This is a genomic window from Thauera sp. WH-1, assembly GCF_047806685.1.
Taxonomy (GTDB): Bacteria; Pseudomonadota; Gammaproteobacteria; order Burkholderiales; family Rhodocyclaceae; genus Thauera.
The window spans coordinates 111,673-165,691 of the sequence record NZ_JBLQGP010000008.1 but is presented as its reverse complement, the minus strand read 5'-3'; the positions used below and the strand labels follow the sequence as shown (position 1 = coordinate 165,691).

Genomic DNA, 54,019 nt, shown 5'->3' with positions numbered 1-54,019 from the left:
CGAACAGGACCGTGAAACGCACATGCGCCGATGATAGTGAGGTCCGCCCTCGTGAAAGTAGGTCATCGTCAGACTAACCACACAAAAAACGCCCTGCACTCCAACGAGTCCAGGGCGTTTTTACGTCAACAAAAAGGATCACTCCCGCTGAAAACGCGCGAGAAGGTAAGCGGCCGGCGAACCCACCTTCCCTCAGCCGCTTAGCCCATTGAAGATCGTGTCCATCAATCTTGATGGTCGACACTATGGACGTCATCATCCCGCGTCGAGTCCGGCGTACGCACAGCGAAGCCTTCAAACAGTCGGTGGTCGCGGCCTGTCGTGAGCCGGGTGTCTCGGTGGCCGGGGGCGCGTTGGCCAACCGCGTGAATGCCAATCAGGTCCATTGCTGGATGCGCGAGCGCGGCATCGAGCCACCGAGCCGGCGTATGTCTGGCGGCGCAGCGCTCACGGCGCTGGCTGACGCGAGCTTTGTACCCGAATTCAACGCGCACCACTGGGTAGTCTTAGACGCGCGCCGACATGCGAAGTGAAAAAGCCGAAAGTTCGTGCCGCAACGGCAGGTGTGGCGTCGCCTGTTGAAGCCCTAGGCGACGCCAGTGCGGACTTAGCTGCGGGCGGGTACGAGGAGTTCCGCTTCGCCATCCAGAACGACGGTGTCGCCGACCGTGCAGATTGTCGAGAACACGGCGCGACGCTTCTCCGTTTTGAGTTCCTTGACGGTAACCCGGGCGACGACCGTGTCGCCGATCTTCACCGGGGCCTTGAACTTGAGGTTCTGTGAGAGGTAGATGCAGCCTGGCCCGGGAAGGCGGGTACCGAAGACGGCCGAGATCAGTCCGGCCGACAGCATGCCGTGGGCGATACGGCCACCGAACATCGTGCTCGTGGCGAACTCCTGGTCCAGGTGAACCGGGTTGGTGTCACCGGATACGCCTGCGAACATCAGGATGTCGGCTTCGCTGACGGTACGCGAGACGGAGGCGCTCATGCCGACCGTGAGGTCTTCGAAGCGGTAACCGTAGAGCTCTGCGAAGTTGCGGCTCGAACTGCTCATGTGTTTCTCCTTGTGTGTAAGGGCTTGGGGCGCCATTGTACGGGGCGCCCCGCACCGCATGCTAGAATCGAATGCCCATGCTGCACTGCGGGATTAGTCGTACGTCATTGATGTCTTGGGTGAATCTGTTGTCTATCGAGATTCTTGAGTTTGTTCGATCAAGGCTCGGTGTGAAGGATTTAACGGGCATCCGTTCTCGTTTGAGCTAAGTTGATTGCATTGTGCACAAGGCATGGGCATCAACGGTTGTCCATTGTCGAGCAAACAGGACTCAGGGGCGCTTCATGCTCAAGATCGTCAGCCATTACCTTCCGACGCACACACTGCAGCAGGTCTTGTTCGACGCGGCGATGCTTTTTGCCATCGTACTCGGTGCGGTTGCCTTCCAGGCTGCCCCCGATGTTCCGGATTGGGCCGTCTGTGTGCCGTCGGCACTGGCGTTCGCGGCGTGCATGGTTGCGCTCAATACGGCGATGGGCCTGTATCGGCCCGTCTACCAGCGTTGTCATCGTCAGGTCTTTGCGCGCGTCGGCCTGTCGCTGGTGGTGAGCGTGCCGGTCGCCTATGTGATCTTCGGCTTGCTTCCGTGGGCCGAGATCGCACCTCACTCGCTGCAGGTGAGCGTGCTGGTGTTGCTGTGCCTGCTGCTCTTGCTGCGCGGTCTGGTGAATCAGCGCCAGGCGGCCGGGTTTTTCGTGCCGCGGGTACTGATTGTTGGCACCGGGCGCGATGCGATGACCGTTCAACGGGACCTGATGCGGCCGCTGCAACGCAGCGTGGATGTCGTCGGCTTTCTTCCCGCGGGCGCGAACGAGCGTGTGGAGGTGGAGCCGCGGCAGGTCCTGCCGCCGGGCAGCCTGCTCGATGTCGCGCGCAAGCTGCGTGTCGATGAGGTGATCGTTGCCGTGCGTGAACGCCGCGGTGGGGTGCTTTCTCTGCGAGAGTTGCTCGACTGCAAGCTGGCGGGCATCCGCATCCTCGACTTGTCGTCCTTCTTTGAACGTGTGCAGGGGCAGATCCGACTGGATTCGCTGCGTGCCAGCTGGCTGATCTACGGAGACGGGTTCCGGCAAGGTTGGGCGAGGACTTTCGTCAAGCGTTGCTTTGATCTGGTGGTGGGCTCTTTGCTTCTGGTGTTGAGCCTGCCGGTGATGATCGTGACCGCGATCCTGATCCTGCTCGAGGATGGCGCGCCGATCTTCTATGCTCAGGAGCGGGTCGGACTCGGTGGCAAGCCCTTCCGCGTGGTCAAGTTCCGCAGCATGAGGCGGGACGCCGAGCGCGACGGCAAGCCGCGCTGGGCGACGTCCAATGACGACCGTGTGACGCGTGTGGGTCGGGTGATCCGGAAGCTGCGCATCGATGAACTGCCACAGCTCTTCAACGTGCTCGTGGGCGACATGAGCCTGGTGGGGCCACGCCCCGAGCGGCCGTTCTTTGTCGATCAGCTCACGCAGCAAATCCCGTTCTACGCGGTGCGCCACTGCGTCAAGCCGGGCGTGACGGGCTGGGCGCAGGTGCGCTACCAGTACGGAGCCTCGGTGGACGACGCGGCCGAGAAACTGCAGTACGACCTGTACTATGTCAAGAATCACACCTTGATCCTCGACACCTTGGTGTTGTTCGAGACCGTGCGCGTGGTGCTCACCGGCGAGGGCGCGCACTGAGTGTGTCGGTGGAGTGCGGCCGGTGGCCCGCAAGGCGGTGCATGCTGCGCCTCGCGCTCGAGCCTGAGCACGAGGCGCGTTTCGTGTTGAGGAGGGCCAGCGGTGGCTGAGGTGGCGACCTGGAGCTACGGGCTTGCCGCCGTCTCCTACTTGTTGTTCGGGCTCTACATCTTCGTCGCTTGGCGCGGTGCGCTGCCCGGGGGGGTGCTGCTCACTGCGGTGCTGTTGTCCTGCCTGTGGGCGCTCGCCTCCGCGGTCAATGCGTGGCAGCCGGGTGAAACCAGTCTGGTCCTGTCCGCCGTGCTGGACGTGTTGCGCGGTGCGGCGTGGTTTGCCTTCATGATCGTGCTGTCGCTGCCCCTGTGGGGCAGAAGGCTGCGCTGGCCGGCCTTGCTTGCGGTCGGCGTGTTGGTGTTCCAGTTGGTCGCGATTGTGCTCGAGGGCGTCTTCGATGGCGGCACCCTCGGCCTGCAGCCGGTACTTGTTGCCTGGCTTGCCCATTCGATCGTTGGCCTGATGCTTGTCGAGCAGTTGTACCGCGGGATTCCGGTGAGCTCGCGCTGGGGCATCAAGCCGCTCTGCCTTGCGCTCGCCGCAGGCTACATCTTCGAGCTCTATCTTTTCGCCGACGCCTTCCTGTTCTCGCGTATCGACCCCGACGTATGGGCGGTGCGCGGGCTCGCCCATGCCCTCCTGATCCCGCTGATCGCGCTCTCGGGCACCCGGAGTCCCTCGTGGACGCTGCGCATGTCGATGTCGCGCGAGATGGTCTTCCATTCGACCGCGCTGGCCGGTGCGGGCGCGTATCTGCTGGTGATTGCGGGCGCGGCCTACTATGTGCGCTTCTTTGGCGGCGACTGGGGACGCGCGCTGCAGATGACGCTGCTGTTCGCGGGCCTGGTGCTGCTCGGGGCGCTGCTGTTTTCCGGCGCCTTGCGGGCCCGGCTGCGGGTGCTGATCAGCAAGCACCTGTTCTCGTACCGTTACGATTACCGCAACGAGTGGTTGCGCTTCACCCAGGCCTTGTCCGCCGCGGACAAGGGGCTGGATCTCGGTCAGTCGGTGATCAAGGCGCTGTCCGATCTGGTGGAAAGTCCGGGCGGCGTGCTCTGGCTGCGCGACCAGTACGGGAGCTGCACCATGCACTCCCGGCTCAATCATCCGCCGATGACGGCCGTCGAGCCGCTCGAGTCGCCGTTCTGCCGCTTTCTCGATGAGCGCGGATGGGTGATCAACCTCGAGGAGTACCGGCTGCGGCCGGGGCATTACGAGGGGCTCAAGCTGCCGCCATGGCTGTCCGCGTTCGGTGATGCCTGGCTGGTGATTCCGCTCAAGGCCTCGGACAGCCTCATCGGCTTCGTCGTGCTCAGCTCGCCGCGCGCACCGTTCGAGATCGACTGGGAGGTGCTCGATCTGCTCAAGACTGCGCAGCGCCAGGCCGCCGGCTATCTCGACCGCATGCTCGCCGCCGAAGCCCTGCTCGAGGCGCGCAAGTTCGATTCCTTCAACCGCATGTCGGCCTTCGTGGTGCACGACCTCAAGAACCTGGTCGCGCAGCTATCGCTGATGCTTCGGAACGCCGAGCGCCACCGCGACAATCCCGAGTTCCAGCAGGACATGCTCGAGACCGTGGCCCATGTCGAGTCGCGCATGCGCGGCCTGATGACGCAACTGCAGGAGAAGCGCTCGATCGACCCGGCGCGCCCAGTGGATCTGGTGCCGCTGCTGAAATCGGTGTGCGAAGGCAAGCGCGGACAGTTGCCCGCGATCGAGGTTCGCGTCGAAGTCGACGCGGAGACCGAAGTCAATGCCCACCCGCAGCGCCTGGAAAGAATCATCGGTCATGTCGTGCAAAATGCACTGGATGCCACCGACGAGGATGGTAAGGTGGCCGTAACGCTCGGGGAGGCTGAAGGCAAGGCTCTGAGCATCGTGGTGCAGGACACGGGCTGCGGGATGAGCGCCGATTTTCTGCGCGAACGCCTGTCCAGGCCGTTCCAGACCACCAAGGCGAGCGGTATGGGGATCGGCGTGTTCGAGACCCGTCAGTACCTCAACGAGATCGGCGGCCAGCTGCACTTCGACAGCGAGGTGGGCAAGGGTACGTGCGTCACCATCACACTGCAGCGTGTGCGTCGCGCTCAGTGAGCTCAAAGAGCAGGAGAAAGTGAGTTCCATGTCCGACAAGCAGCGAACGCTTCTGATCGTCGAGGACGATCCGGCGCTGCAGAAGCAGATGCGGTGGGCGTTTGACGCCTGCGACACGGTCGTCGCCGATGACCGCGAGAGCGCGATCAACCAGTTGCGCAAGCACGAGCCGGCGGTGGTGACCATGGATCTCGGACTGCCGCCTGCGCCCGACGACGTCAGCGAGGGGTTCCGGCTGTTGCGCGAGATCCTCAGCCTCGCGCCCGACACCAAGGTCATCGTGCTCACCGGCCAGCACGACCGCGAGAACGCGGTCAAGGCGATCGGGATGGGGGCCTACGATTTTTTCGCCAAGCCTTTCGAGCCGGAGCTGCTGAGCCTGACCATCGACCGCGCTTTCCGCATGCACGACCTGCAGATGGAGAACGCGCGCCTGGCCGCGCTGCAGGGCAGCCCCTTGTCGGGCCTCATCACGCGCGACCCGGCCATGCTCAAGATCTGTCGCACGATCGAGAAGCTGGCTTCCGCTTCGGTCACCGTCGCCCTGCTCGGCGAGAGCGGCACCGGCAAGGAGATCCTCGCGCGCGGCCTGCACGCGCTGTCGCCGCGGGCCGGTGAGCGCTTCGTTGCGATCAACTGCGCGGCCATCCCCGACACCCTGCTCGAGAGCGAGCTGTTCGGCTATGAGAAGGGGGCCTTCACCGGCGCCGTCAAGCAAACCCTCGGCAAGATCGAGACCGCGCATCGCGGCACGCTCTTCCTCGACGAGATCGGCGACCTGCCGCTGCCGCTGCAGTCCAAGTTGCTGCGCTTCCTGCAGGAGCGCTGCATCGAGCGCGTCGGCGGCCGCGAAGAGATCCCGGTCGATGTGCGCATCGTCTGCGCCACCCATCGTGACCTGAAGGCGCAGATCAGGGAGGGCGTGTTCCGCGAAGACCTGTACTACCGGCTGGCCGAGATCGTCATCGAGATCCCGCCGCTGCGCGCGCGCGAGGGCGACGCGGCGCTGCTCGCGCATGCCTTCGCACAACGCTTTGCACGCGATAACGGGCGCCGCTCGCTGGTACTCGCCGACGATGCCCTGTCCGCAATCGACGCCCATGCCTGGCCGGGTAACGTGCGCGAACTCGAGAACTGCATCAAGCGTGCGGTGATCATGGCCGAGGGCGATGCCATCACCGCCGCCGATCTCGGCCTGCAGGCGCCCGAGGACGATCTCGCGTTTCTCAATCTGCGCCGGGTGCGCGAAGAGGCCGAGCGCAACGCGGTGCTCAAGGTCATCGCCCGCACCAACGGCAACATTGCCCGCGCGGCCGAAATCCTCGGCGTCAGCCGCCCCTCCCTTTATGATCTACTCGGCCGCTTCGGCCTCAAGAAGGAGAATGGTTCGTGAGCCAGAAACACAATGCACGCCGTCCGCAGCGCTGGCCCGGCCGGGCCCACGGCCTTGCCGCCACGGCGCTGTCGGCCTTCCTGCTCGTGGGCTGTGGCCAGAGCCCGGAGCAGATGCTCGATTCGGCCAAGGGCTACATCGCCAAGCAGGATCTCAACGCCGCCAGCATCCAGCTCAAGAATGCCCTGCAGGAAAATGGCAGCCTGACCGAAGCGCGCTTCCTGCTCGGGCGCATCCAGCTCGAGCAGGGCGAGCTCGCCAGCGCCGTCAAGGAACTGACGCGGGCGAGCGAACTCGGCTACCCGCGCGACGAGGTCGCGCCGCTGCTGGCGCGTGCGTTGGCGCGGGCCGGTGAATTCGACCAGTTGCTGAAGGACTTTGGCGACGTCAGGCTTGGCGACGCCCAGTCGCAGTCGGTGATCCTGGCCTCGCTGGCCGATGCGCATCTGTCCAAGGGCGACGTCGATCGGGCGCAGGCGAAATACGTCGAGGCCCTCGCAGCCGACCCCGCCGAAGCCCATGCCCGGGTCGGGCTGGCGCGCACTCATCTGTTCAAGGGCGATGCCAAGGCGGCCGAGGCCGAGGCCCGGGAAGCCATCCAGCGCACGCCCACCTTCGCCGACGCCCATGCCGTGCTCGCCGACGCGCTGCTCCTGCAGGGCCGGGCCGACGAGTCGGTCGCTGCCCTGCGCGAAGCGATTCGACAGGCGCCGGCGGCGGTCAACTATCACTTCGCGCTGGTGTCGCAACTGTTGCGCCAGAACAAGGTCGAGGACGCCGAGGCTGCGCTGAAAGCCATGCAGGCGGCGGCTGGCGGCCATCCCTCGACGCGCTACCTGAAGGCCCTGATGGACTTCAGGAACAACCGCCTCGTCGAGGCGCGCGATGAGCTGCTGCAGGTGCTCAGGCAGGCACCGCAGTACCTGCCTGCCGAACTCCTTGCCGGTACCGTGCTGGTGCGCCTCAACGAGCATGCGCTCGGCCGCACACATCTGTCGCGGGTGCTCGAGCGTGCGCCCGGCGCGGTCATGGCCAGGCAGGCGCTGGTCGTGTCGCATCTGGCAACGGGCGAAGCGCCGCGTGCCCTCGAACTGCTGCAGCCGCTGCTGCAGATGCCCGAGCCCGATGCGCGCCTGCTCGGCCTCGCCGGGCAGGTGTTCCTGGCCAACGGTGATTTCGAACGCTCCGAGGAATATTTCGCCCGCGCCAGCACGGCTTCGCCCGATGATGCCCAGGCCCGACTGCGCCTGGGCGTGGCGCGCCTGGCCGGTGGCGATGCGCCGGCCGCCTTTGCCGATCTCGAGGCCGCGGCGGCGATGGACGACACCGCGATCCAGGCCGAACTCGCGCTGGTCGTGGCTCACCTGCGTCGTGGCGAGCTGGACCAGGCCCTGACTGCGCATGAGCAGCTCTCCCGCAAGCAGCCCGACAATCCGCTCGTGCACAACTTGCTCGGCGGTCTGATGCTGGCCAAGCGCGATGTGCCTGCGGCGCGCGCGGCCTTCGAGAAGGCCTTGGCGACCCAGCCCGACTACCTTGCTGCCGCGGTCAACCTGGCCAGGATCGACCTCTCCGAGCGGCGCTCGGACGATGCACTGGCGCGCATCCAGGCGATCGTCGACCGCAACCCCCGAAACGTCGAGGCCCTGCTCACGCTGGCGGAGCTGCAGCGGACAACCGGTGCCGAAGCGGCTACCGTGCTGGCTTCGCTCGAGCGCGCCGAGGCGGCCTCGCCGGGGGCGGTGGCGCCGAACCTCGCCCTGGTTCAGCACCATCTGCGCCAGCGCGACTTTCCGCGTGCCCTGCAGGTCGCGCAGAAGGTGGCGGCCGCGCACCCCGACGAACCCCGCGTGGTCGAGACCCTCGCCCGCGCCCAGATCGCCTCCGGCGACAGCCAGCAGACAGTCTCGACCCTCAATCGCCTGGCAAGCCTGCAGCCGCGTTCGCCGGTCCCGTTCATCCAGCTCGCCGACGTCCATCGTTCGCTGAAGGACAACAGTGCCGCCGAGCAGGCCTTGCGCCGTGCGCTGACCATCAGCCCCGATGCCGTCGAGGCGCAACAGCGCCTGATCGCCTTGCTCATCGAGCACGGCGATCGCGCGGGCGCCCTGCGGGTGGCGCGTGACGCCCAGGCCCGCCATGCCGACCGTCCGCTCGGTTATTTCCTCGAGGGCGAAATCCATGCCAACGGCGGTAATTGGACCGAGGCGGCGACCGCGCTGCAGCGCGCGGTGGAACGCAATGGCGGTGGCCAGGTCGCCGCGCGCCTGCACGCGGTGCTGCTGCGGGCCGAGCGCAAGGCCGATGCTGACCGCATGGGGGCCGACTGGCTGCAGAAGAACCCTACCGACCTGGTGATGCGCGGCTACCTTGCCGAGCGCGCGCTCGCCGAGAATCGGCACGCCGACGCCTTCGCGCTGTTCAGCCGCATGCATGAGATGGCTCCGCAGAACGCCCTGATCCTCAACAACCTGGCGTGGACCGCGAACCAGGTGAAGGATCCGAAGGCCCTCGAATTTGCCGAGCAGGCGCTGCGGCTGGCACCGGAGAACCCGGCCATCATCGATACCGTCGGCATGATCCAGGTCGAACGGGGCGACGTCGATGCCGGTCTCGCCAACCTGCAGCGTGCCGTCAAGCTCGGGCCCGAGCTGCTGCCGCTGCACCTGAACCTGGCCAAGGCCTTTGCGAAGGTCGGTCGTGCCGCGGACGCGCGCAGCCAGCTCGACGGGCTGCTGCCGCGCCTCCAGGAAGGCAGCCCGCTGCACAATGAGGCCGTGGCCTTGCAGAAAACGCTGTGAACACCTTTCAGAATCAACGCACCAAGGACATTCCCATGACCACCATCGCCGTCATCGGCCTCGGCTACGTCGGCCTGCCGCTCGCCGTGGAGTTCGGCAAGAAGTACCGCACCCTCGGCTTCGACCTCTCCGCACAGAAGGTCGCCGCTTATCGCGACTGCATCGACCCCACCGGCGAGGTGTCGTCGGCCGACCTGCGTGCCGCCACCCAGCTGAGCTGCCACACCGACCCCGCGGTCCTGCGCGAGGCCGACTTCGTCGTCATCGCCGTGCCCACCCCGGTCGATGACGCTCACCAGCCCGACTTCACGCCGCTGGTGAAGTCCTCCGAGACCGCCGGGCGCCATCTCAAGCGCGGTGCCATCGTGGTGTACGAATCCACCGTCTACCCGGGCGCCACCGAGGAGGTCTGCATTCCCATCCTCGAGCGCGAGTCGGGCCTGAAGTGGAAGCAGGACTTCTTCGTCGGCTACTCGCCCGAGCGCATCAACCCGGGCGACAAGGAGCGCACGGTCACCAAGATCCTTAAGGTCGTCTCCGGCGACACGCCCGAGACCCTGGCCAAGGTGGAGGAGATGTACGCCTCGGTGATCACCGCCGGTGTCTATCCTGCCAGCTCGATCAAGGTCGCCGAGGCCGCCAAGGTCATCGAGAACACCCAGCGTGACCTCAATATTGCGCTGATGAACGAGCTCTCCGTGATCTTCCACAAGATGGGCATCGATACGCTCGAGGTGCTCAAGGCCGCCGGCACCAAATGGAACTTCCTGCCTTTCCGCCCCGGCCTGGTCGGCGGTCACTGCATCGGCGTCGATCCCTACTACCTCACGCACAAGGCCGAGATGCTCGGCTACCACCCGCAGGTCATCCTCGCCGGCCGCCGCATCAACGACAGCATGGGCAAGTACGTGGCCGAGCAGACGGTCAAGCAGATGATCGCCGCCGGCTCGCATGTCAAGGGCGCCGACGTCATCGTGCTCGGCCTCACCTTCAAGGAGAACTGCCCGGACCTGCGCAACAGCAAGGTGATCGACGTCATCCACGAGCTCCAGAGCTACGGCTGCAAGGTCCACGTGCATGACCCGGTGGCAGAATCCGCCGAAGCCGAGCACGAGTACGGCGTCAGCCTGGCGCCATGGGATGCCCTGCCGGTGGCCGATGCCATCGTCGCGGCCGTGGCGCACGAGGCGTTTGTCGACATGCCGCTGTCGACCCTGCTCGCCAAGCTCGCGCCGCAAGGGGTGTTCGCCGACGTCAAGTCGAGCTACGACCCCGCAGCGCTCGCTGCCGCAGGGGTGAAGGTGTGGCGGCTGTAAGCATCTTCTGCCATAAATAGTCATGGCCAGTCGCGACCACGCCCCTCCGCCTTCAACGCTTCGGCCCGGCCGCGTGCCGGGCGTGGCTGGACGCATCCGGCACATCGCGTTTGGGGTGTGCCTCGCCTGCGCCGGGGCCACCTCCGCGGGCACGGCCTCGGCCAGCGACGACCTGATCGCAAAGGCGTTCGCCCTGCAGGCGCGCTATCTGGCCGAGGAGGCGCTCAGCTACGAGCACGGCGAGGGCGTGCCGCGTGATCAGCCCTACGCGGCTCGGCTGTACTGCGAGTCGGCCCGCCTGGGCGACCCCGAAGGCATGTACGCGCTGGCCTGGATGTACGCCAATGGCCGCGGCGTGGAGCGCAACGATGCCTACGCCGGCACCTTGTTCGCCATGGCGGCCAAGCTCGGCAACGCCCACGCCGAACGCATGCTGCGCTTCACCGGCGAGTACACCGGTGCCGTGCCCGATTGCCTGCACACGCCGTCCGAGCTGCTGGCGCAACGCTGGCCGGTCGAGGCGCTGGTCGCCCGCCTGCCGCCGGCGCGCCAGCAGGTCGCGCGCCTGCTCATCGAGCTTGCGCCGAGCTACGGCGTCCAGCCGCAACTCGCGCTCGCCATTGCGCTCACCGAGTCGGCGCTCAATCCGCAGGCCTTGTCGCCCAAGAACGCGATGGGGGTGATGCAGCTCATTCCGGAGACGGCGCAGCGCTTCAATGTCAGCCAGCCCTACGATCCCGAGCAGAACATCCGCGGCGGGCTGGCCTACCTGCGCTGGTTGCTGGCCTATTTCGAAGGCGACGTCGCGCTTGCGGCGGCCGCCTACAACGCCGGCGAAGGGGCGGTGAATCGCTTCCGCGGCGTGCCCCCCTACAGCGAGACGCGGGCCTACGTCGAGCGCATCCTGCGCCATGTCGGCGACGGCCGGCACCCCTACGACAGCAACGTGGTGGCGCCCAGCCCCATGTTGCGCACCTTGCGCCTGGCTCGCCAGGAGGACCACGACACATGACTCCCGCCTCGTTCCCGCAGCCGGTGCCGGACCGCGGACGGCGCCGCCTGCTGGCGCAGGCGCTCGCGCTGCCTGTTGCAGTCGGCTTGCCGGCCCTCGTGCAGGCCGACCTGGTGACGACGGTGCCGCGCATCAAGCCCTCGGTGGTGGCGGTGGGCACGTACCAGCGCACGCGCAGCCCGGCCTTCCAGTTTCGCGGCACCGGCTTCGTGGTCGGCGACGGCCAGCTCGTCGCGACCAATGCGCACGTACTGCCCGAGCGCATCGACAGCGACAAGATGGAGGCCCTGGTCATCGTCGTGCCCGGCGAAGGCCAGACCGGTAGCGTGCGTCAGGTGGCTGTCGGCGCCGCCGACCGCAGCCGCGACCTCGCCGTGCTCAAGCTCGCCGGTGGCCCGCCGCTGCCGGCACTGCGCCTGGCGCGCGCCGGCGGCGTGCAGGAGGGGCAGACCGTCGCCTTTACCGGTTTTCCGATCGGCAATGTGCTCGGCATGACCCCGGTCACCCATCGCGGCATCGTTGCAGCGATCACCCCGATCGGCATTCCCCAGGCCAACGCGCGCGATTTGAATCCCGCCCTTATTCGCCGCCTGGCCAACGACGTCTTTCGCGTCTATCAGCTCGACGCCACGGCCTACCCGGGCAACAGCGGCAGTCCGCTGTACGACCCGGCGAGCGGCGAGGTGATCGGCGTGCTGAACATGGTGTTCGTGAAGTCCACCAAGGAAAACGTGCTGTCCGACCCCTCCGGCATCAGCTACGCCATCCCGGTGGAGTACCTGCACCGCCTGCTGGGCGAGCTCAGGTAGCGGAAGGCGCCAGGATCGCGTCGGCCAGCGCGGCCGGGGTGGCCACCGCGCGCCAGTGCGGCGCGAGTTCGTGTGCACCGAGGCTGCCGTAGCCCCAGGTGGCGGCGAGGAAGGGCAGGCCGTTCGCGTCGGCCGACTCGCCGTCCTCGCTGCGGTCGCCCACATACACCGCCTGCTCGCGCGCAATGCCGCGATCCTGCATCAGGCGGGCGATCATCGCCGCCTTGTGCGGCAGACGCGGCTCGAACAGATCAAGCGCGTACACCGCATCGAAGTGATCCGCCCAGCCCAGGTGCGCGAGGATCAGCCGCGTCGGGTGCAGGCGCTTGTTGGTCGCGATCGACAGCGTGCAGCCCGCCTCGACCAGTCGCGCGAGCATCTCGCCCACGCCATCGTAGGCCGCCGTCTCGCGGTAGCCGCGGGTGTCGTAACTGGCCTTGAAGTGCGCAGCGAGGGCCTCGATCACGCCGGCGTCCGTCGTGCCGGCCAGCATCTGCAGGGTCTCGAGCAGGGGCGGGCCGACGATGCCGGCATCGATCGGCACCACGGCCTCGCGCCCGGCGGCGGCGAAGGCCGCGCGGTAGCTGGCAAGGATCGCCGGGGCCGAGTCGATCAGGGTGCCGTCGAGGTCGAACAGCACATGCGGGTAACGAGGCATGCAGGAGGGCCGGATGCGTTGCGGGCGGCCGGACGGGCGCGGGGCCCGGGGCGGGCCGGTCATCGCCGGGACGGAGCTGGTGGTCCCGTCACCAGGAATCGAACCTGGATCTGGCGCTTAGGAGGCGCCCGTTCTATCCATTGAACTATGACGAGACTCAGGGCGCGCATTCTAGCCGTTTGGCGGCGTCGGACCAAGTGTCGGCTCGTTGTTGCGCGGCGGGAACAGGAACGCGCGCGGCGCGCGCAGCAGGCGCTTCGCCAGCAGGCTGCCTAGGCTGCGGCCCTGTTCGAAGCTGATGCGGCGGGCGCGCATGGCCACGCTCAGCGTCAGCGTGAAGCTCACCAGCAGGTTCACGATGCCGATCAGCAGCACCCCGGACAAGGCCACCAGCACCGTCGTCAGCGGGATGGCGAAGTCCAGCGCGACCGAGGCATAGCCCAGGTAGGCCGACGAGAAGGCGATGTGGCGGATATCCACCGGCAGCCCGAACAGCACACCGATCGCGGTGGCGCCGCCGAGCAGGAAGCCGAAGAAGATGTTGCCCACGATCGCACCCAGGTTGTTCTCGATGTAGATCACCAGTCGGTCTGCACGCGCCTCGCCGAGCACGCGCTTGGGCCAGCGCAGCTGACGCAGGCGTTGCGGCACGCGGTTGTAGGCCGACAGGTTGTCGTAGAAGGCGGCGATCAGGCCGGACATGAACAGGCACACGCCGGCAATCGCGGCGAAGAAGGGCGCACCGCTGAGCGGGTCGATCTCGTCGAGCAGCTTGTGCGCATTGTCCGGCGTGACGAAATGGCTGCCGGTGGCAAGCTGAATGATCAGCCCCACCAGCAGCGCAACCGGAATCGCGACGCCGATGTTGCCCATGATGGCGGCCGCCTGGCTGCGTATGGTGCGCACGATCAGGTCGGCAAGATCCTCGAGGTCGCGCCCGCCCTTGGCCTTGGCCTCGCCGATCGAGGCGGCGATGGCGTTGGCCGTCATCGCCGGCTGTTTGGTCGCCACCGTGCCGCCGAGCATGTGGATCAGCGCAAAGCCGAGGCCGTAGTTGAGGCAGAAGGACAGCAGCTCGTTGAGCGGGGCCATGCCCTGCTCGCCGAGCACGATCTTGTTGGCCGCCATGAAGGCGATGATCAGGCCGCCGAGCGCGGCCGAGGACAGCATGCCGAAGTATTCGCGGCGGCTGCTGGTGATGTACTTTTCGCCGGTCTTGCTCGCGCTCTCGGTCATGCGCAGCGACAGCAGCTCGACGTTCTTGCCCCAGTAGTCTGCCAGGATGTTCTTGCGGCACTCGGCCCGCACCAGGGTCTTGAATAGGCGCACGATGCGCGGCGCGGCGTCCTCGACCACGCGCCGCGTGCGCAGCTCGGAGAGCAGCGCGGTCAGCTCGTTGATGCGCTCGAGGTGCTGGCGCAGGCGCTCGAGCTTGAAGGTGAGCGTCAGGCTGGTGCCGATGCGGGTCGCCCGCTTGCGTACGCGCTGCAGGATCTCGTCGCACTGATGGAGCATTACGGTGAGGTGCTTGTCGTCGGCGATCAGCGCGCCGGGCGTGGTCCACCAGTTGCTGTAGTGCTGGATATAGGTCAGCAGCTCGGCGTTCTGCGCCAGGAAGGGCGACTCGTGCTCTTCGAGGTTGGGGTCGATGCGCACCAGTTCGCGGTCGAGGCCGATCGCCGAGACGTGGAAGGACAGCACCCGCAGCGCCTCGAGGATCTCGCGCACCGCATGGGGCAGGGGGCTCGCGTCCTCCTCGAACATCGGCGTCTGGTGGCCGACGAGCAGGTGCAGGAAGGCCCGCCAGTCCGCATCGGGGATGGCGTTCACCCACACCTCGTCGTCCACCCGGTGGAACACGGCCGACAGCAGGTCGCGCAGGTGGGCGGTGTCGATCACCTCGGGCAGCAGGCGATTGCCGATTCGGCGCGAGGTCTCGGAGAAGAAGCCGGTCGAGGGCAGCAGGCCGGAGGCCACGTACATCGTCACCTGCTTGCGCTCGGCGAACAGGCGCAGGGTGGCCGCGCGCAGGTTGGCGAGCAGATCCGAACGGCGCGCGAGCAGGGTGCTGAGCGCCTTCAGGTTCGCGCTCGCCTTGTCGGTCTGGGTCGCGCGCGGCGGGCGCAGCTTGTCGACCAGGGCCACCCACAGGGCGACCTGATCCTGTTCCGGCTGGCCGAAACGTTCGAGGAGTCTTTCCATGTTCATGCTTCCATAAGCGGCGGTGATGCGCTCGCGCACGAGTCGCGGGGCCGCGGGCCCGGCACCGGCAAGGACCCGGTCGGGCAAGAAATTGTGCACTGCATTATGCGGTAATCCGCCCCGGATGCCAGCACGGGGCTAAAATCGGCACCCCTGTTTCCGATCGGCGGCCGCGGCTGCCTCACCTGCCATGCCCCTGCTTTCCGTCGATAACGCCTGCCTGGCCTTTGGTCACGTCGACCTGCTCGATCATGTGACTTTTCAGCTCGACGCGGGCGAACGCGTTGCGCTGATCGGGCGCAATGGCTCGGGCAAGTCGAGCCTGCTGCGCGCGCTCGCCGGTCAGGCGGCGCTCGATGATGGCACAGTCTGGCGGCAGGCCGAAATGGTCACCGCCTATGTGCCGCAGGAGCCCGACTTTGCGCTCGAGCGCGACGTCTTCGCCACCATCGCCGACGGCCTGGGCGCCGCCGCGCAGCTGCTGGTGGATTACCACGCCGCCATGGTCGCGGTCGCCGACCACGCCACGCCGGCGGCGCTGGCCCGGCTTGATGCGCTGCAGCATGCCGTCGAGCAGGCCGAGGCCTGGCGGCTGAACCAGCGCGTCGAGCAGGTCGTGGCCCGTCTCGGACTCGACCCCGCGGCAAAGGTTTCCAGCCTCTCGGGCGGCGGCGTCAAGCGCGTCGCGCTGGCGCGGGCGCTGGTGGCCGAGCCCGACCTGCTGCTGCTCGACGAGCCCACCAACCACCTCGACCTCGACGGCATCCTGTGGCTGGAAGAGCTCATCCGCGACTTCCGCGGCGCGGTCATGGTCATCACCCACGACCGCGTGTTTCTCGACAACGTCGCCACCCGCATCATCGAGCTCGACCGCGGCAAGCTGGCGAGCTATCCGGGGCGTTTTGCCGACTACCAGCGGCGCAAGGCCGAGGAGCTGGAGGCCGAAGAGAAGGCCGCCGCGCGCTTCGACAAGTTCCTCGCCCAGGAGGAGGTGTGGATCCGCAAGGGCGTCGAGGCCCGCCGCACCCGCAACGAGGGCCGCGTGCGCCGGCTCGAGGCCCTGCGCGTCGCGCGTGCCGCGCGCCGCGACCGTCTCGGCAACGTCAGCCTGGCGGTGGACACCGGCGACAAGAGCGGCCAGATGGTGGCCGAGCTGACCCACGTCACCAAGCGCTACGGCGGCAAGACCGTCGTCCGTGACTTCTCGACCCGCATCCTGCGTGGCGACCGCATCGGCTTCATCGGCCCCAACGGCGCCGGCAAGACCACGCTGTTGAAGCTGATCCTCGGCGAGATCGAGCCCGACGAGGGCAGCGTGCGCCGCGGTACGCGCCAGACCGTGGCCTACTTCGACCAGTTGCGCGAACAGCTCGACCCCGAGCTGCCGCTCACCGAGGTCATCAGCCCGGGCTCGGACTACGTCGAGATCGGCGGCGACAGGAAGCACGTCATCGGCTATCTCGGCGACTTCCTGTTCGCGCCGCAGCGCGCGCGCTCGCCGGTCAAGTCGCTCTCCGGCGGCGAGCGCAACCGCCTGCTGCTGGCGCGCCTGTTTGCCCGCCCGGCCAACCTGCTGGTGCTCGACGAGCCGACCAACGACCTCGACATCGAGACCCTCGATCTGCTCGAGGAACTCTTGGCCGGCTACGACGGCACCCTGTTCCTGGTCAGCCACGACCGTGCCTTCCTCGACAACGTCGTCACCCAGGTGATCGCCGCCGAGGGCGACGGGCGCTGGGGCGAGTACGCCGGCGGCTATGGCGACTGGCAGCGCGTGCAGGCCCAGCGTGCCGAGGAGCGGGCAGCGCGCGACAGCGTCAAGCGCGCGCCGGCGCCGGCCGACAAGGGCCGCGGCGCAGAGCGCAAGCCCGCAAACCGGCCGGGCAAGCTGTCCTTCAACGACAAGCGCGAGCTCGAGTCCCTGCCGGACCGCATCGCCGCCCTCGAGGACGAGCAGGCCGCGCTGCATGCGCGCATGGCCGACCCCGCGCTATACCAGAACGCACCGCAGGAGGTCGCCCAGATCAAGGCCCGCCTGGAAGCGCTGGACGGCGAGATCGAGGCCGCGATGCTGCGCTGGGAAGAACTCGAGTCGCGCGCCTGAGCGGTGGCAGGGGCGCCGGACCAAGGCCGGCGGCGCGCGCCGGACCCGGCTGGTGGCCCGCCTCAGAACACGCCGATCTGCTCGAACCAGGCGGTCGCTGCCGCTGCGCCGAGGAAGACGGCGGCGTGGAAAGCCGCCAGGCGGCGATAGTTGCGCGCGATGATCGCCGGGTCGAGGTCAGAGATCAGGTACAGGCGGCGGTCCTGCGGCTGGCGCATCACATGCAGCTCGGGCGCGGACAGCCGCGCCGCCTGGCGTTGGCGCACCTCGCGCCGGGCCTGCGCGCGCGCCAGCTCCCACTCCTTGAGGTCGAGCTCGCCGTTGCCGTCGAGGTCGAAGCGCGCAAGCAGGGCAGGGTGGTCGGTCTTCCACTCGGCGAGCAGGTCGCGCACCTGGGCGGCGAGGTCGAAATCGGCATCGATGCTGCCCAGCGTGGCGAAGTCGCCGAGCACGTACAGGCGGTCGTGGCGGATCAGCGACCACTGCGTGTAGCGCAGCTCGTCGCGCAGCGTGAGGTCGCGCCGGCGCACCAGCATCTCGGCGCCGTCGGGGTCGATCACGCAACTGCCGCTGCCATCCTCGAGCAGGAAGGACGCCTCGCTCTCGTCCCGGCTCACCGGCCGCCACTTGCCGTCGCGCTGCTTGCGCTCGATCAGCAGGCGGTACCACAGCACCGGCAGGCCATCGACCGGCGACAGCAGCGGCGTGCCGCCCAGCGGCTGGGCGCGGCCGCGCAGCTCGGCGTAGCCCTGGGCGGCGGAGGCAATGCGCGAGGTCGGCGTGTCGTCGATCAGGCGGGCATGGCGCAGCGCGCTCACCCAGCCCAGCAGGCCGGTGGCGAGCAGCAGTGCAAGCGCGATCAGGCTGGCCGCGCCCTGGTCGAAGTGCAGCACGGCCAGCACCAGGCCGAACTGCAGCGCCGGCAGCGCGAGCTGGCGCCGGCTGTGGCGAAGGCGGACGAGCATGGCGCGCGGGCCGGGCTAAGGCGCGTGGGTCGGCAAACGGAGGGGTGTGGGTGCGCGCAGCGCTCAGGCGCTGAACAAGGCCTTCAGGTCCACATCGGCCTTCTCGGCGACGCTGAACTGCAGCAGCGGCTGGGCGATGAAGTTGAACAGGCGGGCGACGATCAGGTCGGGAAACTGCTCGATGCGGATGTTGTGCACATTGACCGACTCGTTGTACCACTCGCGACGGTCGGCGATGCTGTTCTCGAGCGCGGTGATGCGGGTCTGCAACTGCATGAAATGCTCGTTGGCCTTCAGCTCGGGGTAGGCCTCGGCCACCGCGAAGATCTGCCCCAGCCCGGCGCGCAACAGGTTCTCGGCCGCGCCCAGCGCCGGCACGTCGTGCGCCTCGCGCGCCCTGGCCACACGTGCGCGCGCCTCGGTGACACGCGCCAGCGTCTCCTGCTCGAACTGCTTGTACTGGCGGCACACCTCGACCAGCTTGGGCAACTCGTCGTGGCGCTGCTTGAGCAGCACGTCGATGTTGGCCCAGGCCTTGGCGATGTTGTGCTTCAACTGCACGAGGCCGTTATAGACCACCACGCCATAGACCAGCGCGAGGACGACGAGGCCAAGGACAACCGCGGTACCGATGCTCATTGGGGGCGACTCCAGTTTGGACGCCGCCATCGTATACTGCCGTCCTCGCCGCGGATGTTGCGCATGCCACGGCGGCGAGCAAACAAAACCAGAAAGCGGAATCCCCACTCTTGTCGTTCGAACTGCCGTCCCTTCTGCGTCGCCCGGGCGTCGTGCTCGTGTGCGGCGCGCTCATCCTCACCCTGGCCATGGGCGTGCGCCACACCGGCGGCCTGTTCCTGCCGCCGATGACCGCCGACCAGGGCTGGTCGCGCGAGCTGTTCTCCTTCTCGATCGCCTTGCAGAACCTGTTGTGGGGCCTGTTCCAGCCCTTCGCCGGGGCCTTCGCCGACCGTCACGGCGCCGGCCGCACGCTGGTCGGCGGCGCGCTGCTCTACATCGTCGGCCTGGTGGTGATGGCGCATGCCGACACCGCCCTCGGCCTCAATCTGGGCGCCGGCCTGCTGATCGGCATGGGGCTGTCGGGCACCACCTTCAGTGTCGTGCTGGGCGTGATCGGGCGCATGGCCGCACCGGCAAAGCGCAGCATGGCGCTCGGCCTGGCCTCGGCCGGCGGCAGCTTCGGCCAGTTCGCGGTGCTGCCGGTGGGGCAGGCGCTGATCAGCACGGTGGGCTGGCAGGATGCGCTGCTGTGGCTGGCGGTCGGCATCGCCTTCATCATCCCGCTCGCGGCCGCTGTCACCGGCACCAGCGAGCGCAGCACCGGCTTCCAGCAGTCGCTCGGCGAGGCCCTGCACGAGGCGATGCGCACGCCCAGCTTCCACTACCTGTTCTGGAGCTTCTTCGTGTGCGGCTTCCAGACCGCCTTCATCATGCTGCACCTGCCGGCCTTCGTCGTCGATGGCGGCCTGTCGGCCAACATCGGCATGACGGCGGTGGCGCTGATCGGCCTGTTCAACATCTTCGGCTCCTTCCTGTCGGGCTGGCTCGGCGGCTGCTACAGCAAGAAGGGGCTGCTGGCCGGCATCTACGCGCTGCGCATTGTCGCCATCCTGGCGCTGCTGATGTTCCCGCTGTCCACGCTGAGCCTGTACGTGTTCGCCGCGGTGATGGGCCTGCTGTGGCTGGGCACGGTGCCGCTCACCAGCGGGCTGGTGGGGCAGATCTTCGGCCTGCGCTACGTCGGCATGCTGTACGGAATCGTCTTCCTCGGTCACCAGATCGGCGGCTTTCTCGGTGCCTGGCTGGGCGGGCGCATCTTCGACCTCAGCGGCTCGTACCTGATCGCCTGGTGGTTGTCGATCGCGCTGTCGGTGCTCGCCGCGCTGCTGTCGCTGCCGGTGCGCGAGGCGCCGCTGCTGCGCACCGCGGCGCGATGAGGGCCGAGCCATGAAGAAACCGCTGCCATGAACAAACCGCCGGCATGAAGACTCCGCTATTGCGCCTGCTGCTCGGCATCCTGGCTGCGGCCGTGCTTGCGCTGATCTTTGCCGCCTACCAGCACCCAGCGCTGCTGATCGACTTCGGCAACCTGATCTTCTGCGGCTGAGGGCTGGCGGGCGAGGCCGCGGCAGGCCTTCAGTCGTTGGCCGGTGCCGGCGGCAGGAAGCGCGGGCGGATCGCTTCCGGCATCCCCAGGCGCTGCAGCAGGGCCTCGCGGCCGAGGTGCAGCAGGGCCTCGATGGCGGCGATGTCGTCGGGCAGGGCGGGGTCGTCCCAGCCGTGCGCGAGGTGGCGGGCGAAGTCGGCGGCGAGCTGGATCGTGCGCACGCGCGGGTTGTCCTGCTGGCTGGCGTCGAGCAGGGGTGCCAGCAGCTCGGGCAGGCGCCAGGCGCGCACCAGGCCGAGCTGGATCTCCGCGGCACTCACGCCGAACACGGCGCGCTCGGCCTCGGCGGTGCGCAGGCCGGGCTGTGCGGCCTGGCGCGCCTGCACCTGCAGCGCCAGCTCGGGCGCAAAGATCCAGCACACGATCTCGGTGGCCTCGTGCAGCAGCGCGGCGACGGTGATCTCCTGCACGTCGAGGTCGCGGCGGACGATGGCGAACTCGCGCGCGAGCTCTGCGACCTGGCGCGCGCGCGCGATCACGCGCAGCACGCCGACCAGGGCTTTGGGCCGGGGGGCAAGCGCCGCTTCCACCGTGGGCAGCGCGCCGAAGGCGGTGAAGAAAGGCTCCACCCCCAGCATCATCACGGCGCGCTCGATGGTGGTGATGTCGTGGTTCTGCGACTGGCGGCGGTTGCGCTCGATGTGGGTCAAGAGCCGCATCGTCATCAGCGGGTCGGACAGCACGATCGCCGCGAGCGGGCGCGCGCCGATCGATTCCTCGCTGTGGCGCAGCGCCTCGAGCGCGCGCACGGTATGGCGCAACACCGGCAGCGGCTGGGCGGAGAAGTGATCGACGTAGGCCTGCACCGAGGGCAGGGGGTGTTGCAGCTGGGGCATGCGCGGCTCTGGCAGGGGGGCGGCAGATATCGTCATTATCGGCGGCACGCGGGGGAACTGAAGGCGTGCGCGCCAAGCACAGGCCAAGCCTGGCTTGGGGCTATAATTATGGCGCTCGCAGCGTCGGCGCGCGGCCGAGTTCCCTGCCGAACTTGCCGTCATCGGCGTTGCCGAATTCCAGGACCGCGCACAGGAGATGCCCGCATGACCCCCTTCAAGGCCTTCGTGATCGACCAGGACGACAAGCGCAAGGTCGTCAGCCGCATGGGCACGCTCGCGCCCGAGCAGCTCGACGCCGGCGAGGTGGCGATCCGCGTTCACTACTCCAGCATCAATTACAAGGATGCGCTGGCGGCCACGGGTGCGGGCAAGATCATCCGCCGCTTCCCCTGCGTGGGCGGCATCGACCTGTGCGGCGAGGTCGTCGATAGCGCCGATGCGCGCTTCAAGGCCGGCGACAAGGTCATCGCCACCAGCTTCGACATCGGTGTCGCGCATCACGGCGGCTATGCCGAATACGCGCGCGTGCCCGCCGCCTGGGTGGTGCCGCTGCCCGCCGGGCTGGACCTGTTCGAGGCCATGGCGCTGGGCACGGCCGGCTTCACCGCCGCGCTCGGCGTGGTGCGCATGGAAGACAACGGCCTGGCGCCTGCCAACGGCCCGGTCATCGTCACCGGCGCCACCGGCGGCGTGGGCGGGCTGGCCATCGACATGCTGGCCCGCCTCGGCTATCACGTTGTGGCGCTCACCGGTAAGGCAGCCGAGGCCGACTACCTGAAGATGCTCGGCGCCGCCGAGATCAAACTGCGCACCGAGATCGACCTCGACAAGGTGCGCCCGCTCGAGGCCGCGCAGTGGGCCGGCGCGGTGGACAACGTCGGCGGGCCGATCCTGCACTGGGTGCTGGCGACCATGAAGCAGGCGGGCACGGTGGCGAGCATCGGCAACGCCGCCAGCTTCAAGCTCGACACCACGGTGTTTCCCTTCATCCTGCGCGGTGTCAGCCTGCTCGGCATCGACTCGGGCTACATGGGCTTTCCCACCCGCCAGCGCGTGTGGGACCGCCTCGCCACCGACCTCAAGCCGCGCCACCTGGCGGCCGTCACGCGCACGATCGATTTCGATGCCTTGCCTGCCGCCTTCGACGATTTCATCCAGGGCCGGGTCAAGGGCCGCACGGTGGTCCGCATCGGCGCCTGATCGACAGCACAGAACGCAGCGGAGCGAGGAGGCTTGAGCAAGGTGGGGGAGCGGCGGTGGTGACGAGCGAAGACGACAAGCTGCCGCGCATCCTCGTGGTCGATGACTCGCGCATGGTGCGGGCGTCGATCGTCAAGCTCATCCGCGGCCGCTTCGAGGTGCGCGAGGAACCCGACGGCGAAGCCGGCTGGGAGGCGCTGCTGGTCGACCCCGCGATCGACCTCGTGCTCACCGACATCGGCATGCCGCGCCTGGATGGCTACGGCCTGCTCGAGCGCATCCGCGCCTCCAGGGTGTCGCGCGTGCGCGACCTGCCGGTGGTGATCATCTCCGGCGACGAGGACGAGTCGGCGCGCGAGCGTGCGCTCGCCCTCGGCGCCAACGGCTTCGTCGCCAAGGGCGCCGGCAGCGTCGAGCTGCTCGCCACCCTGAGTTCGCTGGTGCGCCTGTCGAAGGCCCAGCACGAGCTCGAGCGCAGCCGTGCCGCGCTGGCGAGCCAGAGCCCGGTCGACCCCGAGACGGGCCTCGCCAGCGCGGGCTACCTGCAGCACCGCGCCACCCAGGGGGTGTCCGAAGCGCGCCGCCGCCACACCGACATCGCGGCCCTGGTGATCGAGGTCGACCAGTTCGACGAGCTGGTCGATCGCCACGGCGCGCACGTCGTGCAGTTGATCCTGCGCAAGCTGTCGAAGATGCTCACCAGCCGCATCCGCACCGAAGACACCTTGTCGCAGCACTCGGCCTCGCAGTTCGCGCTGCTGTCGCCGGGCATCGACCGTGTCTCGAGCTGCGCCTTCGCGCTGCGCCTGCGCAGCAGCGTCGAGAAGCTGGTGATGGGCTATCGCGAGGAGCGCATCCGCGTCACGCTCAGCATCGGCGTGGCCAATGCGGCGGTCGATGGACGCAACACCGTCAGCGAGCTGCTGGGGCTCGCGCTCGAACGGGCGGCGGCGGCGCGCGCCGCCGGCGGCAATCGGGTGGTCGCGGATGCGGGCGAGGTGGATGCGGCGCTGATCGAGCGCGAGCTCGGCCGCCTCGTCAGCATCGACAACGCCTTGCGCCAGGTGCGCGCCGGCGCCCGCGCCGAGGTCGAGGCGCAGCTGCCCGAAATCATCGCAGCGCTGATGCCGCTGCTCGAATTGCTAGAATCGAAAACTCACTGCGGACTGCCGCTCAGGCAACTCGAAGCGCTCAAGCACAGAAGCGCGACCGACGGTGACGATGCGGAGGCCACCCGGACCTCCATTTGAAGTGGGAGTGGTCGCAGGTTTCGCTGCGCTGTCCCGGCGCTGCGGTGCAGGCAACACGTCATTTGCAGTACAGGGAAAATCGAAGGGAGAGAGGAAGCAATGACCGATTACCAGCAGTTTCACCGCCGTTCCATCGAAGACCGCGACGGGTTCTGGGCCGAACAGGCCCAGCTCGTGCATTGGAACAAGCCCGCAGAACAGATCTGCGATTTTTCCAATCCGCCTTTCGTCAAGTGGTTCAAGGGCGGCGAAACCAACCTCTGCTACAACGCGGTGGACCGCCACGCCGCTGCGCGCCCGAATGACCGCGCGCTGGTGTACATCTCGACCGAGACCAACGAGGAGAAGGTCTACTCCTTCGCCGAGCTGCAGCGCGAAGTCGAGCGCATGGCGGCGATCTACCAGGAGCTGGGCGTCAAGCGCGGCGACCGGGTGCTGATCTACATGCCGATGATCGCCGAGGCGGCGTTCGCCATGCTCGCCTGCGCACGCATCGGCGCGATCCACTCGGTGGTGTTCGGCGGCTTCGCCGCCGGCTCGCTCGCCACCCGCATCGACGACGCCAAGCCGGTGCTGATGGTCAGCTCGGACGCCGGCATGCGCAATGGCAAGCCGGTGCCCTACAAGCACCTGGTCGACGAAGCCTGCAGGCTGGCCGAATTCCCGCCCGCCAAGGTGCTGATCGTCGACCGTGGCCTGGACAAGGGTTTCGCCAAGGTCGAAGGCCGTGACGTCGACTACGCCGCGCTGCGCGCGAAGCATATGGACGCCCAGGTGCCGGCCGTGTGGCTGGAGTCCTCCGAGCCGAGCTACATCCTGTACACCTCCGGCACCACCGGCAAGCCCAAGGGCGTGCAGCGCGACACCGGCGGCTACACCGTGGCGCTGGCCGCGTCGATGAAGCACATCTTCACCGGTGCGGCCGGCGAGGCCATGTTCTCGACCTCGGACATCGGCTGGGTGGTCGGTCACAGCTACATCATCTACGGCCCGCTGATCGCCGGCATGGCCACCATCATGTACGAGGGCACGCCGCTGCGCCCCGACGCTGGCATCTGGTGGCAGATCGTCGAGAAGTACAAGGTCAGCGTGATGTTCTCGGCGCCCACCGCGGTGCGTGTGTTGAAGAAGCAGGACCCGGCCTTCCTCAAGAAGTACGACCTGTCCTCGCTCAAGCACCTGTTCCTGGCCGGCGAGCCGCTGGACGAGACCAGCCACGAGTGGATCATGAGTGAGCTCGGCATCCCGGTCATCGACAACTACTGGCAGACCGAGACCGGCTGGCCGATGCTCGCCATCTGCCGCGGCGTCGAGGACAGCCCGATCAAGCTCGGCTCGCCCGCCTTCCCGGTCTACGGCTACGACTTGCGCATCTTCCGCGAGGACGGCACCGAGTGCGGCGCCAACGAGAAGGGCATCGTCGGCATCGTGCCGCCGCTGCCGCCGGGCTGCCTGTCGACCGTGTGGGGCCAGGACGAGCGCTTCGTCAGCACCTACTTCAGCCTGTTCAAGGACCCGGTGGTGTATTCCTCGTCCGACTGGGGCATCAAGGACGACAAGGGCTACCACACCATCCTCGGCCGCATGGACGACGTCATCAACGTCGCCGGCCACCGTCTCGGCACGCGCGAGATCGAGGAAGCGGTGCAGACCCACCCGGCGATTGCCGAAGTGGCGGTGGTGGGCGTGGCCGATCAGCTCAAGGGACAGATGCCGATGGCCTTTGCGGTGGTGAAGGACGCGACCACGGTCGACACCGCCGACAAGCGCGCCGCGCTCGAGAAGGAGGTGATGAAGAAGGTGGACGAGAGCCTGGGCGCCATCGCCCGTCCGGCGCGGGTGCACTTCATCGGCGGCCTGCCCAAGACACGTTCGGGCAAGATGCTGCGGCGCTCGATCCAGGCCCTGGCCGAAGGGCGTGATGCGGGGGATCTGACGACGATCGACGATCCGAGCACGCTGGAGCAGATCAGGGAGGCGCTGAAGGGCTGATCGAAGCCAAAAGGCGAGGCCGGTTCGACGCTCTGGGCGTCACCGGCCTCATTTCCCTTGCACACTTGAATCGTCCATTTTCATCTGGCCCTTGCCCCATGCGCGGTAGACTCCTGTCCGTAATCCGGCTGGCATCAAGAAACCTCGCGCGACAACGACGCCGCACGGGCCTAGCGCTTGCGACCGTGATCGGCGGCGTAATTGCGTACTTGATCGCAGGCGGCTTCATCCAATGGATCTTTCACGACATGCGCGAGACGACCATACACTCGCAGCTTGGTCACGTGCAGATCACCCGCCCGGACTATTTCGGCAAGGGGCTCGGCGACCCCTACAACTATCTGTTGCCGCCCTCAGAGGCGCAGGCCCTCGCTGCGGCGGCGCCGGATGCGCTGACCGTTGCCCCCCGGCTTGCCTTCAGTGGCCTCATCAGCAAGGAAGACTCGACGATTTCGTTCATCGGTGAAGGGATCGAGCCCCAGCTCGAGGCGCCCATCACGAAGGCGATCACGATCGTGGCGGGGGCGGACCTGGCCCCCGAGGCGCAGAACGAGGTTCTGCTCGGCGAAGGCCTGGCTGCCAACCTCGGCGCAGTTCCGGGCGACCAGGTCGTACTGCTGGCGACGACGGCCTCGGGGGGCGTCAATGCCGTCGAGCTGCGGGTCACCGGGCTTTTTGCGACCACCACCAAGGCCTACGACGACACCGTGCTTCGCGTGCCGATTGCGGTGGCGCGAACCCTGATGCGCGTTGAAGGCGCGACTACCTGGGTCGTGCTGCTCCGCGATACGGACGCCACCTCCCGCGTCGTCCGCGGCCTGGCCGAAAAGTTGCCGGCGACCGAGTTCGAGGTCATCCCGTGGCACGCGCTTGCTGATTTCTACAACAAGACGGTGGAGCTGTACTCCCGGCAGATCGGCATCGTGCGGCTGCTGATTGCCCTCATCGTGATCCTGAGTGTGTCGAATACCATGTCGATGACCGTCATCGAGCGCACCGGTGAAATCGGAACCTCGATGGCCCTGGGGGTGCGGCGTGCCGGCATCCTGTCGCTTTTTCTGTGCGAAGGTGCGCTGCTGGGTCTTGCCGGCGGCATCTTCGGGGTAGGATTCGCCTATCTGCTCGGCGAATTCATCTCGTGGGTGGGTATTCCGATGCCGCCTCCCCCCGGCATGGCGCGGGGCTACACGGCCGGGATCAGAATTCCTCCGGAGCTGATGCTGGACGCGTTCGTGCTGGCCTTCTTCACCACACTCCTCGCAAGCCTGCTACCAGCCTGGAAGGCCTCTCGCATGAACATCGTCGATGCCCTTCGTCACCAGCGTTGACCCGAATGCTCACAAAGCTCGCGCTTCGCAACATCTTCAGGCAGAAGGCCCGCACGGCGATGACTTTGGCCGCGGTCGTGCTCGGCGTCGCCGGCCTGATTCTGGCCGGAGGCTTCGTCAAGGACATCTTCTTCCAGCTCGGCGAGGCCATCGTGCATTCGCAGACGGGACACGTTCAGGTCTTTCGCGATGGTTTTCTCGATCGTGGGAGCCGGCAGCCGGAGCGCTTCCTGATGGAGGACGTTACAGGCGTCGCCAGCAGGCTCGAAAAACATGGCGGCGTCGCTGAAGTAACGGCACGCTTGAACTTTTCCGGTCTGCTCAACAACGGCCGGCGCGACCTCGCGATCATTGGTGAGGGCATCGATCCCGACAAGGAAGCGCGCCTCGGCAGCTATATCAATCTTTTATCGGGCCGCCAACTCCGTGGCGATGACGCCTTTGGCATCCTGTTGGGCCAGGGCGTGGCCGCGTCCATGGATGTGGGGCCTGGCGATAGCGTCACGCTGGTGACCAACACCGCGGAGGGCGGGCTCAATACCGTCGATTTCGAAGTCGTGGGCATCTTCCAGACCTTCTCCAAGGACTTCGACGCGCGCGCGGTCAGAATCCCGCTGCCGGCGGCCCAGGAACTGATGTTCAGCACAGGCGCCAACCTGCTCGTCGTCGCCCTGGAGCGGACCGAAGACACCGACCGCAGTCTGGCGCTGATCAAGGCCAGCCTGCCGCCGGATCTCGAGGCCCGGGGCTGGCGCGAGCTGTCGGATTTCTACGACAAGGCGGTGGAGCTCTACGACCGCCAGTTTGGCGTGTTGCAGTTCATCATCCTGTTGATGGTCCTGCTGTCGGTCGCAAACGCAGTCAATATGGGCGTGTTCGAACGCTATGGCGAATTCGGCACCCTGCAGGCGCTGGGCAACACGCGCGCCCACGTATTTCGCCTGGTCGTGCTCGAGAACATGCTGCTCGGCATGATCGGCGCCGGGCTTGGCGTTATCCTCGGGCTTGCGCTGGCCGGCGCAATCTCGGCAGTTGGAATCCCGATGCCACCTCCTCCCAACTCGAATCAGGGGTACACCGCGCACATCCGGCCGGATCTGCTGACGGTCGTGCTGGCCTGGATCGTCGGCTTTGTCGCAACCGTGCTGGCCGCCTTGCTGCCGGCACGGCGGGTGTCTCGCACGCCTGTCGTCGATGCCCTGCGTCAGTCGATTTAACTTTCTCGGAACAGCCAGCCATGTCTTTCCTCGACAACTTCAACTTGGGTCATGGGTTCAGGAAGTACTTTCGGATTGGCGCTGCGCTCGATGATGATCTGCGCAATGCGGTCTATCGCATCCGCCACGAGGTCTACTGCGAGGATCTGCAGTTCGAGCCCGTGCGTCCCGACCGTCGCGAGACGGACGAATATGATGCCCGCAGCCTGCACTGCCTGCTGCGAAAGGTCGGCACGCCCGCTTACCCGGTTGGATGCACCCGGCTCGTATTGACCGATCCCGACTCGCCTCTTACTCCCTTGCCCTTCGAAAACACCTGTGCCGCGACGATCGATCGTTCGATCGTCGATCCGGCCAAGCTGCCGCGTGAGCGAATCGCCGAGGTATCACGTCTCGCCGTCCGGCGCGCATTCCGCCGCAGAAAAGGCGAGGAGCGCGTCAGTACGTCGATTCAGGAAGAGGATTTCGGTGTCGGCGACCAGCCCCGATTCCCCTACATCCCGATCGGCCTTTACATGGGGGCGATCGCGCTGGCGGCGCGCAATGGAATCGATGTGCTCTTCATGTTGACCGAGCCCAGGTTGGCGACCCACTTTGCCCGCCTGGGGGTCGACATTCGGCAGATCGGGGGCCCCGTGTCGCATCGCGGCACGCGTGTGCCGTCGATGCTCGACGTGCACGAGACCATTGGCAACATGCGCCTGATCATGAAGCCGCTGTGGCGAGAGATCCATGCCCAGATGGAGCTCAGCCACAACGAGCCTGCCTTCCTGCAAGGCCCCCAGGAAGCGGACTGATGTCGGATTTTTTTACAAGTTTGCGAGGCATAACAGGGGCTTGATCGGGGTTTGTTTAGAAGTGACGGTTTTTTAAGAGTTTTTTTATTCTTTCTTTTCTGGCCTGGCTCTTGCTTAGTGGTCTATACCGACAAGAATTTGTCACCTGAGACGAAAAACTCACGTCTCGCCATCCACGAGGAGAGTCACCATGAAATCACGTCCAGCTCTGAAGAAGCTTTCCGTCCTACTGGTAGGCTTGGCGAGTGCCGCGACCGTCCAGGCGGCGACGGTGGTTACCGAATGGACTTACAGCCTGACTGGGGTCTGGCAAAGCTTCGCACCGACTGCAGGTATCACCCTGTCAGGCGATGAGAAGACCCTTTCCTGGGGAGCGCCTGCCACCACGGGAGGTAACCAGTCCTCGCTGATGATCACGGATCCGGCGGCGCCGGGCAATGTGGTCACCCAGATCACCGGCGACAGCCCGCAGCTGGGCACCACTGCTACCGGCATCACGCTGACCCACAACAACAACCCGATCTTTGCCCCGAGCCTGACCAGTGCGGTGCTGCGCGCAACGCTCAACCTCACTGCGGCCCAGCCCGCGGAGGCAGTCGTCGGCGGTGGGCCGGGGCCGTTGCCTCCCCTCCTCTACGACATCTTGTTCACCGAGACGCCAAACACAGCAGGTACTTGCGTCATAGGTTCCAGCCCCACACCCTGCAACGACATCTTCGTCCAGCAGACCGGCTTCCTCAATCAACCGCTCACGTACAACGGCAACGATTATTTCATCAACATCTTCCCGACCTCGGGAGGGGTGCTGAGCACGCTTTCGGATGCAGCGTGTGCCGCCGCCGGGGCGGCTGATGGTTGCCTCGGGTTCTCCACGCCGGAGGGGCAGAGCACCGCCCTGCAGTTCGGTTTCACGATCTCCACCGAGCGTTTCAGCCAGGTTCCCGAGCCTGGTATTCTGGCGCTCCTGGGCATCGGTCTCGCGGCGGGTGCACTGACGGGCCGTCGCCGTCGCGCGTAAGCCGCGGCCAGGTCTGCTGCGATCAGGCCTGGCGGAACGAGGGTGCGAGGGGTGGGTCAGGCAACTGGCCCGCCCTTTTTGTTTGAGGCGTGCGCTTGCCGTCCGATGCCGCTGGCACGCGCGGTGCGCCGGGCTGCAGCCAGACCGCCGGGTTCTGGGGGGGCTTTCGTCGCTTCACCGTAGCGCTAGGCGGTGACGGAGGGGCACGCGCACTTTTTTTGCAGATTGTGGAGCAACAGAATGGATCTTGAGGCGGCAACGCGGGCCTGGCGAGCAATGGGGCCAGGGCTCGAGGTGCTCGATGCTGCGGCTGCAGCCGCCAAGTATGGGGTGGATACCACGGCGCTGCAGCGTCGCTTCCTTGGGGCATTGAGGCTGGAGCACGGCGAACTCGTGACCGACGTGATGCGCATTGCCTCGCGTTTCGGCGTACCGGTGTACCCCGTCAGTACTGGACGCAACTGGGGCTATGGCACGGCACTGCCGGTGCGCGACGACTGCATGGTGCTCGACCTGTCCGGGCTCACGCGCATCGTCGAGTTCGACGCGGAGTTGGGCATCGTGACGCTCGAGCCGGGCGTCACGCAGCAGATGCTGGCAGACTTCCTGGATCGTGGCAGACATCCCTTCCTGCTGCCGGTTACGGGTGCCGGGCCCCAATGCAGCCTGGTCGGCAATGCGCTCGAGCGCGGTTATGGCATCACGCCCGAAGGCGATCATTTCGCCGCGGTGACGAACATCGAGGCGGTGCTGGCCGATGGCTCGGTCTATCGCGGGATGCTGCGCGAACTGGCTGGCGATGACCTCGGCAGGCTGTTCAAATGGGGTGTCGGGCCCTATTGCGATGGGCTCTTCACGCAGAGCGGTTACGGCGTCGTCACCCGGATGTCGATCGCGCTGGCACGTCGCCCGCAGTGCATCAAGGCCGTGTTCTTCGGCGTGCGCGATGACAGCCTGCTCGAGGAGGCCGTCAAGCGCGTGCGCGACATTCTGGCTGCGCTTCCCGGGGTCGTGGGTGGCATCAATCTCATGAACCGCAGGCGTGTGCTCGCGATGGCCGCGCCGTATCCGGCTGATCAGGTCGGTGCGGACGGTCTCATCACGCCGGCGGCGGTGGAGGCCATGGGGCGGGCCTACCAGGTCATGCCGTGGACGGGCTTCGGCACGCTCTACGGGACATCCCGCGTCGTTCGCGCCGCGCAGCGCGAAATACGCCGCGCCTTGGCCGGTGTCGCCAGCCGCGTCGTCTTCCTCTCCATGGGGCAGGCCCAATTCCTTGCCCGCCTGACGCAGAAGCTGCCGGGCAGCCTGGGCGCGCGCGTGGGCAAGACCGCGGCGACCATCGCACAATCGCTGGAACTCGTCGAGGGGCGCCCCAATGAGACGGCCCTCCCGCTCTGTTACTGGCGCGGGGGATCCATGCCGCCGCAGGGGACGCCGCTGGACCCCGCACGCGACGGTTGCGGGCTGATGTGGTATGCGCCGCTCGTTCCCATGCGCCCCGGCACGGTGCGCAAGTATGTGGAAATGGTCGAGGAGCAGTGCCAACGGCACGGAATCGAGCCGCTCATCACGCTCACCTCGCTCAATGCAAGGCTATTCGACAGCACCGTGCCGATTCTCTTCAGGCGCGACGACGCCACCGAAGCCGCCGCTGCGCGGGCCTGTCTTGCCGCCCTCAGTGAGGCGGGGCGAACGCTCGGCACCCACCCCTATCGGCTCGGGGTGCAGGAGATGGGAAGACTGGGCGATCGCGACCGTGCCAGCGCAGATCTTTCGCAGCGCCTGAAGGCGGCGCTTGATCCTCAGGGGCTGATCGCGCCGGGGCGGTATGAGTAAGTGGCCTCGCCTACCGGCGGTCACATACAGCTAGCCGCCCTTGCCTCCGCTATATCCTGCCATCGTAAGGTGGTAGCGCCGGCGGCGCGCCGGGGGCACAAAACAAAGGACTCACTCCCGTAATGCCTCGGGAGTGAGTCCAGTGTGTTCCACCCAATCTCGATCGAAGCTACAGTAAATAGGCTTCAACGGACCGGTTGGAACATGCTCGCCTCATGGAAAGCCGCCAGTGTCACTTCTTGGCGGTACGCCGACGGCTAGCGGCGAAACCGACCAAGCCAAGGCCCAAGAGGGCGAGGGTTCCGGGCTCCGGAACTGCAGTGGTGTTTGCGAGCGCTTGGCCATTTCCGCCACCGGAGTAGCGCGAATTCGGGTCAAGAGTCGCCCGGGTGCCGAAGAAAGCGCTTCCGGAGTAGGCAACACTCTTGGGGTCGAAGTAGTCAGCCGCTGCACCGCCGACGATTTCAAAGACTGCTGAGACGAAACCGTTATCGACCGTACCAGTTTGGAGAGAGAAGCTGGTGATGGTCAGGTCAAGCCACAGGATGTCCCCGATCGCACTGTTCGCAACAGCCTGAGAATTCACTGGCGTGTTGAAGTCGGGGGTGTTATCGACGTAGACGCGAACCCAGCCATCCGTCACATCGAATGTATTGTCCGTGTTGAGGCCAATTCCGCCAAATGCGTAGGTCAACTCGCAACCCGGGCAGAAACTCCCCGCGCCGCCGCCCGTTGGAGATGCCTGAATGATGCTCATTGCCGGGTCGTTGATACGCATATACTCGCCAGCGCCTGCCAGGTAGTAGCCCGTAGCCGCCGCAGGGGCGCCGGTTAAAGAGGCAAGCACGTTCCCGATGGTGTCAGCCGTGGTCCAGCTTCCCAAGGTGCCGACGGCATCGTTGGTCGTGCTGAACCACTGCGTGAACTGCGTCTCACCGATAAAATCCTGCTCGATCGGCGGGGTACTTCCATCGGTCCACTCGGTATCCCATGTAACACCGGCGACAGAGACCATTGCCGAATACGATGGCATCGAGAAGGCTGCCATGCTCCCGAGGGCAGCGACTAAGAGGGCTTTTTTCATTTCAATCTCCTTTGTTGGATCGGTGCACGGTGGCGCCCGAATCTCACTGAGCATAATCCGTGCCTGTATCCTACGGCATTGATAAAAAAGGAGAAAAAATAGGAGTGATGGATGCTGTGCTTATGAGATGTAAAAAAATCCGACACTTTCGCAGGCGTGCGCGGTCTCGTTGTGGCTTTACCTTCTAGAACCCGTCTCAGTGGCAGTGATGGCCAGCCTGCCGTTGCGAAGGGGATGTGAGTTGTGCATTTGCGATGCGAGTTCGACGCCCTTTAGCCCACCATGTTGTCCCGATGGATGAGCTCCGGTTCATCGATGTAACCCAGCAGCCGCTCGATCTCCGCCGTCGGCTTGCGCGCAATGCGCCGGCACTCCGACGCCGAATAATTCACCAGCCCGCGCGCCACTTCCTCGCCGGCCAGCGTGCGACAGGCCACCGCCGCGCCGCGCTTGAAGTCGCCGCGCACCTCGACCACGCCCACCGGCAGCAGGCTCTTGCCGCTCTTGAGCGCGGCCACCGCGCCGTCGTCGATGATCAGGTCGCCGGCGAGCTGCAGGTGGTCGGCGATCCACTGCTTGCGCGCCTGCAAGGGCGTGCTGCTGGCGTAGAGCAGGGTGCCGAGGGGCTCGCCCGCGGCCAGGCGCAGCAGCGGGTCGGCCTCGCGGCCGCTGGCGATGCAGGTGTGGGCGCCGCTGCGTGCGGCGCGCTGGGCGGCGCGGATCTTGGTGATCATGCCGCCCTTGCTGATCGCGCTGCCCGAGCCGCCGGCCATGGTTTCGTACTGGCGGTCCTCGGCGCGGCCCTCGGCGATCAGCGTGGCCGTCGGGTCCTTGCGCGGGTCGGCGGTGTAGAGTCCCTGCTGGTCGGTGAGGATGATCAGCGCGTCGGCTTCGATCAGGTTGGCGACCAGCGCGCCGAGGGTGTCGTTGTCGCCGAACTTGATCTCGTCGGTGACCACGGTGTCGTTCTCGTTGATGATCGGCACCACGCCGAGCTGCAGCAAGGTGGTGAGCGTGCTGCGGGCGTTGAGGTAGCGGGTGCGGTCGGACAGGTCCTCGTGGGTGAGGAGGATCTGTGCGGTGTGCAGGCCGTGGCGGGAGAAGGCCTTTTCGTAGGCTTCGACCAGGCCCATCTGGCCGACGGCGGCGGCGGCCTGCAGCTTGTTCATCTCGTGCGGGCGCCGCGGCCAGCCCAGGCGCTGCATGCCGGCGGCGATGGCGCCGGAGGACACCAGCGCCACCTGCCGGCCCTCGGCGCGCAGCGCGGCGATCTGGCGTGCCCAGGCGTCCAGCGCCTCCTTGTCGAGGCCGGCGCCGTTGTTGGTGACGAGGGCGCTGCCGACCTTCACCACGAGGCGGCGGGCGTTGCGGATCTTGGTTCTCATCTCGATGCGTGCGAGCTCGAAAGGTCGGGAAAGGGGGGCAGGCGCCGGTCGGTCGCGGCCAGTGCCGGGTCAGGGTTCGATCAGGAGGCGCGCGCGCCATCCGGCCCGGCGTCGTCGCGGGCGTCGGCATCGTCGTCCGCCGCGTCCTCGGGCAGGGCGTCGTCGTCCTCGTCGCGCAGGGCTTCACTTTCATAGGCGGCGTCGGCGGCGGCGCGGGCGGCTTCGATCGCGGCCAGGCGGGCGGCTTCGGCGGCGTGGCGCTCGGCGCGCTCGGCCTCGATGCGCTCGCGCTCGGCGTCGAGGAAGTCCTGGATGGCGAAGATCAGCGCCTTGGTGCCGTCGCCCTTCAGCGCCGAGATCTCGAAGTGGCGCTCGACCGGGCCGTAGGCGTCGAGGAAGGCCTGCACGCGTTCGGCGCGCTCTTCCTCGGGGATGAGGTCGAGCTTGTTCAGCGCCAGCCAGCGCGGCTTGTTGTAGAGCGCCTCGTCGTACTTGCGCAGCTCTTCGACGATTGCCTTGGCGTCGGCCACGGGGTCGGCCTCGGGGTCGAAGGGGGCGAGGTCGACCAGGTGCAGCAGCACATGGGTGCGCTGCAGGTGGCGCAGGAACTGGTGGCCGAGGCCGGCGCCCTCGGCTGCGCCCTCGATCAGGCCGGGGATGTCGGCGATGACGAAGCTGCGCGCCTCGCTGGTGCGCACCACGCCGAGGTTGGGCGCGAGGGTGGTGAAGGGGTAGTCGGCGACCTTGGGCTTGGCGGCGGACACGCTGCGGATGAAGGTCGACTTGCCGGCGTTGGGCAGGCCGAGCAGGCCGACGTCGGCCAGCACCTTGAGTTCCAGGTGCAGGTTGCGGAATTCGCCTTCCTGGCCCATGGTTTTCTTGCGCGGCGCGCGGTTGGTGCTGGACTTGAAGTGGATGTTGCCTAGGCCGCCGCGGCCGCCACGGGCGATGAGCACCGTCTTGCCGTCCTCGTCGAGGTCGGCGACGAGCTCGCCGCTCTCGAGGTCCTTGAGCACCGTGCCGACCGGAAAGCGCAGCGTGATGTCCTTGCCGCCCTTGCCGTAGCAGTCGCGGCTGCCGCCGTTTTCGCCGCGTTCGGCGCGGAAGCTGCGGGTGTAGCGGTAGTCGATCAGGGTGTTGAGGTTGCGGTCGGCGACCGCATACACGCTGCCGCCGCGCCCGCCGTCGCCGCCGCTGGGGCCGCCCTTGGGGATGAACTTCTCGCGGCGGAAGGTGGCCGCGCCGTTACCGCCGTCGCCGGCGTAGACCTCGATGCGGGCCTCGTCAAAAAACTTCATGCCTGGTCAACCTCTTCGTGGAGTCCGCCACACGGCGCGCCCCGGAAACAAAAAAGCCCTACCGCAAGGATAGGGCTTTTGCACTGCAATGCGATCGAACGCGTGCGATCAGGCCGCTTCCGGCACGATGATCACGGTGCGGCGACGCGACGGGCCCTTGATCGCGAACTGGACGGTGCCGTCCTTGAGCGCGAACAGGGTGTGGTCCTTGCCGATGCCGACGTTGTCGCCCGGGTGGTATTCGGTGCCGCGCTGGCGAACGATGATGTTGCCGGCGAGCACGAACTGGCCGCCATAACGCTTGACGCCGAGGCGTTTCGATTCCGAGTCGCGGCCGTTACGCGAACTACCGCCAGCTTTTTTGTGTGCCATGTCGGATTACCCCCTTCGCCTTAGGCCGAGATCGCTTCGATGCGAAGCTCGGTGTAGTTCTGACGATGCCCCTGGTGCTTCTGGTAGTGCTTGCGGCGGCGCATCTTGAAAATCTTGATCTTGTCGTGACGGCCGTGGGAAACCACGGTCGCCGTGACGGAAGCTCCGGCCACAACGGGCGTGCCGATCTTGACGGCATCGCCTTCGCCGACCATGAAGACCTGGTCGAGAGTGATTTCGGAACCCACGTCGGCCGGTATCTGTTCTACCTTGATCTTTTCGCCAGCAGCAACGCGATACTGCTTGCCACCGGTTTTTATCACCGCGTACATGGTGTTACTCCAGTTGATGGGTCTGCAAAGAATCGCGCACTATACGAATGCGCCGCGCGAAAGTCAATGAAAACAATGCTCCGGGCGCTTGTTTCAGCCTCCTGAGCAGAGTGTAAAGAAATCCGACAGCCTCGCGCTGCGCCCTGGCGGCTGCGGATCAGGCCTCGGCCAGCGCCGGCAGCAATGCGTCCAGCGCCTGGTGCTCGGTGCGGTAGTTCGCCCGCTCGCCGATGCGCGCCCACAGGCCGTCGCGCTCCATGGCGTCGATGACCTGCTTCTTGAGGCCGCAGAAGGCAATCGACTGGCCTTGCGCATGAAAGCGCTCGAACAGGCCGGCGAGCGTGTGCAGCCCGGTGGCGTCGATGTCGTTGATGCCGGCGGCCGACACCAGCACGATCTTCACGCCTGGCTGCGCGCGCGCGGCGCCGAGCATGGCGTCCTCGAAGGTGGCGGCGGTGACGAAGCTGAGCGGGCTGTCGAAGCGCAGGATCACCAGCGCGGGGTGCGGGTGGGGCAGCTCGAAGCGCTCGCGGTCGCGGTAGGTGCCGTCGGCGTGCAGGCCGAGCAGGGCGACGCGCGGGCGCATGCTGCGGTACACCAGCAGCGCCAGCGACAGCATCAGCCCGGTGAGGATGCCGTTCTGGATGTTGGGCGCAAAGGCGAGGGTGGCGACGAAGGTGACGGCGGCGCCGGCGCCGTCGTCGCGGCTGCTGCGCCAGGCGCGCGCGAGCACCTTGAGGTCGATCAGGCTGACCACCGCCTGCAGGATCACCGCTGCCAGCACCGGCTTGGGCAGGTGCCACAGCAGCGGCGTCAGGTAGAGCAGGGTGAGCAGCACCACCGCAGCGGTGACGAGGGACGACAGGCCGCTGCGGGCCTCATTGACGTAGTTGAGCGCCGAGCGCGAGAACGAGGCGCTCACCGGCATGCCACTGCTGAAGGCGGCGGAGATCTTGGCCAGGCCCTGGCCGATCAGCTCCTGGTCCTGGCTCCAGGCCTGGCGCGTGCGCCCGCAGATGAGCTTGGCGCTGGAGGTGGCCTCCATGAAGCTGACCATGGCGATGACGAAGGCCGCCGGCAGCACGGCGGCGATGAGCTCGGGGCGCAGCGGCGGCAGGCTCAATGCCGGCAGCCCGCCCGGCACCGCGCCCACCACCGCGCCGCCGCCCGCTTCGAAGCCGGTCCACGCCGACAGCGCGGTGGCGCCGGCGACCACCAGCGGCACGCCGGGCAGGCGCGGCCACAGTCGCTTCAACACCAGCAGGGCGGCGAGGCTGCCGAGGCCGAAGGCGACCGCGGGCAGGTGCAGCGCGGCCACGCCGCCCAGCGCGTTGGCAAAATCCAGCACCAGGTGTTGCGAGCTCGTCATGGCGAGGCCGAGCAGGGGCGGAATCTGGGTCAGGCAGATGATCAGGGCGGCGGCATTGACGAAGCCCATCAGCACCGGCACCGACAGCAGGTTGAGCAGCCAGCCCAGGCGCAGCACGCCCAGCCCGAGCTGGATCAGGCCCGACAGCAAGGCGAGCAGCAGCGCCAGGCCGACCAGGTCGCCGCCCGCCTGTCCCGCCAGCGGCAGGATGCTCGCGCCCACCAGCAGGCCGGTCAGCGCCACCGGACCGGTGGAGAGCTGGCCGCAGGAGCCGAACAGCGCCGCGACCACCGCCGGGATCAGCGCCGCATACAGGCCGACATGCGGCGGCAGGCCGGCGAGCTTGGCGTAGGCCAGGGCCTGCGGGACCATCACCAGGGCCACGGTGAGGCCCGCCAGCAGATCGCCGCGCACGCCGCCGGCGCGCCATTGCGCAGGCCAGGCGAGAAACGGCAGCAGGCGGTGCAGGCGCGAGGTGGAAAGCATCGGAGGCGCGGGGGCGGGCCGGTGAGCGGCGCCGGCGTGTCGAAGGCGATGGCGGCGATGTTAAAGACAAAACCGGCGCGGGGCACGGTTTGCCCATTCTGATCCGCGTGTCGTGCGAAATTTCACGTTCCGTGTGTTTGCAAGCGGCTGACCGTGGCGCTCGGCACGCCGGCAAGGCGGGCGGGTTGCTATGATCCGCTGCGGCCTCGAATAACGAAAACCATTCTCTCCAGTTTCGTCTCCCATGTCCTTCACCGCCGAAACCTGTGTTGCCATGCATGCTGGCGACCGCAAGGAACAGCAGGATCGCGTCGCACTGTTCGGCCACCCGAAGAAGCCGGGCATGATGATGGCCGTGCTTGCCGATGGCATGGGCGGACACAGTGGCGGTGCGATGGCGGCCGAGCAGGTGCTGATCCGTGCGCGCCAGAATTTCGAGGTCTATGCGCCGCTGCACGAGACGCCCGAGCACCTGCTCGGCAGCGTCATCGACGAGGCGCACACGGTGATCAAGCTCACCCGCTTCACCAGCGAGCAGGACCCGCACAGCACGGCGGTGGTCTTCCTGCTGCAGAACGGCAAGGCCTACTGGGCCCACTGCGGCGACTCGCGCATGTATCACTTCCGTGGCACCACGACGGTGTCGCGCTCCGCCGATCATTCGCTCGTGGGCGAGCTGCAGCGCAAGGGTCGGCTGGACGAAGCGGGGGCGCTCAATCATCCGCAGCGCAACGTGCTGCTCGCCTGCCTGGGCAGCGAGCGCGAGCCGCGCATCGAGCACGGTCGCGAGGAGGCGCCGCACGCCGGCGACTGCTTCCTGCTGTGCTCGGACGGCCTGTGGGCCTACTTCAGCGATTTCGAGCTGGCCTCGACCTTGCAGGAGCTGCCCCCGCGCGCCGCCGCCGAGCGCCTGATCTCGCAGGCGCGCCAGCGCGCCAGCGGCGGCGGCGACAACATCGCGCTGGCCATCGTCAAGCTCGTTCCGGCACCCCCCCAGCCCTTCCGTCCCGGCGCGCGCTGAGCGCCCGCATCGACGCCGACCTCGTGCATGAGGCACGCGGGCGCAGCCGCGCGTGCGCGCGGATGGTGCATTTGGATGATTACGCCTGCCCGGATTGCCGGTAATATGGCCTTCGCGTCGGCTCCTGGCGCTGCAAGCGCGGGGCAGGGAGAACTAACAAAGAGGGCGGCCGGCGCTTCTTTCGATTCTGTGTTGATACCGTTTTACAGGGAGGAATACGCCCATGCCTCTGGTCATCGGAGTGCTAGCGGAGACCCATCCCGGTGAGCGACGCCTGTCCGTCGTGCCGGATGTGGTCAAGAAGTATCAGGGCCTTGGCGCCCAGGTGGTGATGCAGAAGGGCGCCGGCAAGGCCGCGCACTTCCGGGACACCGATTTTGCCGACGTCAGCTTCGTCGACAGCGCCGCCGAAGTGTGTGCGGCCGCCGATGTGGTGTTCTGCGTGCAGGCCCCGCCGGCCGAGACGATCGCCGCCCTGAAGCCGGGCAGCGTGCTGTGCGGCATGCTGCAGCCGTGGTCCAGCGCCGAGCGCGCGAGCCAGCTGGTCGAGGGCCAGATTACCGCCTTCGCGCTCGAACTGCTGCCGCGCATCTCGCGCGCCCAGAGCATGGACATCCTGTCCAGCCAGGGCGCGGTGGCCGGCTACGAGTGTGCGCTGATCGCCGCCGACCATTCGCCCAAGTTCTTCCCCATGCTCACCTACGCCGCCGGCTCCATCCGCCCGGCCAAGGTGCTGGTGATCGGTGCCGGCGTCGCCGGCCTGCAGGCGATCGCCACCGCGCGCCGCATCGGCGCCATGGTCGAGGCCTATGACGTGCGTCCCGAAACGCGCGAGCAGATCGAGTCGCTGGGTGCCAAGTTCGTCGACACCGGCGTGTCGGCCGCGGGCACCGGTGGCTATGCGCGCGAGCTCACCGACGAGGAAAAGGCCAAGCAGGCCGAGCGCCTCGCGAAGGCGGTGGCGCAGTGCGATGCGCTGATCACCACCGCGGCCATTCCGGGCAAGCCGGCGCCGAAGATCATCACCGCCGACATGATCGCGCGCATGAAGCCGGGCGCCGTGGTCGTCGACATGGCGGCCGAGACCGGCGGCAACGTCGAGGGCACGGTCGCCGGCGAGAAGGTGTGGATCAATGACGTGCTCGTGATCGGCCCGACCAACATCGCCAGCCGCATGCCGGTGCATGCGTCCGAGATGGTGGCCAAGAACCTGTTCAATTTCATCTCGCCCTTCATCCGCGACGGCGCGCTCGCGCTCGACTGGGAAGACGAGGTCCTGTCCGGCAGTTGCCTGACGCATGCGGGCGAAGTTCGCCACGCCGGCGTCAAGCAGGTGCTCGGCCTGTAAGGGAGGACACGCCATGGATGGCTTTACCGCGTTGTACATCTTCGCGCTCGCCGCGTTCACCGGTTACGAGGTGATCTCGCGCGTGCCGGTGATCCTGCATACCCCGCTGATGTCGGGGTCGAACTTCGTGCACGGTGTCGTGCTGATCGGCGCCATGGTCGCACTCGGACATGCCGATCCGGAGGACCCGGTGCAGCTGGTGATCGGCTTCCTCGCCGTGTTCCTCGGCGCGGCCAACGCCGCCGGTGGCTACATCGTCACCGAACGCATGCTCGGCATGTTCAAGGCCGGCGGCCGCAAGGAAGGGGGTGCCAAATGACGTCTAACTGGTTCGTGAGCATGGCGTACTTCATCGTCGCCGTGGTCTTCATCCTCGGCCTGAAGGCGATGGCCTCGCCGGTGACCGCGCGCAAGGGCATCGTGTGGGCGGGCTTCGCCATGGTCGGCGCGACCGTGGTGACCTTCTTCATGCCCGGCCTCAACAACGTCGGCCTGATGGTGCTGGCCATCGTGCTCGGCGGCGGCGTGGCCTGGTACAGCGGCAAGATCGTCAAGATGACCGACATGCCGCAGATGGTCGCCATCTACAACGGCATGGGCGGCGGCGCGGCCGCGGGCATCGCCGCGATCGAGCTGGTGCGTGGCGTGCAGCACGACGCCATCACCTCGACGCTGCTCGCGCTGGGCGCGATCATCGGCGCGGTCGCCTTCTCCGGTTCATGCGTGGCCTTCGCCAAGCTGCAGGGCCTGATGAACAAGGCGATCCGCCTGCCGCAGCAGAACAACGTGAACTTCTTCCTGACGCTGCTGACCTTCGGCGTGGGCCTGACCGTGGCCTATTCCGATGCGCCCGGCGGCTTCGAGATCTTCCTGTTCTTCGTGCTCGCGCTGGCGCTCGGTGTCGTGCTGGTGATGCCGATCGGCGGCGCCGACATGCCGGTGGTGATCTCGCTGCTGAACGCCTTTACCGGCCTGGCGGTGGGCTTCAAGGGCTTCGTCATCGGCAACCCGGCGCTGATCGTGGCCGGTATCGTGGTCGGCGCCTCGGGCATGCTGCTCACCCAACTGATGGCCAAGGCGATGAACCGCCCGATCAAGAACATCATCTTCACCCCGCTCACCGGTGCGGCGGCCGAAGGCGGCGAGGCGGTCGAAGGCACGATGCGCGAGCTGTCCTCGATGGACGCGGCCGCGCTGATGCGCTACGGCCAGAAGGTCATCATCGTGCCCGGCTACGGCATGGCGGTGGCCGGCGCCCAGCACAAGGTGTGGGAGATGGCGCAGCTGCTCGAGGAGGGCGGCGTCGAGGTGGTGTTCGCGATCCACCCGGTGGCGGGCCGCATGCCCGGCCACATGAACGTGCTGCTGGCCGAGGCCGGCGTGCCCTACGACAAGATCTTCGACCTCGACGAGATCAACGCCGACTTCGCCCAGGCGGACGTGGCCCTGGTGATTGGCGCCAACGACGTGGTGAACCCGGTTGCGCGCACCGACAAGTCGAGCCCGATCTACGGCATGCCCATCCTGAATGCGGACATGGCGCAGAACGTCATCGTGGTCAAGCGCGGCAAGGGCGCGGGCTACTCGGGCATCGAGAACGCGCTGTTCTACAAGGACAACTGCCGCATGCTGTACGGCAGCGCGCAGGAAGCGATCGGCGAAGTGATCCAGCACGTGAAGACGCTGGAGGCGTGATGGAGGCCCCCGCCAGCCGCATGCGGGCGGGGGCGATTCAAGTCTGGCGCGTGGCGGGCCGTTACCGGGGATGTCGTGTTTCCGGGAGCGGCCCGTTGCGTTTCAAGTCTGCCTCGTTGTTGGTCTGCCTCGCCGCCTGGGCCGGGCTTGCCGCTGGCCAGGCGCCGGCGCCGGTCGACACGCCCGCGCCGGGCCAGACCCCGCCGTCGCTGCAACCTGCTCAGGATGAGGCGGCCAATGGCCCCGCCGCGCGCGAGACGCCGGCCTGGCGCAGCACCGCGGGCTACCCGTTGCCGGCCCTGGCCGACACGGTTGCGCGCATGCAGCATGTCGCCCACGCCATGCAGTTGCGCGACTACTGTGCGAATCGGCGCCTGCCGGATGCGTTCGTGCGCGAGCGCCTGCAGCGTTTCAGCCGCCTCACCGGGCGCGAGGAAGACTGCCAGACGCTGCTCGACTACTGAGTGCTGTCGGCGAGGAAGGCCTCGAACTCGGGCGCCGGCATCGGCCGACCGAACAGCGGGCCCTGCTGCAAGTGGCAGTCGAGCGCGCACAGGAAGGCCTGCTGCCCGGGCTCCTCGACACCGCGCGCATACACCTCCAGCCCCAGCGTCGCGGCGAGGCCGCTGATCGCCTCGACCACCGCCTCGCTGTCTTCGCTCTTGCCCACGCCACGCACCAGCGCCGGGTCGAGCTTGATCGCCCTGAGCGGATAGCGCCGCAGGCGCGGGATCGAGGACAGGCCGCGGCCGAAATCGTCAACCGCCAGGCGCACGCCGATCTCGGCCAGCCTGCGCAGGGTCTCGGCCAGGTTGCTGCCGTCCTCCGCCACCACCTTCTCGTCCAGATCGAGCTCGAGCCGCTGCGGCGACAGGCCGCTGCTGCGCAAGGTGGCGGCGACGCGCTCGCCGAAGTCGCCATGGATCAGCTGCTCGATGCCGATATTGACCGTCAGTCGCGGCGTGCTGCCGCTGGCCGTGGCCGGCCATTGACGGGCGAGGCGGCAGGCCGCGCCCAGCACCCAGTCGCCCACGCGGGCGAGCAGCGTGGGGTCGCTCACCGCGCCGATGAAGCGGCGAAAGGGCAGCAGGCCGAGTTCGGGGTGTTGCCAGCGCAGCAGGGCTTCGCCGGCGCACACCTGGCCGCTGCGGGCGTCGATCAGGGGCTGGAAATGCAGCAGCAGTTCGTCCGCCTCGAGGGCCTGGCGCAGGCCGTTCTCGAGGTAGGCCAGGTCGAAGCCGAGGCTGTCGGCGAGGCCGTTGAAAGGCTGGTGATTGTTGCCGCCCAGGCGCTGCGCGTGGCCAAGCGCGGTGCGCGCGTGGCGCAGCAGGGTGTCGAGGTCGCGACCGTCCTGCGGGAACAGGGCGATGCCGGCGCTGGCGGTGAGCTGCAGGCTGTGCGCACCGAGCGCGAGCGGCTGCGCCACGGCGGCCAGCAACGCGCCGGCGGCGCGGCCCGCGTCGCTCGGCAGGTCGAGCTCGGGCAGCAGGACCAGGAAGCTGTCGCTGCGCTCGCGTGCCACCAGCGCGCGGGCGCCGCCTGCCTGGTTCAGACGGTGGGCGAGGTGCTGCAGCGCCGCGTCGCCCACGGCGTCGCCGTGGGCGCGATTGACGGCCTTGAAGCCGTCGATGTCGATGCGCAGCACGCCCATGCTGGTGCGCTGCGCAAGGGCACGGGCGACGCTGTCATCGAAGCGCGCCTCGAGCAGGCGGCGGTTGGGCAGGCCGGTGAGCAGATCGTGACAGGCCAGGTACATCGCCCGCATGTCGGCCTTGCCGTCCGGCGCCGGTTCGGCCTCGGGGCGGGGCAGGTGGCGCGCGCGGCCGGCGGCGCGGGAGGGCGTGGCGGGGGCGGTGCGCGCCGGCGCGGCAGAGGTGGCCGGGCGGGTCGCGGCAGGGGCGGTGCCCGCCAGTGCGGCCGGGCGCGCGCCGGGGGCGCTGAGGATGATGGCGTGGATGCCCGGGCGCAGGCGGGGCGCGGCGATGAAGTCGAGCGTGCGCAGCTCACCGTCGGGCAGCGCGAAGCTCAGCGCGCCGCGCTTCTCGCCCTGGATGAGGACGCGCGCGCGCGCGGCGAGGAAGGCCTCCTCGCTCGGAAACAGCTCGGCCAGTGGCCGGCCGGCCACCTGGCGGTAGTCCCGCTGCAGCAGCTGGCAGGCGGCGCTGTTGGCGTCGAGGATGACCTCGTCGCCGGTGATGATCAGGCCTTCGTCGAGGAGTTCGAGCAGCGCCAGATAGACACCGGTCTCCGCGCCCTCGGAGAGATCGGGCACGAAGGGCTCGGGCGAGGTCGACGAAGAGGGGGGCAGGCCCGGGGTGGGGAGCGGGCCCGGAGGGCGTCCTGAGGGGTTCACTGGCGGCAGCGTCGAGGGGGCATCAGGTGGTGGGATCAGGCCTTTACGGCATGCAACCCAGAATACTTGATGCGCGACCGCCGCCGAGGACGGAATAGACGGGGCGGGTGGGCCTATTTCCGTCCCGGATGGGTGGGCTTACTTGCGGCCCAGGCCGCCGAGCAGCACCGCGATCGGACGCTGGCCGCGGCGCAGGGGGTCGGGCTTGGAAGCAGTCGCGCCGGTCGCCGCGGTGTCGGGGCCAAGCAGCGGCGCGACGGGGCTGACCGGCTCGTAGGGCTTGCTGAAGTCGAAGCCGTCGGCCGCGATCGTCGAACGCCCGCGCCGATTGCCGCCGCGCGCGCCATCGCGACCGCCTTCACGGCTGCTGTCGCGCCCGCCCTCGCGTGCGGCGGGGCGCCGGCTGTCGGGCGCGCGCTCGCGCGTGGCGCGCTCGGCCTGCTCGGCGGGGGCGGAACGGCGGCCGCGGTGGGCGCGCGAGCCGGCCTCGTGGAAGTCCGGGTCGGGGTCGAAGCCGGGCACGATCTCCTGCGGGATCTGGAACTTGATCAGCTTCTCGATCTCGCTCAGCCAGTGCTTCTCCTCGGCGCTGACGAGCGAGATGGCGTTGCCGTGGTGGCCGGCGCGGCCGGTGCGGCCGATGCGGTGCACGTAGTCCTCGGCGGTGTGCGGCAGCTCGAAGTTGATGACGAAGGGCAGCTCGTCGATGTCGAGACCGCGCGCGGCGACGTCGGTGGCGACCAGCACGCGCAGCTTGCCGGACTTGAAGGCCTCAAGTGTCTCGGTGCGCTGCTGCTGGCTCTTGTCGCCGTGGATGGCGTCGGCCGAGACGCCGGCGCGCTCGAGGTAGTGGGCCAGGCGACCGCACATCAGCTTGGTGTCGACGAAGACCAGCGCCTGGGTGTCGGGCTTGTGGCGCAGCAGGTGGGCGAGCAGGTTGCGCTTCATGCCCGAGGACACCGGGTGCACGACGTGGGTGATGGTCTCCGACACCATGTTGCGGCGCGCCACCTCGATCAGCTGCGGGTTCTTCAGCATCTGGTCGGCGAGCTTCTTGATCTCGTCCGAGAAGGTGGCCGAGAACAGCAGGCTCTGGCGCTGCTTGGGCAGCAGGGCGAGGATGCGCTTGATGTCGGGGATGAAGCCCATGTCGAGCATGCGGTCGGCTTCGTCGAGCACGAGCACTTCGACCTGGGACAGGTTGATCGACTTCTGCTCGACATGGTCGAGCAGCCGCCCCGGGGTGGCGATGACGACCTCGATGCCGCGGCGCAGTTCCATCTGCTGCGGCTTGATGTCCACCCCGCCATAGACGCAGATCGAGCGCAGCGGCAGGTGTTTGCTGTAGGTCTTGACCGACTCGAACACCTGCATCGCCAGCTCGCGGGTGGGGGCGAGGATCAGCGCCCGCGTCTGGTGGCGGGCCGGCGAGGTGCTGGTGTTGGCGTGGCGGGCGATGCGGTGCAGCAGCGGCAGCGTGAAGCCGGCGGTCTTGCCGGTGCCGGTCTGGGCGCCGCCCATGACGTCATTGCCGGCGATGACGATGGGGATGGCCTGGCGCTGGATCGGCGTCGGCTCGGTGTAGCCGGCGTCGGCGACGGCTTGCAGCAGTTCGGGAATGAGGCCGAGGTCGGCGAAACTCATGGGCGCCTTTGCATTGAGTGCAGCCCCGCTGCAAAGGTGCGCGCGACTGCCGGATTGGGAAAACCCGGATTATACACGGCACGAAAAATCGTTTACCGCACAGGGGCTTCCCATCCCCGCGCGCGCGGTGGGCGCAGCCTACTTCTTGAGCATCAGGAAGGCGGTCACTTCCTCGCGGTCGTGGTAGAGGTGCTTGATGCGCAGATCGAAGGGGCCGACGCTGTTGAGCCGCTTGCGGATCAGCTCGCGGCATTGCTCGACCGCCTCGACGCGGCGCTTCATCGGCAGTTTGAGGTTGAAGATGGCGTAGCGGCAGCGCCCGGTGGCGACCCACTCGGCCATCAGCGAGGCGATGCGGCTCGGTTGCTCGACCATGTCGCACACCAGCCAGTCCACCGGGCGATGCGGGCGCCAGGTGAAGCCGTCGGCGCGCAGGTGCTCGACCATCTCGGTGGCCATCACCGCGTCGCGCAGCGGACCGTTGTCGATGGCGGTGACGCGCAGGCCGCGCTGCACGAGCTGCCAGGTCCAGCCTCCCGGGGCGGCGCCCAGGTCCACCGCGCGCTGGCCGGCGCGCAGCATGGTTTCGCGTTCGTGCTCGTCGAGCAGCACCATGAAGGCTTCGGCGAGCTTCATGGTCGAGCGGCTGGGCGCGCTCGAGGGCATGCGCAGGCGCGGGATGCCCATTGGCCAGCTCGAGCACTGGCCGGGCTGGCCGGCGGCGAGCCAGGCGGTGGTGGCATCGGTAAACAGCACGTGCAGCACCGGCAGGCCGGTCCGGCTGGTGCGCAGGCAGCCGGCCTTTTCCAGGGCCTTGGTCAGCGGCTCGGTGAAGCGCTTGCAGAAGCCCGAGCGCTGCTTGGCCTCGTCGGTGTCGGGCGTCTCCAGCAGCACGCCGGAGAAGCGCTGACCGCTGGCCTTGACCGCGTCGACGATGGGGGTGGCGCGGTCGCGTTCGGGCAGCCCTTCGACGCGGGCGAACCAAGGCAGCAGCTGGCGGGCGAAGGTGGCGCGCTGCCAGTCGGTGGCATTGCCGAAAGCGCCCAGTGGCGTCGGCTCGAAGGTCTCGTACACGACGTAGCCGGTGTCGGGCTCGGCACGCACAAAGCCGATCAGGCCGGCCTCGGCAGCGAGGTCGTCGACTTCGGCGGCGAGTTCCTTCTCGAAACCGGCGCGGCAATAGCCGAGCAGGCCAGCGCAGTTCAGGCCGGCGGCGGGGGTGTGCTGATTCATTGGGCGAGGGCGCGCAGGCGCGGAAGTATGATTGGGCCCGGATCTGCAGGACGTGCAGGGCGGGGCCGAGGCCCCCGATGATAAGCCGCCGCGGCCTCACTGGCGAGCCTGGCGCCCGCGGAGCGTGCGGGGGCTGGGCGCATGGATGCGACAGGAGCGTGGATGAGCAAGCGTGAAATGAGCTATCGCCCGCTGGGCGAGAACGGGCCGCAGGTGTCGGCGATCCGCCTCGGTACGATGACCTTCGGTCAGCAGAACAGCGAGGCCGGGGCGCACAGCCAGCTCGATCTCGCCCTCGAGCGCGGTGTCAACTTCATCGGACGGTGCCGGGCGAGGGGGCGTCGCCTGCCGTCGATGCCTCGGCCGGCAGCGGCGTGACCGCGGCGGTCGGCAGCTGGGTGAAGCGCGACGGCACGACCTCGAGTTTGCGGTCCATCATGTAGTCGTTCATGTCACGCCAGCCCGCGAAGACAGAGGCCTTGTCCGCTGAGGCGTTGAGCGTGTAGCAGTCTTCCAGCGAGCGCCCGGCGTGACGGCAGGCGCTGCCGATGGCGCGGCCTTCGGCCTCCATGCGTGCGGCGTCGCGCGCCGGGTTGGGCAGCTCGAGCAGCTCTGCGATCTGTTCGCAGCCGGCCACCAGCGGCAGCAGTGCGATCAGGACGAGGGCGGGCAGCGAAGGACGCGAGGCGATACGGCGCATGGCGGAATGGGGCGCTGGGTCGTTGGTGAAGATGGTGCGCGGCGGCGCCGGTCGGCAACGGCGTTGAAGCGCTCTGATCCCATTAACGGCCGGCGTGACGGATTCTTGAAGAAGGGGCCGCATGTTACATCCGGGGCGTTCGTTTCGTGAGGCGGCGACACTATAATTCCGTTGCCTCCGGGCCGTCGGTCCGGGCTTCTCGTCATGTGTGTCAAGTCAATGAATAGAAAGCGTTTCAAGGGTTTCGTCGGGGTGGTCGTGGCGTGCGCAGCGGTCGGGCTGCCGGTGTCGTCGACGCCGGCTGCAGCATCCCAGCAGGTCGAGCTCTTCCATCGCCTGCCCGAGAGCCGGGCGGCCGCGCTCAATGAGCTTGTCGAGCGCTTCAATGCGCAGTCGAAGGACGTCCGCGTCGTGCTGAACGATGCCGACTGGCGCACGCGCACGGCGGCGCCCCATCTGCTCATCCTCGAGGGCGACGACGAGGACGAGTTCGTCGCTGGCAAGCCGCGCTTCAAGCCGCTGCATGCGTTGATGCGCGAGAGCGGGGTGCCGCTGCAGACCGTGCGTCCGCCGGCGATGATGACGCGCACCCCGGTGGACGCCAAGGGTCGCCTGCTGGCGCTGCCGATCGGCCTGTCGACGCCGGTGCTGTTCGTGAACCGCGACGCCCTGCGCCGTGCCGGCATGAACCCGGACACGACCCAGGTCAACACCTGGTTCGAGCTGCAGGAAACCCTGGGGCGCCTCGCCGACGCCGGACACACCTGCCCCTACACGGTGTCCGAGCCCGGGCGCGTGATGGTCGAGAACCTCAGCGCCTGGCACAACGAGCCGGTGGCGGCGGTGCGCGACAAGCGCACCGTGCCCAGCTTCAACGGCATGTTCCAGGTCAAGCACGTGGCGATGATGGCGAGCTGGACGCGCGCGCGCTACCTGCATGTGTTCAACGAGCAGGCCGAGTCCGAGCAGCGCTTCGCCCGTGGCGACTGCGCGGTGATCGCCGCGCCGTCGGCGAGCTGGGTCGATTTCCGCCGCAGCGGCACGCTGGACATCGGCGTGTCGCGCCTGCCGTATTACGAGGACTTCCCCGGCGCGCCGCAGAACACCGTGGCCGACGGCCCGGCGCTGTGGGCAGCGGCGGGCAAGAAGCCTGCCGAGTACAAGGCCATTGCGCGCTTCATCAGCTTCTGGCTGCAACCCGAGAACCAGGTCGCCTGGCAGCGCGAGACCGGCTATCTGCCACTGAACCGGGCCGGCCTGCTGGCGTCGCGTAGTGAATTGCTCGGCGATGATCTCGAGAACGTGCGGGTGGCGGTCGAGCAACTGACCCACAAGCCGGCGACGCCGCAGTCTTCCGCCCAGCCTGCGGTCGAGCGGCAGAAGGTGCGCCGCATCCTCGACGAGGAGCTCGCCGGCGTGTGGGCGGACGAGAAGGCCGCCAAGGAGGCGCTCGACAACGCCGTGACGCGCGCCCAGGGCGGCAACTGAGCGCGGCCCGAGACGCGGGCGCAGCGCAGGGCGCGGCTTGACGGCGCGCGCGCGCGGCGCCTACCATCCGCCTTTTTCCGCGAGCGTGTCCGCCTTGTCCGTCAAGCAGCTTTTCGCGCCGATCGCCGCCGACATGCAGGCGGTGGATGCCGTCATCCGCGACCGCCTCCATTCGGATGTCGTACTCATCCGCCAGGTGGCCGAATACATCATCCACAGCGGCGGCAAGCGCCTGCGCCCGGCGCTGGTGCTCTTCACCGCCGGTGCGATGGGCTACAAGGGCACCGAGCACCACGAGCTCGCCGCCGTGGTCGAGTTCATCCACACCGCCACCTTGCTGCACGACGACGTGGTCGATGAGTCCGACCTGCGTCGCGGCAACAAGACCGCCAACGCCTTGTTCGGCAATGCGGCCTCGGTGCTGGTGGGCGACTTCCTCTACTCGCGCGCCTTCCAGATGATGGTGGGGGTCGAGAACATGCGCGTGATGCGCGTCCTCGCCGATGCCACCAACATCATCGCCGAGGGCGAGGTGCTGCAGTTGCTCAACTGCCACAACGCGGACGTCGTCATCGACGATTACCTGCGCGTGATCCGCTACAAGACGGCCAAGCTGTTCGAAGCGGCCGCGCGGCTGGGCGGCATCCTGGGTGGTGCGGACGAGGTGCTCGAGCTGCGGCTGGCCGAGTTCGGCATGCACCTGGGCACCGCGTTCCAGCTCATCGACGACGTGCTCGACTACTCGGCCGACGAGGCCGACACCGGCAAGCACCTGGGCGACGACCTTGCCGAGGGCAAGCCCACGCTGCCGCTCATCCACGTCATGCAGCACGGCACGCCCGAGCAGGCGGCAACGGTGCGCAACGCCATCGAGAACGGCGGTCGCGATGACTTCGCCGCAGTGCTCGCCGCGATCCAGGCCACCGGCGCGCTAGAGGTGACGCGACGCCATGCGCAGGCCGAGGCCGAGCGCGCCATCGATGCACTTTCCGCGCTTCCCCCTTCCATTTTCAAGGACGCGCTGCTACAATTATCGGACTTTGCAGTTAGGCGAACTTACTGATATAGTAGCTGGCTTCGCAGCAAGGCAAGAAAGTGTCGGGGAATAGCTCAGCCTGGTAGAGCACTGCGTTCGGGACGCAGGGGCCGGAGGTTCGAATCCTCTTTCCCCGACCAACAATTCGGCTGGAGTCGGCAGTTCAGTGCTGAACGATTCCGCAAGAAGATGGCGCAGATTCTCAAGAGTCCTGCGCCATTTTTCCGTCTGTACCCCGCGACTGGCGTTACGCGTGAGCTATTGCTCGTCTGACCCTGTGGCGAGCGCCGTATCATCGCGCATCATTCCTCCGACGCGGCAAGGGCCTCGGCCTGGGTCGCCATCATCGACGGCTCAGACCATGTCGTTACCTCGCCTCTTCGCGCCGCTGCGCGTCGTGCCGGCGCTCGCCGCCTGCCTCTGCACCGGTGCCTCCCTCGCGGCTGCGCCCGGCGATCTGGTGCGCCTGCTGCCCCTGTCGCTGGAAGACCTCATCAACACGCCGGTGGTGACGGCCTCGCGCCGATCCGAGGCGCGCGACCACACGCCGGCGCACATCATGGTGATCACGCGCGAGCAGATCCGCGAGCGCCGCTACCGCAACCTCGCCGATCTGCTCGAGGATCTGCCGGGTGTGGACTTCATGCGCGGGACCAAGTCCTCGACCTTCAACAACTTCAGCGTGCAGGGCTACAACAGCAACAACAAGCTGCTGATCATGCTCGATGGTGTGCGCATCGACCATCCGGCCGGCGGCAAGATTCCGGTGGCGGAGAACTTCGCGCTGTTCCAGGCGCGCCAGGTCGAGGTCTTGTACGGCCCGGCGGCGGCGCTGTATGGGGCCGACGCGGTGGCCGGGGTGATCAACATCATCACCGACCGCCCGGCCGCGGCGAACGAGAGCTGGGTGTCGGTGGGGGCAGGACGCTTCGACAGCCGCGAGGCCCGCTTTCTTGCCTCTGCCCGCGCGGGCGAGCAGCTTGCCTTGACCGTGGGCGGTCATCGCCAGGCGAGCGACCGCGCGCCGCTCGACAGGTACTACCCGGCCGACTTCCCGCGCGTGGATGCGAAGACCTTTGGCGGCAATGTGGTCGTGCCGGCAGCGGCGCGCGAGGCCTATGCGGGCGACATCGCCAGCCACAGCGTCTTTGCGCGCCTGGATGTGGGCGATGCGCTCTCCCTTGGCCACTACCGCAACTTCTTCCGCCAGCTCACCAGCACGGGAGACCGGCCGGACACCGTGCTCTACCTGCGCGATGCGCGTTGGGAAACGCTGACCGAGACGACCTATGCGCGGCTGCGTTTCGAGCTTGCGCCCGACCTCAGGGGCGAACTGCGGGTCGATCACTCCGAGCTCGAGGTCGATCCGCGCTCCAAGTACCTCAACGTCTTCACCGGCTTCGAGGACAAGGGCTATCTGTACGCCCGCTCGCGCCGCACGGGCATCGAGCAGTCGCTCGACTGGCGTGCTTCCGACCGGCATAGCGTGCAGGCCGGCCTCGGCTACAACGACTACGTCGCCTTGCTGACGCCCGATCTGCCGCAGCCTTACGACCGTGCTCGCGCTCCGGCGGACCAGGGGCTCAGCTATCCCAACACCACGCTGCCGATCCAGATCGGCGAGGCCCACTATCACAACGTGCATGGCTACGCCCAGCTCCAGTCTGACTGGGGCGAGGCCTGGTCGACGATGCTGGGCGTGCGCTACGACGACCACTCCGCCTATGGCAGCAGCCTCAATCCGCGTCTCGGTGCCGTGTGGCGAGCGAGCGAGCAGCATGTGTTCAAGGCGCTCGCGGGCAAGGCCTTCCGTGCGCCGTCGCCGGAGGAGTCGCTCGGCAGCTTCGGCTCGTTCGCCGGCGACCGCGATGCGCAGGGGCGCTACATCGGCCGGGGCTTCCGGGTGCCCAACGACCGTCTCGAGCCCGAAGTCGCGCGCACCTACAGCCTGACCTGGGACTGGCGTCCGCGGCCGGACCTGAACTTCATCACCAACGTCTACCACAGCCGCATCCGCAACCTCGTCGTGACCCAGACCCAGCACGTCCCGACCCAGTTCATCGACGGCGCGGTGCTGAGTGACACCACGGTCAAGGGCAACGCCGGCGAGGAGGTGCATCGCGGTCTCGACTGGATCGCACAGTGGCGCTTTGGCCTGGGCGCGCGCTGGGACGGCGATGTGTGGGGCAGCTTCAGCTGGGTCGATGGCGATACCCGTGAGCTCGACGAGGGGCCGCGCACCGAGCTCAGCTACGTCGCCCGGCGCAAGCTCAAGCTCGGTGCCACCTTCCGCTACCTCGACCGGCTGACGATCACGCCGCGCCTGCGCTGGATCGACGACACCGCCACCGGGCGCGACAGCCGGGTGCTGGACGGCAAGCGCCTCCACACGGACGCTCATGTGGTCGCCAGCCTGCACATCGGCTGGCATCGTCTGCTCGACGGCAAGGCCAGCCTGTGGCTGGACATCGACAACCTTTTCGACCGCCGCTACGACGCCGCGCACGGTTCGGCCAGCACCACCTTCGTCGACATGCCGCAGCAACCGAGGACGTGGATGGCTACGCTCGAGTACCGGTTCTAGGGGCGCGCGCGTCGATGCTGCAAGGTCTCCGCCTCACCGTGCTGGCGACGCTGATGGCCTGCGGGCCACTGGCGCCGCCCGCGTTCGCGCAGGCACCGGCCGCCTCCGAGCAGGCGCTGAAGGCGGTGCTGTTCTACAAGCTGGCGCTCTTCACTTACCGCGAACGCAGCGGCGATGATGCCCCCGTGCTGTGCACCCTGGGTCGCACGCAGCTCGACGAGGCCCTGCGCAGCCTTGTAGACACCCCGGTAGAGGGCTTGCCCAGCCGCTTCCGGGCGCTGCGCAGCCCGGGCGAGGCCAGCGACTGCGCCTTCATCTTCGTCGGCCGCTCAGAGACCGATCGGCTCGAGCGGCTGCTCCTCGAGCTGGCGCGGCCGGGCCTGGTGACGGTGTCCGACATTCCCGGCTTCGCGCGCGCGGGCGGGATGGTCGAACTGGGTGTGAAGGGGCGTCGTGACGGCCTGGCCATCGTCATCAACCGCCGTGCCGCGCGCGGCGCGGGCGTCGAGTTCATGGCGCAGTTGCTGCGGCTCGCCGAGGTGTCCGATGACTAGGCGGGCGACGCCGCGCCGGGCGGGGTGGCTGCGCCTGCCGGCCACCCTGGGCGGGCGACTGTTGCTGCTCGGCGCGCTGTCGCTGCTGGCCGCAGCGAGCCTGGTCTTTGCGCTGATGAGCCTGCAGCAGCAGCGCCTGTTGCGCAGCGAATGGGCCGCCTCGCTGTCGGCCCAGGCCGAACTGATCGCCACCAACAGCATGGCGGCCGTATCCTTTGGCGACGCCGCCGAGGCGCGCCG

46 protein-coding genes and 2 tRNA genes (1 of these 48 cut by a window edge) are annotated in these 54,019 nt (G+C 67.7%); 31 read left to right on the top strand and 17 right to left on the bottom strand.

The window, feature by feature from the left end:
• The first annotated feature begins 245 nt into the window (after nucleotides 1–245).
• Complete coding sequence (locus ACMV5O_RS10470; RefSeq protein ID WP_416163402.1) at nucleotides 246–533, top strand: transposase; 288 nt, start codon at nucleotides 246–248, stop codon at nucleotides 531–533.
• A 74-nt stretch (nucleotides 534–607) separates the two neighbouring features.
• On the opposite strand, the gene ACMV5O_RS10465 is transcribed toward ACMV5O_RS10470, so the two are convergent.
• Complete coding sequence (locus ACMV5O_RS10465) at nucleotides 608–1,057, bottom strand: MaoC family dehydratase (RefSeq protein WP_416163401.1); 450 nt, start codon at nucleotides 1,055–1,057, stop codon at nucleotides 608–610.
• 284 nt (nucleotides 1,058–1,341) lie between these two features.
• Here ACMV5O_RS10465 and ACMV5O_RS10460 point away from each other — a divergent pair, with 284 nt between their 5' ends.
• From ACMV5O_RS10460 to ACMV5O_RS10430, 7 genes are all read left to right on the top strand, one after another.
• Nucleotides 1,342–2,724 carry a TIGR03013 family XrtA/PEP-CTERM system glycosyltransferase gene (locus ACMV5O_RS10460; protein WP_416163400.1) on the top strand — a complete coding sequence of 461 codons (1,383 nt, stop codon included), beginning with the start codon at nucleotides 1,342–1,344 and terminating at the stop codon, nucleotides 2,722–2,724.
• A 102-nt stretch (nucleotides 2,725–2,826) separates the two neighbouring features.
• A complete protein-coding gene (gene prsK, locus ACMV5O_RS10455; RefSeq protein WP_416163399.1) occupies nucleotides 2,827–4,872 on the top strand; it encodes an XrtA/PEP-CTERM system histidine kinase PrsK in 2,046 nt (681 codons plus the stop codon).
• Between the two features lie 28 nt (nucleotides 4,873–4,900).
• Nucleotides 4,901–6,265, top strand: a complete 1,365-nt coding sequence (gene prsR / locus ACMV5O_RS10450; RefSeq protein ID WP_416163398.1) for a PEP-CTERM-box response regulator transcription factor — start codon at nucleotides 4,901–4,903, stop codon at nucleotides 6,263–6,265.
• Entirely contained in the window at nucleotides 6,262–9,066 is a 2,805-nt protein-coding gene (gene prsT / locus ACMV5O_RS10445; RefSeq protein ID WP_416163397.1) for an XrtA/PEP-CTERM system TPR-repeat protein PrsT, read from the top strand. The genes prsR and prsT overlap by 4 nt, the downstream gene beginning before the upstream one ends.
• A 35-nt stretch (nucleotides 9,067–9,101) precedes the next feature.
• Nucleotides 9,102–10,382: a nucleotide sugar dehydrogenase gene (locus ACMV5O_RS10440; protein ID WP_416163396.1), complete on the top strand. Its 1,281-nt coding sequence runs from the start codon at nucleotides 9,102–9,104 to the stop codon at nucleotides 10,380–10,382.
• Nucleotides 10,383–10,485: 103 nt separating this feature from the next.
• Nucleotides 10,486–11,394 carry a lytic transglycosylase domain-containing protein gene (locus tag ACMV5O_RS10435; RefSeq protein WP_416163405.1) on the top strand — a complete coding sequence of 303 codons (909 nt, stop codon included), beginning with the start codon at nucleotides 10,486–10,488 and terminating at the stop codon, nucleotides 11,392–11,394.
• Nucleotides 11,391–12,203 (top strand): S1 family peptidase, encoded by an 813-nt coding sequence (locus ACMV5O_RS10430; RefSeq protein ID WP_416163395.1) that lies wholly within the window; start codon nucleotides 11,391–11,393, stop codon nucleotides 12,201–12,203. Before ACMV5O_RS10435 ends, ACMV5O_RS10430 begins: the two co-directional genes overlap by 4 nt.
• Here the strand turns inward: ACMV5O_RS10430 and ACMV5O_RS10425 are convergent.
• The 3 genes from ACMV5O_RS10425 to ACMV5O_RS10415 all read right to left on the bottom strand — a co-directional run bounded on the left by ACMV5O_RS10425 (nucleotide 12,196) and on the right by ACMV5O_RS10415 (nucleotide 15,063).
• Entirely contained in the window at nucleotides 12,196–12,861 is a 666-nt protein-coding gene (locus ACMV5O_RS10425; RefSeq protein WP_416163394.1) for an HAD family hydrolase, read from the bottom strand. The genes ACMV5O_RS10430 and ACMV5O_RS10425 overlap by 8 nt on opposite strands.
• 80 nt (nucleotides 12,862–12,941) lie before the next feature.
• Nucleotides 12,942–13,016: transfer RNA gene (locus ACMV5O_RS10420), tRNA-Arg, on the bottom strand.
• Between the two features lie 16 nt (nucleotides 13,017–13,032).
• Nucleotides 13,033–15,063, bottom strand: a complete 2,031-nt coding sequence (locus ACMV5O_RS10415; protein ID WP_416163393.1) for a site-specific recombinase — start codon at nucleotides 15,061–15,063, stop codon at nucleotides 13,033–13,035.
• Nucleotides 15,064–15,253: 190 nt separating this feature from the next.
• Here ACMV5O_RS10415 and ACMV5O_RS10410 point away from each other — a divergent pair, with 190 nt between their 5' ends.
• Nucleotides 15,254–17,167, top strand: coding sequence for an ATP-binding cassette domain-containing protein (locus ACMV5O_RS10410; RefSeq protein WP_416163392.1), 1,914 nt, complete (start codon nucleotides 15,254–15,256; stop codon nucleotides 17,165–17,167).
• 62 nt (nucleotides 17,168–17,229) lie between these two features.
• Here ACMV5O_RS10410 and ACMV5O_RS10405 read toward each other — a convergent pair whose 3' ends face one another.
• Nucleotides 17,230–18,132, bottom strand: coding sequence for a hypothetical protein (locus ACMV5O_RS10405; protein ID WP_416163391.1), 903 nt, complete (start codon nucleotides 18,130–18,132; stop codon nucleotides 17,230–17,232).
• Between the two features lie 63 nt (nucleotides 18,133–18,195).
• Nucleotides 18,196–18,771, bottom strand: coding sequence for a LemA family protein (locus ACMV5O_RS10400; RefSeq protein WP_416163390.1), 576 nt, complete (start codon nucleotides 18,769–18,771; stop codon nucleotides 18,196–18,198).
• A 110-nt stretch (nucleotides 18,772–18,881) separates the two neighbouring features.
• Between ACMV5O_RS10400 and ACMV5O_RS10395 the strand changes: the two genes are divergently transcribed.
• Complete coding sequence (locus ACMV5O_RS10395; protein WP_416163389.1) at nucleotides 18,882–20,090, top strand: MFS transporter; 1,209 nt, start codon at nucleotides 18,882–18,884, stop codon at nucleotides 20,088–20,090.
• A 44-nt stretch (nucleotides 20,091–20,134) separates the two neighbouring features.
• Nucleotides 20,135–20,260, top strand: coding sequence for a hypothetical protein (locus ACMV5O_RS10390; RefSeq protein WP_324543419.1), 126 nt, complete (start codon nucleotides 20,135–20,137; stop codon nucleotides 20,258–20,260).
• Nucleotides 20,261–20,289: 29 nt separating this feature from the next.
• On the opposite strand, the gene ACMV5O_RS10385 is transcribed toward ACMV5O_RS10390, so the two are convergent.
• A complete protein-coding gene (locus tag ACMV5O_RS10385) occupies nucleotides 20,290–21,156 on the bottom strand; it encodes an HDOD domain-containing protein (RefSeq protein WP_416163388.1) in 867 nt (288 codons plus the stop codon).
• Between the two features lie 204 nt (nucleotides 21,157–21,360).
• Between ACMV5O_RS10385 and ACMV5O_RS10380 the strand changes: the two genes are divergently transcribed.
• The 8 genes from ACMV5O_RS10380 (at nucleotide 21,361) to ACMV5O_RS10345 (ending at nucleotide 31,797) form a co-directional block, all read left to right on the top strand.
• A complete protein-coding gene (locus ACMV5O_RS10380; protein WP_416163387.1) occupies nucleotides 21,361–22,356 on the top strand; it encodes an oxidoreductase in 996 nt (331 codons plus the stop codon).
• A gap of 56 nt (nucleotides 22,357–22,412) precedes the next feature.
• Complete coding sequence (locus ACMV5O_RS10375) at nucleotides 22,413–23,606, top strand: response regulator (protein ID WP_416163386.1); 1,194 nt, start codon at nucleotides 22,413–22,415, stop codon at nucleotides 23,604–23,606.
• 99 nt (nucleotides 23,607–23,705) lie between these two features.
• The gene (locus tag ACMV5O_RS10370; protein ID WP_416163385.1) at nucleotides 23,706–25,598 is read left to right on the top strand and encodes a propionate--CoA ligase; all 1,893 of its coding nucleotides are present in this window, start codon (nucleotides 23,706–23,708) and stop codon (nucleotides 25,596–25,598) included.
• A 98-nt stretch (nucleotides 25,599–25,696) separates the two neighbouring features.
• Entirely contained in the window at nucleotides 25,697–26,926 is a 1,230-nt protein-coding gene (locus ACMV5O_RS10365) for an ABC transporter permease (RefSeq protein ID WP_416163384.1), read from the top strand.
• Between the two features lie 5 nt (nucleotides 26,927–26,931).
• Nucleotides 26,932–28,143: an ABC transporter permease gene (locus ACMV5O_RS10360; RefSeq protein WP_416163383.1), complete on the top strand. Its 1,212-nt coding sequence runs from the start codon at nucleotides 26,932–26,934 to the stop codon at nucleotides 28,141–28,143.
• A gap of 20 nt (nucleotides 28,144–28,163) precedes the next feature.
• Nucleotides 28,164–28,940 carry a PEP-CTERM/exosortase system-associated acyltransferase gene (locus tag ACMV5O_RS10355; RefSeq protein ID WP_416163382.1) on the top strand — a complete coding sequence of 259 codons (777 nt, stop codon included), beginning with the start codon at nucleotides 28,164–28,166 and terminating at the stop codon, nucleotides 28,938–28,940.
• A gap of 190 nt (nucleotides 28,941–29,130) precedes the next feature.
• Complete coding sequence (locus ACMV5O_RS10350; protein WP_416163381.1) at nucleotides 29,131–29,958, top strand: THxN family PEP-CTERM protein; 828 nt, start codon at nucleotides 29,131–29,133, stop codon at nucleotides 29,956–29,958.
• Between the two features lie 240 nt (nucleotides 29,959–30,198).
• Entirely contained in the window at nucleotides 30,199–31,797 is a 1,599-nt protein-coding gene (locus tag ACMV5O_RS10345) for an FAD-binding oxidoreductase (protein WP_416163380.1), read from the top strand.
• A gap of 232 nt (nucleotides 31,798–32,029) precedes the next feature.
• Here ACMV5O_RS10345 and ACMV5O_RS10340 read toward each other — a convergent pair whose 3' ends face one another.
• From ACMV5O_RS10340 to ACMV5O_RS10315, 6 genes are all read right to left on the bottom strand, one after another.
• Nucleotides 32,030–32,881, bottom strand: coding sequence for a PEP-CTERM sorting domain-containing protein (locus ACMV5O_RS10340; protein WP_416163379.1), 852 nt, complete (start codon nucleotides 32,879–32,881; stop codon nucleotides 32,030–32,032).
• A 272-nt stretch (nucleotides 32,882–33,153) separates the two neighbouring features.
• Nucleotides 33,154–34,266 (bottom strand): glutamate 5-kinase, encoded by a 1,113-nt coding sequence (proB, locus tag ACMV5O_RS10335; protein WP_416163378.1) that lies wholly within the window; start codon nucleotides 34,264–34,266, stop codon nucleotides 33,154–33,156.
• 80 nt (nucleotides 34,267–34,346) lie between these two features.
• Entirely contained in the window at nucleotides 34,347–35,564 is a 1,218-nt protein-coding gene (gene cgtA, locus ACMV5O_RS10330; protein ID WP_324541649.1) for an Obg family GTPase CgtA, read from the bottom strand.
• A gap of 108 nt (nucleotides 35,565–35,672) precedes the next feature.
• Nucleotides 35,673–35,936: a 50S ribosomal protein L27 gene (rpmA, locus tag ACMV5O_RS10325; RefSeq protein ID WP_324541647.1), complete on the bottom strand. Its 264-nt coding sequence runs from the start codon at nucleotides 35,934–35,936 to the stop codon at nucleotides 35,673–35,675.
• 20 nt (nucleotides 35,937–35,956) lie between these two features.
• Entirely contained in the window at nucleotides 35,957–36,268 is a 312-nt protein-coding gene (rplU, locus tag ACMV5O_RS10320; RefSeq protein ID WP_324541645.1) for a 50S ribosomal protein L21, read from the bottom strand.
• 157 nt (nucleotides 36,269–36,425) lie between these two features.
• On the bottom strand, nucleotides 36,426–38,123 hold the full coding sequence (locus tag ACMV5O_RS10315) for a SulP family inorganic anion transporter (protein WP_416163377.1): 1,698 nt from the start codon (nucleotides 38,121–38,123) through the stop codon (nucleotides 36,426–36,428).
• Nucleotides 38,124–38,367: 244 nt separating this feature from the next.
• Here ACMV5O_RS10315 and ACMV5O_RS10310 point away from each other — a divergent pair, with 244 nt between their 5' ends.
• The 5 genes from ACMV5O_RS10310 to ACMV5O_RS10290 all read left to right on the top strand — a co-directional run bounded on the left by ACMV5O_RS10310 (nucleotide 38,368) and on the right by ACMV5O_RS10290 (nucleotide 42,651).
• A complete protein-coding gene (locus tag ACMV5O_RS10310; RefSeq protein WP_416163376.1) occupies nucleotides 38,368–39,144 on the top strand; it encodes a PP2C family protein-serine/threonine phosphatase in 777 nt (258 codons plus the stop codon).
• A gap of 223 nt (nucleotides 39,145–39,367) precedes the next feature.
• Entirely contained in the window at nucleotides 39,368–40,492 is a 1,125-nt protein-coding gene (locus ACMV5O_RS10305) for an NAD(P) transhydrogenase subunit alpha (protein ID WP_416163375.1), read from the top strand.
• A gap of 13 nt (nucleotides 40,493–40,505) precedes the next feature.
• Nucleotides 40,506–40,811 carry an NAD(P) transhydrogenase subunit alpha gene (locus tag ACMV5O_RS10300; RefSeq protein WP_416163374.1) on the top strand — a complete coding sequence of 102 codons (306 nt, stop codon included), beginning with the start codon at nucleotides 40,506–40,508 and terminating at the stop codon, nucleotides 40,809–40,811.
• Nucleotides 40,808–42,187, top strand: a complete 1,380-nt coding sequence (locus tag ACMV5O_RS10295; protein ID WP_416163373.1) for an NAD(P)(+) transhydrogenase (Re/Si-specific) subunit beta — start codon at nucleotides 40,808–40,810, stop codon at nucleotides 42,185–42,187. Before ACMV5O_RS10300 ends, ACMV5O_RS10295 begins: the two co-directional genes overlap by 4 nt.
• A 95-nt stretch (nucleotides 42,188–42,282) precedes the next feature.
• Nucleotides 42,283–42,651: a hypothetical protein gene (locus ACMV5O_RS10290; RefSeq protein ID WP_416163372.1), complete on the top strand. Its 369-nt coding sequence runs from the start codon at nucleotides 42,283–42,285 to the stop codon at nucleotides 42,649–42,651.
• Here the strand turns inward: ACMV5O_RS10290 and ACMV5O_RS10285 are convergent.
• From ACMV5O_RS10285 to rlmM, 3 genes are all read right to left on the bottom strand, one after another.
• Nucleotides 42,645–44,540 carry a putative bifunctional diguanylate cyclase/phosphodiesterase gene (locus tag ACMV5O_RS10285; protein WP_416163371.1) on the bottom strand — a complete coding sequence of 632 codons (1,896 nt, stop codon included), beginning with the start codon at nucleotides 44,538–44,540 and terminating at the stop codon, nucleotides 42,645–42,647. The genes ACMV5O_RS10290 and ACMV5O_RS10285 overlap by 7 nt on opposite strands.
• A gap of 138 nt (nucleotides 44,541–44,678) precedes the next feature.
• A complete protein-coding gene (locus tag ACMV5O_RS10280) occupies nucleotides 44,679–46,184 on the bottom strand; it encodes a DEAD/DEAH box helicase (protein WP_416163370.1) in 1,506 nt (501 codons plus the stop codon).
• 138 nt (nucleotides 46,185–46,322) lie between these two features.
• Nucleotides 46,323–47,417: a 23S rRNA (cytidine(2498)-2'-O)-methyltransferase RlmM gene (gene rlmM / locus ACMV5O_RS10275; RefSeq protein ID WP_416163369.1), complete on the bottom strand. Its 1,095-nt coding sequence runs from the start codon at nucleotides 47,415–47,417 to the stop codon at nucleotides 46,323–46,325.
• 162 nt (nucleotides 47,418–47,579) lie between these two features.
• Between rlmM and ACMV5O_RS10270 the strand changes: the two genes are divergently transcribed.
• Nucleotides 47,580–47,795 carry a hypothetical protein gene (locus tag ACMV5O_RS10270; RefSeq protein ID WP_416163368.1) on the top strand — a complete coding sequence of 72 codons (216 nt, stop codon included), beginning with the start codon at nucleotides 47,580–47,582 and terminating at the stop codon, nucleotides 47,793–47,795.
• Here the strand turns inward: ACMV5O_RS10270 and ACMV5O_RS10265 are convergent.
• Nucleotides 47,731–48,117, bottom strand: coding sequence for a hypothetical protein (locus ACMV5O_RS10265; protein WP_416163367.1), 387 nt, complete (start codon nucleotides 48,115–48,117; stop codon nucleotides 47,731–47,733). The genes ACMV5O_RS10270 and ACMV5O_RS10265 overlap by 65 nt on opposite strands.
• Before the next feature lie 219 nt (nucleotides 48,118–48,336).
• Between ACMV5O_RS10265 and ACMV5O_RS10260 the strand changes: the two genes are divergently transcribed.
• From ACMV5O_RS10260 to ACMV5O_RS10235, 6 genes are all read left to right on the top strand, one after another.
• Complete coding sequence (locus ACMV5O_RS10260) at nucleotides 48,337–49,605, top strand: extracellular solute-binding protein (RefSeq protein WP_416163366.1); 1,269 nt, start codon at nucleotides 48,337–48,339, stop codon at nucleotides 49,603–49,605.
• A 94-nt stretch (nucleotides 49,606–49,699) separates the two neighbouring features.
• A complete protein-coding gene (gene ispB / locus ACMV5O_RS10255) occupies nucleotides 49,700–50,668 on the top strand; it encodes an octaprenyl diphosphate synthase (protein WP_416163365.1) in 969 nt (322 codons plus the stop codon).
• A 36-nt stretch (nucleotides 50,669–50,704) separates the two neighbouring features.
• Nucleotides 50,705–50,781: transfer RNA gene (locus tag ACMV5O_RS10250), tRNA-Pro, on the top strand.
• A 221-nt stretch (nucleotides 50,782–51,002) separates the two neighbouring features.
• On the top strand, nucleotides 51,003–53,225 hold the full coding sequence (locus ACMV5O_RS10245) for a TonB-dependent receptor plug domain-containing protein (protein ID WP_416163364.1): 2,223 nt from the start codon (nucleotides 51,003–51,005) through the stop codon (nucleotides 53,223–53,225).
• A gap of 14 nt (nucleotides 53,226–53,239) precedes the next feature.
• Nucleotides 53,240–53,779 (top strand): YfiR family protein, encoded by a 540-nt coding sequence (locus ACMV5O_RS10240; protein WP_416163363.1) that lies wholly within the window; start codon nucleotides 53,240–53,242, stop codon nucleotides 53,777–53,779.
• Nucleotides 53,772–54,019 carry the 5' end (the start) of a response regulator gene (locus ACMV5O_RS10235; protein WP_416163362.1) on the top strand. 2,812 nt of this gene lie beyond the right edge of the window, so only the first 248 of its 3,060 coding nucleotides appear in the window; it begins with the start codon at nucleotides 53,772–53,774; its stop codon lies beyond the right edge, outside the window. The genes ACMV5O_RS10240 and ACMV5O_RS10235 overlap by 8 nt, the downstream gene beginning before the upstream one ends.

Excerpts from the sequence above, each read along its gene's own strand:
- ACMV5O_RS10470 (WP_416163402.1), top strand. The coding sequence starts at position 246 with ATGGACGTCATCATCCCGCGTCGAGTCCGGCGTACGCACAGCGAAGCC.
- ACMV5O_RS10465 (WP_416163401.1), bottom strand. The coding sequence starts at position 1,057 with ATGAGCAGTTCGAGCCGCAACTTCGCAGAGCTCTACGGTTACCGCTTC.
- ACMV5O_RS10460 (WP_416163400.1), top strand. The coding sequence starts at position 1,342 with ATGCTCAAGATCGTCAGCCATTACCTTCCGACGCACACACTGCAGCAG.
- prsR (WP_416163398.1), top strand. The coding sequence starts at position 4,901 with ATGTCCGACAAGCAGCGAACGCTTCTGATCGTCGAGGACGATCCGGCG.
- ACMV5O_RS10440 (WP_416163396.1), top strand. The coding sequence starts at position 9,102 with ATGACCACCATCGCCGTCATCGGCCTCGGCTACGTCGGCCTGCCGCTC.
- ACMV5O_RS10430 (WP_416163395.1), top strand. The coding sequence starts at position 11,391 with ATGACTCCCGCCTCGTTCCCGCAGCCGGTGCCGGACCGCGGACGGCGC.
- ACMV5O_RS10425 (WP_416163394.1), bottom strand. The coding sequence starts at position 12,861 with ATGCCTCGTTACCCGCATGTGCTGTTCGACCTCGACGGCACCCTGATC.
- ACMV5O_RS10415 (WP_416163393.1), bottom strand. The coding sequence starts at position 15,063 with ATGGAAAGACTCCTCGAACGTTTCGGCCAGCCGGAACAGGATCAGGTC.
- ACMV5O_RS10410 (WP_416163392.1), top strand. The coding sequence starts at position 15,254 with ATGCCCCTGCTTTCCGTCGATAACGCCTGCCTGGCCTTTGGTCACGTC.
- ACMV5O_RS10405 (WP_416163391.1), bottom strand. The coding sequence starts at position 18,132 with ATGCTCGTCCGCCTTCGCCACAGCCGGCGCCAGCTCGCGCTGCCGGCG.
- ACMV5O_RS10400 (WP_416163390.1), bottom strand. The coding sequence starts at position 18,771 with ATGAGCATCGGTACCGCGGTTGTCCTTGGCCTCGTCGTCCTCGCGCTG.
- ACMV5O_RS10390 (WP_324543419.1), top strand. The coding sequence starts at position 20,135 with ATGAAGACTCCGCTATTGCGCCTGCTGCTCGGCATCCTGGCTGCGGCC.
- ACMV5O_RS10385 (WP_416163388.1), bottom strand. The coding sequence starts at position 21,156 with ATGCCCCAGCTGCAACACCCCCTGCCCTCGGTGCAGGCCTACGTCGAT.
- ACMV5O_RS10380 (WP_416163387.1), top strand. The coding sequence starts at position 21,361 with ATGACCCCCTTCAAGGCCTTCGTGATCGACCAGGACGACAAGCGCAAG.
- ACMV5O_RS10370 (WP_416163385.1), top strand. The coding sequence starts at position 23,706 with ATGACCGATTACCAGCAGTTTCACCGCCGTTCCATCGAAGACCGCGAC.
- ACMV5O_RS10365 (WP_416163384.1), top strand. The coding sequence starts at position 25,697 with ATGCGCGGTAGACTCCTGTCCGTAATCCGGCTGGCATCAAGAAACCTC.
- ACMV5O_RS10360 (WP_416163383.1), top strand. The coding sequence starts at position 26,932 with ATGCTCACAAAGCTCGCGCTTCGCAACATCTTCAGGCAGAAGGCCCGC.
- ACMV5O_RS10355 (WP_416163382.1), top strand. The coding sequence starts at position 28,164 with ATGTCTTTCCTCGACAACTTCAACTTGGGTCATGGGTTCAGGAAGTAC.
- ACMV5O_RS10350 (WP_416163381.1), top strand. The coding sequence starts at position 29,131 with ATGAAATCACGTCCAGCTCTGAAGAAGCTTTCCGTCCTACTGGTAGGC.
- ACMV5O_RS10345 (WP_416163380.1), top strand. The coding sequence starts at position 30,199 with ATGGATCTTGAGGCGGCAACGCGGGCCTGGCGAGCAATGGGGCCAGGG.
- ACMV5O_RS10340 (WP_416163379.1), bottom strand. The coding sequence starts at position 32,881 with ATGAAAAAAGCCCTCTTAGTCGCTGCCCTCGGGAGCATGGCAGCCTTC.
- proB (WP_416163378.1), bottom strand. The coding sequence starts at position 34,266 with ATGAGAACCAAGATCCGCAACGCCCGCCGCCTCGTGGTGAAGGTCGGC.
- cgtA (WP_324541649.1), bottom strand. The coding sequence starts at position 35,564 with ATGAAGTTTTTTGACGAGGCCCGCATCGAGGTCTACGCCGGCGACGGC.
- rpmA (WP_324541647.1), bottom strand. The coding sequence starts at position 35,936 with ATGGCACACAAAAAAGCTGGCGGTAGTTCGCGTAACGGCCGCGACTCG.
- rplU (WP_324541645.1), bottom strand. The coding sequence starts at position 36,268 with ATGTACGCGGTGATAAAAACCGGTGGCAAGCAGTATCGCGTTGCTGCT.
- ACMV5O_RS10315 (WP_416163377.1), bottom strand. The coding sequence starts at position 38,123 with ATGCTTTCCACCTCGCGCCTGCACCGCCTGCTGCCGTTTCTCGCCTGG.
- ACMV5O_RS10310 (WP_416163376.1), top strand. The coding sequence starts at position 38,368 with ATGTCCTTCACCGCCGAAACCTGTGTTGCCATGCATGCTGGCGACCGC.
- ACMV5O_RS10305 (WP_416163375.1), top strand. The coding sequence starts at position 39,368 with ATGCCTCTGGTCATCGGAGTGCTAGCGGAGACCCATCCCGGTGAGCGA.
- ACMV5O_RS10300 (WP_416163374.1), top strand. The coding sequence starts at position 40,506 with ATGGATGGCTTTACCGCGTTGTACATCTTCGCGCTCGCCGCGTTCACC.
- ACMV5O_RS10295 (WP_416163373.1), top strand. The coding sequence starts at position 40,808 with ATGACGTCTAACTGGTTCGTGAGCATGGCGTACTTCATCGTCGCCGTG.
- ACMV5O_RS10280 (WP_416163370.1), bottom strand. The coding sequence starts at position 46,184 with ATGAGTTTCGCCGACCTCGGCCTCATTCCCGAACTGCTGCAAGCCGTC.
- rlmM (WP_416163369.1), bottom strand. The coding sequence starts at position 47,417 with ATGAATCAGCACACCCCCGCCGCCGGCCTGAACTGCGCTGGCCTGCTC.
- ACMV5O_RS10270 (WP_416163368.1), top strand. The coding sequence starts at position 47,580 with ATGAGCAAGCGTGAAATGAGCTATCGCCCGCTGGGCGAGAACGGGCCG.
- ACMV5O_RS10265 (WP_416163367.1), bottom strand. The coding sequence starts at position 48,117 with ATGCGCCGTATCGCCTCGCGTCCTTCGCTGCCCGCCCTCGTCCTGATC.
- ACMV5O_RS10260 (WP_416163366.1), top strand. The coding sequence starts at position 48,337 with ATGAATAGAAAGCGTTTCAAGGGTTTCGTCGGGGTGGTCGTGGCGTGC.
- ACMV5O_RS10245 (WP_416163364.1), top strand. The coding sequence starts at position 51,003 with ATGTCGTTACCTCGCCTCTTCGCGCCGCTGCGCGTCGTGCCGGCGCTC.
- ACMV5O_RS10240 (WP_416163363.1), top strand. The coding sequence starts at position 53,240 with ATGCTGCAAGGTCTCCGCCTCACCGTGCTGGCGACGCTGATGGCCTGC.